This is a genomic window from Mycobacterium venezuelense, from assembly GCF_054919535.1.
On sequence record NZ_JBONDW010000003.1, the window covers coordinates 1 to 57,671 of the forward strand.

At 66.5% G+C, this 57,671-nt stretch carries 52 protein-coding genes, 1 tRNA gene and 1 pseudogene (1 of these 54 running past the window's edge); 25 read left to right on the forward strand and 29 right to left on the reverse strand.

Annotation, left to right across the window (positions count from 1 at the left end):
• Window positions 1-48 precede the first annotated feature (48 nt).
• Window positions 49-888, reverse strand: a complete 840-nt coding sequence (locus ACRCUN_RS05130; RefSeq protein WP_462140597.1) for a type IV toxin-antitoxin system AbiEi family antitoxin — start codon at window positions 886-888, stop codon at window positions 49-51.
• Between the two features lie 118 nt (window positions 889-1,006).
• Entirely contained in the window at window positions 1,007-2,536 is a 1,530-nt protein-coding gene (locus tag ACRCUN_RS05135; protein ID WP_462140966.1) for a dolichyl-phosphate-mannose--protein mannosyltransferase, read from the reverse strand.
• 45 nt (window positions 2,537-2,581) lie between these two features.
• Here ACRCUN_RS05135 and rsmI point away from each other — a divergent pair, with 45 nt between their 5' ends.
• Window positions 2,582-3,424 carry a 16S rRNA (cytidine(1402)-2'-O)-methyltransferase gene (gene rsmI / locus ACRCUN_RS05140; protein WP_462140598.1) on the forward strand — a complete coding sequence of 281 codons (843 nt, stop codon included), beginning with the start codon at window positions 2,582-2,584 and terminating at the stop codon, window positions 3,422-3,424.
• Here rsmI and ACRCUN_RS05145 read toward each other — a convergent pair.
• From ACRCUN_RS05145 to ACRCUN_RS05160, 4 genes are read right to left on the reverse strand one after another with little or no spacing between them, the layout of a single operon-like run.
• Window positions 3,414-3,785, reverse strand: coding sequence for a DUF1330 domain-containing protein (locus ACRCUN_RS05145; RefSeq protein WP_462140599.1), 372 nt, complete (start codon window positions 3,783-3,785; stop codon window positions 3,414-3,416). The genes rsmI and ACRCUN_RS05145 overlap by 11 nt on opposite strands.
• Window positions 3,782-5,008, reverse strand: coding sequence for an aminodeoxychorismate synthase component I (locus ACRCUN_RS05150; RefSeq protein WP_462140600.1), 1,227 nt, complete (start codon window positions 5,006-5,008; stop codon window positions 3,782-3,784). Before ACRCUN_RS05150 ends, ACRCUN_RS05145 begins: the two co-directional genes overlap by 4 nt.
• Window positions 5,009-5,028: 20 nt before the next feature.
• Window positions 5,029-5,937, reverse strand: coding sequence for an RNA polymerase sigma factor SigJ (sigJ, locus tag ACRCUN_RS05155; protein ID WP_462140601.1), 909 nt, complete (start codon window positions 5,935-5,937; stop codon window positions 5,029-5,031).
• Window positions 5,934-7,118, reverse strand: coding sequence for an NAD(P)/FAD-dependent oxidoreductase (locus ACRCUN_RS05160; protein ID WP_462140602.1), 1,185 nt, complete (start codon window positions 7,116-7,118; stop codon window positions 5,934-5,936). The genes sigJ and ACRCUN_RS05160 overlap by 4 nt, the downstream gene beginning before the upstream one ends.
• Before the next feature lie 154 nt (window positions 7,119-7,272).
• Between ACRCUN_RS05160 and ACRCUN_RS05165 the strand changes: the two genes are divergently transcribed.
• Together ACRCUN_RS05165 and ACRCUN_RS05170 are read left to right on the forward strand one after the other, a co-directional pair.
• Window positions 7,273-8,586 (forward strand): NtaA/DmoA family FMN-dependent monooxygenase, encoded by a 1,314-nt coding sequence (locus ACRCUN_RS05165; RefSeq protein WP_462140603.1) that lies wholly within the window; start codon window positions 7,273-7,275, stop codon window positions 8,584-8,586.
• 128 nt (window positions 8,587-8,714) lie between these two features.
• Window positions 8,715-10,319 (forward strand): ABC transporter substrate-binding protein, encoded by a 1,605-nt coding sequence (locus tag ACRCUN_RS05170; protein ID WP_462140604.1) that lies wholly within the window; start codon window positions 8,715-8,717, stop codon window positions 10,317-10,319.
• A 3-nt stretch (window positions 10,320-10,322) separates the two neighbouring features.
• On the opposite strand, the gene ACRCUN_RS05175 is transcribed toward ACRCUN_RS05170, so the two are convergent.
• Together ACRCUN_RS05175 and ACRCUN_RS05180 are read right to left on the reverse strand one after the other, a co-directional pair.
• The gene (locus ACRCUN_RS05175; protein WP_462140605.1) at window positions 10,323-10,823 is read right to left on the reverse strand and encodes a flavin reductase family protein; all 501 of its coding nucleotides are present in this window, start codon (window positions 10,821-10,823) and stop codon (window positions 10,323-10,325) included.
• A complete protein-coding gene (locus ACRCUN_RS05180; protein WP_462140606.1) occupies window positions 10,820-11,305 on the reverse strand; it encodes an NADPH-dependent FMN reductase in 486 nt (161 codons plus the stop codon). Before ACRCUN_RS05180 ends, ACRCUN_RS05175 begins: the two co-directional genes overlap by 4 nt.
• Window positions 11,306-11,485: 180 nt before the next feature.
• Between ACRCUN_RS05180 and ACRCUN_RS05185 the strand changes: the two genes are divergently transcribed.
• From ACRCUN_RS05185 to ACRCUN_RS05225, 9 genes are all read left to right on the forward strand, one after another.
• Window positions 11,486-12,802 carry an NtaA/DmoA family FMN-dependent monooxygenase gene (locus tag ACRCUN_RS05185; RefSeq protein WP_462140607.1) on the forward strand — a complete coding sequence of 439 codons (1,317 nt, stop codon included), beginning with the start codon at window positions 11,486-11,488 and terminating at the stop codon, window positions 12,800-12,802.
• A gap of 175 nt (window positions 12,803-12,977) precedes the next feature.
• The gene (locus tag ACRCUN_RS05190) at window positions 12,978-14,267 is read left to right on the forward strand and encodes an MFS transporter (RefSeq protein ID WP_462140608.1); all 1,290 of its coding nucleotides are present in this window, start codon (window positions 12,978-12,980) and stop codon (window positions 14,265-14,267) included.
• The gene (locus ACRCUN_RS05195) at window positions 14,264-15,553 is read left to right on the forward strand and encodes an MFS transporter (RefSeq protein WP_462140609.1); all 1,290 of its coding nucleotides are present in this window, start codon (window positions 14,264-14,266) and stop codon (window positions 15,551-15,553) included. The genes ACRCUN_RS05190 and ACRCUN_RS05195 overlap by 4 nt, the downstream gene beginning before the upstream one ends.
• 208 nt (window positions 15,554-15,761) lie before the next feature.
• On the forward strand, window positions 15,762-17,360 hold the full coding sequence (locus tag ACRCUN_RS05200; RefSeq protein WP_462140610.1) for an ABC transporter substrate-binding protein: 1,599 nt from the start codon (window positions 15,762-15,764) through the stop codon (window positions 17,358-17,360).
• A gap of 49 nt (window positions 17,361-17,409) precedes the next feature.
• Window positions 17,410-19,398 carry a dipeptide ABC transporter ATP-binding protein gene (locus tag ACRCUN_RS05205; RefSeq protein ID WP_462140611.1) on the forward strand — a complete coding sequence of 663 codons (1,989 nt, stop codon included), beginning with the start codon at window positions 17,410-17,412 and terminating at the stop codon, window positions 19,396-19,398.
• Between the two features lie 131 nt (window positions 19,399-19,529).
• On the forward strand, window positions 19,530-20,846 hold the full coding sequence (locus ACRCUN_RS05210; protein WP_462140612.1) for an NtaA/DmoA family FMN-dependent monooxygenase: 1,317 nt from the start codon (window positions 19,530-19,532) through the stop codon (window positions 20,844-20,846).
• 31 nt (window positions 20,847-20,877) lie between these two features.
• Window positions 20,878-22,194 (forward strand): NtaA/DmoA family FMN-dependent monooxygenase, encoded by a 1,317-nt coding sequence (locus tag ACRCUN_RS05215; protein ID WP_462140613.1) that lies wholly within the window; start codon window positions 20,878-20,880, stop codon window positions 22,192-22,194.
• 244 nt (window positions 22,195-22,438) lie between these two features.
• Entirely contained in the window at window positions 22,439-23,323 is an 885-nt protein-coding gene (locus tag ACRCUN_RS05220; RefSeq protein ID WP_462140614.1) for an ABC transporter permease, read from the forward strand.
• A gap of 27 nt (window positions 23,324-23,350) precedes the next feature.
• On the forward strand, window positions 23,351-24,334 hold the full coding sequence (locus ACRCUN_RS05225) for an ABC transporter permease (protein ID WP_462140615.1): 984 nt from the start codon (window positions 23,351-23,353) through the stop codon (window positions 24,332-24,334).
• 64 nt (window positions 24,335-24,398) lie between these two features.
• On the opposite strand, the gene ACRCUN_RS05230 is transcribed toward ACRCUN_RS05225, so the two are convergent.
• Complete coding sequence (locus tag ACRCUN_RS05230) at window positions 24,399-25,169, reverse strand: GntR family transcriptional regulator (protein ID WP_462140616.1); 771 nt, start codon at window positions 25,167-25,169, stop codon at window positions 24,399-24,401.
• A gap of 270 nt (window positions 25,170-25,439) precedes the next feature.
• Between ACRCUN_RS05230 and ACRCUN_RS05235 the strand changes: the two genes are divergently transcribed.
• A complete protein-coding gene (locus tag ACRCUN_RS05235; protein ID WP_462140617.1) occupies window positions 25,440-26,756 on the forward strand; it encodes an NtaA/DmoA family FMN-dependent monooxygenase in 1,317 nt (438 codons plus the stop codon).
• 7 nt (window positions 26,757-26,763) lie between these two features.
• On the opposite strand, the gene ACRCUN_RS05240 is transcribed toward ACRCUN_RS05235, so the two are convergent.
• From ACRCUN_RS05240 to metG, 6 genes and pseudogenes are all read right to left on the reverse strand, one after another.
• Window positions 26,764-27,501, reverse strand: coding sequence for a GntR family transcriptional regulator (locus tag ACRCUN_RS05240; RefSeq protein WP_462140618.1), 738 nt, complete (start codon window positions 27,499-27,501; stop codon window positions 26,764-26,766).
• Between the two features lie 171 nt (window positions 27,502-27,672).
• Entirely contained in the window at window positions 27,673-28,839 is a 1,167-nt protein-coding gene (locus tag ACRCUN_RS05245; protein WP_462140619.1) for an MFS transporter, read from the reverse strand.
• Between the two features lie 12 nt (window positions 28,840-28,851).
• Entirely contained in the window at window positions 28,852-30,003 is a 1,152-nt protein-coding gene (ribB, locus tag ACRCUN_RS05250) for a 3,4-dihydroxy-2-butanone-4-phosphate synthase (RefSeq protein WP_462140620.1), read from the reverse strand.
• Between the two features lie 2 nt (window positions 30,004-30,005).
• On the reverse strand, window positions 30,006-31,295 hold the full coding sequence (locus ACRCUN_RS05255) for an NtaA/DmoA family FMN-dependent monooxygenase (protein WP_462140621.1): 1,290 nt from the start codon (window positions 31,293-31,295) through the stop codon (window positions 30,006-30,008).
• Between the two features lie 218 nt (window positions 31,296-31,513).
• Window positions 31,514-31,657: pseudogene (locus ACRCUN_RS05260) on the reverse strand (NADP-specific glutamate dehydrogenase); the annotation flags it as partial.
• 1 nt (window position 31,658) lies between these two features.
• The gene (gene metG, locus ACRCUN_RS05265; RefSeq protein ID WP_462140622.1) at window positions 31,659-33,209 is read right to left on the reverse strand and encodes a methionine--tRNA ligase; all 1,551 of its coding nucleotides are present in this window, start codon (window positions 33,207-33,209) and stop codon (window positions 31,659-31,661) included.
• 26 nt (window positions 33,210-33,235) lie between these two features.
• On the opposite strand from metG, the gene ACRCUN_RS05270 reads away from it, so the two are divergent.
• The 3 genes from ACRCUN_RS05270 to rsmA all read left to right on the forward strand — a co-directional run bounded on the left by ACRCUN_RS05270 (window position 33,236) and on the right by rsmA (window position 36,207).
• Complete coding sequence (locus ACRCUN_RS05270) at window positions 33,236-34,090, forward strand: TatD family hydrolase (protein WP_462140623.1); 855 nt, start codon at window positions 33,236-33,238, stop codon at window positions 34,088-34,090.
• Between the two features lie 81 nt (window positions 34,091-34,171).
• A complete protein-coding gene (locus ACRCUN_RS05275) occupies window positions 34,172-35,299 on the forward strand; it encodes a resuscitation-promoting factor (RefSeq protein WP_462140624.1) in 1,128 nt (375 codons plus the stop codon).
• On the forward strand, window positions 35,296-36,207 hold the full coding sequence (rsmA, locus tag ACRCUN_RS05280) for a 16S rRNA (adenine(1518)-N(6)/adenine(1519)-N(6))-dimethyltransferase RsmA (protein ID WP_462140967.1): 912 nt from the start codon (window positions 35,296-35,298) through the stop codon (window positions 36,205-36,207). Before ACRCUN_RS05275 ends, rsmA begins: the two co-directional genes overlap by 4 nt.
• 90 nt (window positions 36,208-36,297) lie before the next feature.
• Here rsmA and ACRCUN_RS05285 read toward each other — a convergent pair whose 3' ends face one another.
• On the reverse strand, window positions 36,298-37,161 hold the full coding sequence (locus ACRCUN_RS05285) for a serine/threonine-protein kinase (protein WP_462140625.1): 864 nt from the start codon (window positions 37,159-37,161) through the stop codon (window positions 36,298-36,300).
• 55 nt (window positions 37,162-37,216) lie between these two features.
• Between ACRCUN_RS05285 and ACRCUN_RS05290 the strand changes: the two genes are divergently transcribed.
• Complete coding sequence (locus ACRCUN_RS05290) at window positions 37,217-38,185, forward strand: 4-(cytidine 5'-diphospho)-2-C-methyl-D-erythritol kinase (RefSeq protein ID WP_462140626.1); 969 nt, start codon at window positions 37,217-37,219, stop codon at window positions 38,183-38,185.
• Between the two features lie 332 nt (window positions 38,186-38,517).
• The gene (locus ACRCUN_RS05295) at window positions 38,518-40,155 is read left to right on the forward strand and encodes a fatty acyl-AMP ligase (RefSeq protein ID WP_462140627.1); all 1,638 of its coding nucleotides are present in this window, start codon (window positions 38,518-38,520) and stop codon (window positions 40,153-40,155) included.
• Here the strand turns inward: ACRCUN_RS05295 and ACRCUN_RS05300 are convergent.
• Window positions 40,145-41,503, reverse strand: coding sequence for an amidase family protein (locus ACRCUN_RS05300; RefSeq protein ID WP_462140628.1), 1,359 nt, complete (start codon window positions 41,501-41,503; stop codon window positions 40,145-40,147). The two genes, ACRCUN_RS05295 and ACRCUN_RS05300, sit on opposite strands and share 11 nt — an antisense overlap.
• 118 nt (window positions 41,504-41,621) lie before the next feature.
• On the opposite strand from ACRCUN_RS05300, the gene ACRCUN_RS05305 reads away from it, so the two are divergent.
• Genes ACRCUN_RS05305 through ACRCUN_RS05315 form a run of 3 tightly spaced genes read left to right on the forward strand, consistent with a single transcriptional unit; the run spans window position 41,622 to window position 44,238 of the window.
• Entirely contained in the window at window positions 41,622-42,239 is a 618-nt protein-coding gene (locus ACRCUN_RS05305; RefSeq protein ID WP_462140629.1) for a DUF1989 domain-containing protein, read from the forward strand.
• A gap of 11 nt (window positions 42,240-42,250) precedes the next feature.
• Complete coding sequence (locus ACRCUN_RS05310; RefSeq protein ID WP_462140630.1) at window positions 42,251-43,375, forward strand: NADH:flavin oxidoreductase; 1,125 nt, start codon at window positions 42,251-42,253, stop codon at window positions 43,373-43,375.
• Window positions 43,372-44,238, forward strand: coding sequence for a polysaccharide deacetylase family protein (locus tag ACRCUN_RS05315; RefSeq protein ID WP_462140631.1), 867 nt, complete (start codon window positions 43,372-43,374; stop codon window positions 44,236-44,238). The genes ACRCUN_RS05310 and ACRCUN_RS05315 overlap by 4 nt, the downstream gene beginning before the upstream one ends.
• A gap of 21 nt (window positions 44,239-44,259) precedes the next feature.
• Here the strand turns inward: ACRCUN_RS05315 and ACRCUN_RS05320 are convergent, their stop codons facing one another.
• The gene (locus tag ACRCUN_RS05320) at window positions 44,260-45,837 is read right to left on the reverse strand and encodes a helix-turn-helix domain-containing protein (RefSeq protein ID WP_462140632.1); all 1,578 of its coding nucleotides are present in this window, start codon (window positions 45,835-45,837) and stop codon (window positions 44,260-44,262) included.
• Between the two features lie 90 nt (window positions 45,838-45,927).
• Between ACRCUN_RS05320 and ACRCUN_RS05325 the strand changes: the two genes are divergently transcribed.
• A complete protein-coding gene (locus tag ACRCUN_RS05325; RefSeq protein WP_462140633.1) occupies window positions 45,928-47,349 on the forward strand; it encodes a cytosine permease in 1,422 nt (473 codons plus the stop codon).
• Window positions 47,346-47,930, forward strand: coding sequence for a VOC family protein (locus ACRCUN_RS05330; protein WP_462140634.1), 585 nt, complete (start codon window positions 47,346-47,348; stop codon window positions 47,928-47,930). Before ACRCUN_RS05325 ends, ACRCUN_RS05330 begins: the two co-directional genes overlap by 4 nt.
• 36 nt (window positions 47,931-47,966) lie before the next feature.
• Here ACRCUN_RS05330 and ACRCUN_RS05335 read toward each other — a convergent pair whose 3' ends face one another.
• The gene (locus ACRCUN_RS05335; protein ID WP_462140635.1) at window positions 47,967-48,119 is read right to left on the reverse strand and encodes a hypothetical protein; all 153 of its coding nucleotides are present in this window, start codon (window positions 48,117-48,119) and stop codon (window positions 47,967-47,969) included.
• A gap of 29 nt (window positions 48,120-48,148) precedes the next feature.
• The gene (locus tag ACRCUN_RS05340; protein WP_462140636.1) at window positions 48,149-48,676 is read right to left on the reverse strand and encodes a DUF6611 family protein; all 528 of its coding nucleotides are present in this window, start codon (window positions 48,674-48,676) and stop codon (window positions 48,149-48,151) included.
• Between the two features lie 108 nt (window positions 48,677-48,784).
• On the opposite strand from ACRCUN_RS05340, the gene ACRCUN_RS05345 reads away from it, so the two are divergent.
• Complete coding sequence (locus tag ACRCUN_RS05345) at window positions 48,785-49,819, forward strand: 4Fe-4S binding protein (protein WP_462140637.1); 1,035 nt, start codon at window positions 48,785-48,787, stop codon at window positions 49,817-49,819.
• Between the two features lie 79 nt (window positions 49,820-49,898).
• On the opposite strand, the gene pth is transcribed toward ACRCUN_RS05345, so the two are convergent.
• From pth to ACRCUN_RS05385, 8 genes are all read right to left on the reverse strand, one after another.
• The gene (pth, locus tag ACRCUN_RS05350) at window positions 49,899-50,474 is read right to left on the reverse strand and encodes an aminoacyl-tRNA hydrolase (protein WP_462140638.1); all 576 of its coding nucleotides are present in this window, start codon (window positions 50,472-50,474) and stop codon (window positions 49,899-49,901) included.
• A gap of 6 nt (window positions 50,475-50,480) precedes the next feature.
• A complete protein-coding gene (locus tag ACRCUN_RS05355) occupies window positions 50,481-51,140 on the reverse strand; it encodes a 50S ribosomal protein L25/general stress protein Ctc (protein WP_462140639.1) in 660 nt (219 codons plus the stop codon).
• Window positions 51,141-51,299: 159 nt separating this feature from the next.
• Entirely contained in the window at window positions 51,300-52,178 is an 879-nt protein-coding gene (locus ACRCUN_RS05360; RefSeq protein ID WP_462140640.1) for an oxidoreductase, read from the reverse strand.
• A gap of 75 nt (window positions 52,179-52,253) precedes the next feature.
• Window positions 52,254-52,856, reverse strand: a complete 603-nt coding sequence (locus tag ACRCUN_RS05365; RefSeq protein ID WP_462140968.1) for an LpqN/LpqT family lipoprotein — start codon at window positions 52,854-52,856, stop codon at window positions 52,254-52,256.
• A gap of 35 nt (window positions 52,857-52,891) precedes the next feature.
• On the reverse strand, window positions 52,892-53,239 hold the full coding sequence (gene arsC / locus ACRCUN_RS05370) for an arsenate reductase (glutaredoxin) (RefSeq protein WP_462140641.1): 348 nt from the start codon (window positions 53,237-53,239) through the stop codon (window positions 52,892-52,894).
• Window positions 53,239-54,219: a ribose-phosphate diphosphokinase gene (locus ACRCUN_RS05375; RefSeq protein WP_462140642.1), complete on the reverse strand. Its 981-nt coding sequence runs from the start codon at window positions 54,217-54,219 to the stop codon at window positions 53,239-53,241. Before ACRCUN_RS05375 ends, arsC begins: the two co-directional genes overlap by 1 nt.
• Before the next feature lie 102 nt (window positions 54,220-54,321).
• Entirely contained in the window at window positions 54,322-55,749 is a 1,428-nt protein-coding gene (gene glmU, locus ACRCUN_RS05380; protein ID WP_462140643.1) for a bifunctional UDP-N-acetylglucosamine diphosphorylase/glucosamine-1-phosphate N-acetyltransferase GlmU, read from the reverse strand.
• Window positions 55,750-55,832: 83 nt separating this feature from the next.
• A tRNA-Gln gene (locus tag ACRCUN_RS05385) sits at window positions 55,833-55,904 on the reverse strand.
• 85 nt (window positions 55,905-55,989) lie between these two features.
• Here ACRCUN_RS05385 and ACRCUN_RS05390 point away from each other — a divergent pair.
• Window positions 55,990-56,583 (forward strand): TetR/AcrR family transcriptional regulator, encoded by a 594-nt coding sequence (locus ACRCUN_RS05390; RefSeq protein ID WP_067844396.1) that lies wholly within the window; start codon window positions 55,990-55,992, stop codon window positions 56,581-56,583.
• Here the strand turns inward: ACRCUN_RS05390 and lysA are convergent, their stop codons facing one another.
• Window positions 56,584-57,671: the 3' portion of a diaminopimelate decarboxylase gene (lysA, locus tag ACRCUN_RS05395; RefSeq protein ID WP_462140644.1), read on the reverse strand. It continues 253 nt past the right edge of the window; the window shows 1,088 of its 1,341 coding nt (coding positions 254-1,341); its start codon lies beyond the right edge, outside the window; its stop codon occupies window positions 56,584-56,586.

Sequence of the window (57,671 nt, forward strand, 5' to 3'; positions counted from 1 at the left end):
TTGTGGTCGGTCGTCGAGATTGCGGTGATGGCTGTGGTTTTGGCGAATTCACAACCCTGAGCGCAATTTCAACGCTTCGCGCGCTCGGTGGAGGATATAGGCCTTGCTGTGCTCGGCTACCACGCGGATGTCGTCCCAGCCTTCGCGGTCGATCAACTCGGCTCGCCCGATATCGAACACGTATTGCCTGCGGTCCTCGCTGTGATGTTTGCCCTCATAGTCGAAACCGACCTTCGGCCCCTCGTAGCCCATGTCGATAAACGCCTCGTTGAACCCGTCGGTCACCTGGATCTGTGTAGCTGGTCGCGGTAGGCCGCCGTCCATCAGAACCAGGCGCAGCCAGGTCTCTTTCGGCGACTCGGCACCTCCGTCCATCAGGTCGAGAGCGATCTCGGATCGGCGCAAGCCGCGTGCCCGTGGGTAACGGTCGGCCAGTATCAGCGCATCGACCGCCTTGACGTGGGTGGCGCGGGCGAGCGCGTCCAAGTAGCGGACCGCGACGTCGCGGGTCAGATGCCGTCCCAGGTCAAACGCCGTGCGCTCCGGCGTCATCACCGGTAAGCCGTCGATTTCGATGACTTCGTCCGCGTCAATCCGCTCGTTCCGCACGACGATGCCCGGAGGTGGACGACCGTTACGCCAGATCAACTCGACCGGTGTGGCGGCAGAAGCCCACCGTGCACCGTGCAAAGCGGCCGCCGCCCGTCCGGCGATCACGGCGTTGCGGCCCGACCACAGCCATGCGCCAACGGTTCTACGGCGCAGCGACGGCGCTGCCTTATTCGGCACGTAGATGTCGGGAAAGATCGCCCGGTAATTCCACCGCAGGTCGCCACGCGTCAGAGCACCGGCTCTGAGCATTTCGCTGCCGATGAACACGTCTCGCATGGCGTGATGTTGCGCAGCGCGACCGACATTTCTCAGCGTCGACGTCGAGATTGCGCGTAGGGCTGTGGATAACTCGAAAGCACAACCCTGAGCGCAATTTCAACGCGCAGGCCGCGCACTACCGCCAGCTCGGCAACCAGATCTGCAGGTTCCATGTGGCCTGCGAGATCGGCAGACCCGTGAGGATCGGATACATCCAGGCGAAGTTCGTGATCACAAGCGCCACATAGAAACACACCGTCAAGAGTCCCAACGTTCGCCGCTCGGGGTTCTGATTGGGTTTGTACAGAATGTCGCCGAGGATCAGGGCGATCGCGAGCACGAGAAACGGCGCCATGACGGTCGCGTAGAAGAAGTACATCTGCCGGTCGATGTCGGCGAACCACGGCAGGAAGCCCGCCGAGTAGCCGACGAGCACCGCGCCGTAGCGCCAGTCGCGGCGAACCACGGCCCGCCACAACGCCCAGCCGATCACCGGCACCGCGATGAACCACATGGCAGGCGTGCCGACGAGCATCACGGCCTTCACACACGATTGCGCGCCGCAGCCGGGCACATCCTGGTTGTCGATCGCGTAGAGCACGGGCCGCAATGACATCGGCCACGTCCACGGCTTCGACTCCCACGGATGGTGGTTGCCGTCGGCGTTGGTGAGCCCGGAGTGGAATCGGTAGGCGGCATAGGTGTAGTGCCACAGCGACCGCACGGCGTCGGGCAGCGGCAGGATGCTGTTCTCGCCGATGGACTGACCGACCTCATGGCGGTCGACCCCGGTTTCGGACGCGAACCACGGCGCATACGACGCGAGATACACCCCGAACGGGATCAACCCGAGCGCATAAACCGCAGGGCCCACATCGCGCCGCAGCATGCCGCGCCAGGGTTGCGGTACGTGATACTGCCTGCGTGCGACGGCGTCGAACACGAGCGTCATCACCCCGAAGAACAGCACGAAGTACAGGCCGGACCACTTTGTCGCACAAGCCAACCCGAGCAGCACCCCGGCACCGAACCGCCACCACCGCACACCGAGGCGTGGGCCCAACGGCGTCTCGGCGATGCGGCCCTCCAGGAACGCCACGTGCATCCGTTCGCGGACCTGATCGCGGTCGACCATCAAGCACGCGAACGCCGCGACAACGAACATCGTCAGGAATGCATCGAGCAGTGCCGTGCGCGCCGAGACGAAACTGACGCCCTCGGCGATCAGCAGGAGGCCGGCGATGCCGCCGACGAGCGTCGAGCGGGTGATCCGTCGCGCGATGCGCACGACGAGCATCACGAGGATGACACCGCACACCGCGCCGGAGAACCGCCAGCCGAGCCCGTTGTAGCCGAACAGCCACTCGCCGATGGCGATGAGCTGCTTGCCCACCGGCGGGTGCACCACGAGCCCGTAACCCGGGTTGTCCTCGACGCCGTGATTGTGCAGCACCTGCCAGGCCTGGGGCGCGTAGTGCTTCTCGTCGAAGATCGGCGTGCCTGCGTCGGTCGGCGAGCCCAGGTTGAGGAACCTGCTCACCGCGGCGAGAGCGGTGATGACGGCCGTCATCGCCCAGCCCTGCAATCGGTCGACCGGACCGAAATCGGGTGCCGGGATCACCGGCGCCGGGCTGATCAACGGGACCGAGCGACCAGCCGTCGGCATATCGGTGGCGGGGGCGGTCACGCAAGCGATCGTAGGCTGTCGGTCGTGACACCCGGCAAACTGTTGATCGGCGCCACGCCGTTGGGGCAGCCTTCGGACGCCTCGGCGCGGCTGGTCACGGCGCTGAAGAGCGCCGACATCATCGCTGCCGAGGACACCAGGAGGGTCCGGTCACTCGCGCAGGCGCTCGAGGTCACCCCGCGCGGCCGGGTGCTGAGTTTCTTCGACCAGAACGAGGCCAGTCGCGTTCCGGGCCTGGTCGAGGAGATCTCGTCCGGTGCGACGGTGCTCGTGGTCAGCGACGCCGGTATGCCGTTGATCAACGATCCCGGTTACCGGCTGGTGGCGGCCTGCGTCGAGGCGGGCCTGCCGGTCAGCTGCCTGCCTGGCCCGTCGGCGGTGACGACGGCGCTCGCGGTGTCGGGCCTCGCGTCGGACCGGTTCTGCTTCGAAGGTTTCGCGCCGCGCAAGCACGCGGCCCGTATGACGTGGTTGCAGACGCTCGCGACCGAACGACGCACGTGCGTGTTCTTCGAATCTCCGCGCCGGCTGGCCGAGACGCTGCGCGACGCCGTCGACGCGCTCGGCCCGGCACGTAGAGCGGTGGTCTGCCGCGAGCTGACCAAGATCCATGAGGAGATCGTCCGGGGAACGCTCGAAGAACTGGCCGAATGGGCTGCTGACGGAGTGCTGGGCGAGATCACCGTGGTGCTCGACGGCGCGACCCCGACGGCTGATCTGGACGCCTTGGTGGCCGAGGTCGAGGACCTGGTCGAGGCGGGCGCCCGCGTGAAGGACGCGTGTGCGCAGGTGGTTGCCGACAATCCCGGCGCACCGTCCCGGCGTGAGCTCTACGACGCCGTGCTGCGTGCGCGCTCTACGGGGTGACCGACCAGTTCGACGTCGCGATCAGCTCGCCGCGTTCCAGCGCCGCGGCCCGATGCTTGTGCACGGCCGCATACTCCTCGCTGGCCACCATCTCCAGAAAGGCCGCAGGCGTCGGATACTCGACCACGAGGATGACGTCCCACCAGGGCTTCGCGTCTTCGCCGAGGAGGACCGCAGGCGCCGACCCGCCGTAGCGGACCTTCGCGCCGGCACGCTCCAGCAGCGGGGCCACGCCTTCGCCGTACTTCATATAGCTGTCCAGCCCGTCGGGTTCCTTGAACTTCAGCAGGTTCACCATCACGATCGGCGCGTCGGACGGGAAGTCGTTCAGTGCGCGGGGAATATCGGCCGGTGTGGTCATAGCGGATTGATTACCACAGTGCGCGACTCCACGAGGCTCGACGCCTTGTGCAGACACTCGTCCCACTCGGCGTCGACATCGGAATCGGCAGTGATGCCGCCGCCGACGCCCAGCATCGCCGCGCCGGAGGCGTCGAATTCGACGGTGCGGATCGCGACGTTCAGCTCGCAACCCGCCACCGGTGAAGCCAAACCGACAGTGCCGCAATAGACCCCCCGCCGGGCCGGCTCCCACCCCCGCAACAGCTCGCGAGCGCGGCCCTTGGGGGTTCCGGTCACCGACGCAGGTGGGAACGCCGCGTCGAGTAACGCCGACATGGGCACCGCGGTGTCGACCTGCGCGGTGACGGTCGAGACCAGATGCCAGACCCCTGGCGCCGGGCGTATCGCCAGCAGTTCGGGCACGGTCACACTCCCGGTGTGCGAGACGCGGCCCAGGTCGTTGCGGACGAGGTCGACGATCATGATGTTCTCCGCCACGTCCTTGACCGAGGCGAGCAGGCCGGACGGATCGGCATGGCGCGGCAACGTCCCCTTGATCGGGCTCGACGTCACCGACGTGCCACGCCGGCTCAGGAACAGTTCCGGCGACAGCGAGGCCACCGCGCCCCAGTGCCCTGCGATGTACGCGGCACGGGCAGGCGCGGTCCGGGTCACCGCATCGGCGAAGAACTCCAGCGCGGACCCGTCGATCCGGCCGGTGAACCGCGTGCAGACGCAGGCCTGATACACCTCACCGGCGGCGATGGCGTCGAGGCACGCGAGCACACCGTGCCGGTGGCTTGCGCGGTCGGGCGCTACCCACTCGAGCGTGTACGGCACGGGCGGCACGGCAGGCAGAACGCGCAGCCAGTCGGGAAATGCTGTGCCGGTGAGGCTTTCGTACCACCAGTCGCCGTCGGCGTCTTGGCGCAGCACGCAGTCCGACCATCCGCCCGCCGCCTCGGGGATGCGCGGTGTCGACTCTCGAGCACCCGGATCGGGATAGGACAGGTAGCCGAACCAGCCGCCGCCGACGATGTCGTCGGCGCCGGGCGGTGCGTCGAACACGGTCGCCGGGGCGACCGGTAGGGCAGCCAGCGACGGGGCGATCACCGCGCGAGACCCGAACCAGTCACCGATCAGGGCGGCGGGCGGCGGCAGGTGAGCGGCAGCCGCCGCGGCCGCGACGCTGCGCAGCAAGGCGGGTGCCTCACCCAGGTCGCCGAGCCGCTCGATCCGCATGCCACCAGCGTGGCAGAACGCTAGCGGCTGATCGTCCGCGGGATGTCGACGCCGGTGAGCTTGTCCGGATTGCGCATCGCGTAGAAGTGGGTGATGCGGCCGTCGGTGATCTCGACGGTGATCACGCCTTCGAAGCTGTCACCGAGGTAGAGCTTGAGCGACGGGGCGTTGTTGAACATCGCGGGCTCGACGCGTGCGGACTCGCCGCCCATCCGCACCAGACCAATGACCAGCCGGGCCACGGCCACGGCGCCCGAAACCGGGCGGCGGGCGGCGCTGCGCTTGCCGGCGCTGTCCGCCGTCCACACGACGTCCGGTGCCAGCACCTCCAGCAATGTGTCCATGTCGCCGGTCGAGGCGGCCGCGAAGAACCGCGCGGTCACTTCCATCGACAGCTGCGGGTCGACCGGCTCGAATCGCTTGCGCCGCGACTGCACATGCTCGCGGGCGCGGTGCGCCATCTGTCGCACCGCGCTCGCGGATTTGCCTATGGCCGATGCGATTTCGTCGTGGCTGAAGCCGAACACCTCCCGCAGCACGAACACCGCACGCTCATCGGGTGTCAACGTCTCCAGCACCACGAGCATGGCCATCGACACCGATTCGGCGAGCACCGCGTCGGCAGCGCCGTCCCGGTGATCGAGCAGCAGCGGCTCGGGCAGCCACGGCCCGACATAGTCCTCGCGCCTGCGAGATTCGGCTCGCATAGCGTTGAGGGCCTGGCGGGTGACGAGCTTGGCCAGGTAGGCCTTGGTGTCGGTCACCGTCGCCAGGTCCACCTCGGCCCAGCGCAGGTAACTCTCCTGCAGCACATCGTCGGATTCCGTTGCAGTGCCCAGAATCTCGTAGGCGATGGTGAACAGCAACGGCCGCAGCAGCGTGAACCGTTCGGCGTGTTCGGTCGAGTTACCTGCGCTGGGTTGTGTCATCGGACGACGGTCTCCTTGCGTGCCTCGGCGATCTGGCGTTCCCGGTCGCCGCCCTTGAACCAGAAGTACGAGCCGGGTTTGCGGCCTTCCTTGCCCATGAAGGTCACCGTGGCCCGGCAGACCTGTTCTTTGACGAATGCCGCGGTGCGCCCGCCGAGGTAGATCCGTCGCGGCGTGTCGTCGGAATGCGAGATCTGCACAGTCCCGTAGGTGCGCCCGACGCTGATGCACTGCCCGCTGAACGCCTGGTTCAGCTCTGCGGGCTTCTCGCCGGCGACGCGGGCGAGGACTGTGTTGGCGGCCTGCACGCCCATGGGCCCGGCGGCCTGGCAGCTCATGCGCAGCGGCACGCCCGACGGCGACGCGGCGTCGCCGGCCGCGACGATGCGGGCGTCGTCGACGCTGGTGAGAGTCTCGTCGGTGAGCAGCCTGCCGAGCCCGTCGGTGGTCAGACCACTGGCCGCGGCGAGACCGGGTACACCGAATCCGGTGGTCCACACCGTCACCGCAGCGGGCAGCCGATTGCCGTCGGCCATCGTGACTGAATCCGGCCCGACGCCTGCGACCAGGATGTCGGGGCCGTCGACGATCGTGACGCCGAGTTTCGTGAGCGCCTTGACCACCGAGCGCCGTGCCTGCACGCCCAGAGAAGCCCCGACCACGTCGGTGACGAGGGTGACGTTGCGGCCCGCTTCGGCGAACTCGCCCGCCGCCTCGATTCCGGTGAGCCCGCCACCGACCACCACGATAGGCGCGGACATCGGCACATCCTGGAGCCGGGCGCGCAGGCGTTGGGCCTGCTCGAATTCGCTGAGCGGATAGGCGAATTCAGCAGCACCCGGTATCGATGCCGGAACCCCGCCGGTGCTGCCGACGGCGTAGATCAGGTAGTCGTAGTCCAGCACGTCCCCCGAGGTCAGCTGGACCTGACGGATCTCGGCGTCGATGCGCTCGGCGCCGTCGACGACCAGGCGGACCCGGTCACCCAGCAGGTTGGCGTAGTCCGCGGCGGCGTCGTAGTTGCCCGCCGCCATCTGGTGCAGGCGAATCCGCTCGACGAACTTCGGCCGCGGGTTCACCAGGGTGATGGCCAGGCCAGGATTGCTCTGCAGGTGGTTGGCGGCAAGGACCCCGGCGTATCCACCGCCGATCACGACGACGTGTGCTGTCTGGTCATTCACGAGTGTCTCCTTTCAAAGGCTTGTGCCCTCAAGACACCGCGCGCCGCCGAAATGTGACAGACCGTGACGAGCGCCACACTCGCGGTTGTCCAGCGTAATGCGTCCGGCACCGAGCACATCGCCGGCGGAAACATCAGCGATCCACATTGGTGCCATGTTTCACCTGGGGTGGTTTCTCGGCAGCGGGTTCTCCGTGCAGACGTGGGCGTTGGATCCGTGGGTGGGCACAACTGGCAAGGACTGGATGACGGGCGAGCTGTTCGTCGATCTTGCCGCGTCGCTCGAACGGGCGCGCTTCGACTATCTGCTCGTCGAAGACACCAGCATGATCGAGGACGCATACGGCCGTTCCATGGAAACCACGCTCAAGTACGGTCTGCTGGCGCCGAAGTGCGATCCCGTACCGCTGGTCCCGCTGTTGACGCAGCGCACGAAACACATCGGAATCGCCGTCACGCTGTCGACAAGCTTCTATCACCCCTTCATGGCGGCGCGGACGATGACGACGCTCGACCATCTGACCGAGGGGCGCGTCGGGCTCAATGTCGTGACCGGAAGCTCGACGCGGGCGGCGCAACAGTACGGATACGACGAGTTGATGCTGCACGGCGAACGCTACGAGATGGCCAAGGAGTGGATGGAAGCCGTTGGGGCGCTGTGGGACTCATGGGAGGACGGTGCGGTCCTGGTGGATCAGGAGACCCCGCGCTATGCCGACCACCGCAAGGTGCACCCCGTCGACTTCGAGGGCAAGTACTTCCGTACCCGGGGGCCGCTGAACACCATTCCAGGCCCGCAGCGCCGACCCGTCATCGTGCAGGCCGGTGCCTCATCGGCCGGGCGTGACCTCGCGGCGAAGTATGCGGAGTCGATGCTTGCGCACGGCACCAGCATCGAGGGAATGAAGGCGTTCCGGCAGGACATGCACCGCCGGATGAAGGATTACGGGCGCGATCCCAGCACGCTGAAGATCCTCTTCCTGATCGATCCGATCCTCGGGGACACCGACCGCGTCGCGCAGGCGCGCGAAGAGGCTGCGACGGCCGCCCGCTGGAGCGATCACGCGATCGAGCGACGGCTGTGGGGTCTGAGCTACACCTCGGGCGGGGAATTCGACTTCTCCGCTTTCGATCTCGACAAGGAGGTGCCCGACGTATGGGGCAACGGCGAGACCAGCACGTTGCGCACCTTCATCGAAGGCGCCCGTGGCAAGACGCTTCGCGAGGCCATCGCCACCGTCGACACTCATGCCGGGCTGGCATTCGTCGGCTCACCCGACACCGTCGCGGCGAAGATGGGTGAGGCGATGGAGGAGGTCGGCGGCGACGGCTTCCTGCTGTCGCCGACCGTCACCCGGCGCAATATCGCCGAGATCGCCGATGGACTCGCCCCCGCGCTCCGTAGACGCGGCCTCATCCGCGACGGCTACAGCCACAGCACCTTCCGGGAGAACCTTCTGGAGTTCTAGCGGCCGCCGGAATCGGCGTAATACGAGGGGTACCGACGCGAAGCGGTGGTGTCACGCGATGCCGGTGTACTTCTGCGACAGCACGCCGCCGTGCAGTCACGTCAACAGTCACTTTCAAGGAGGATTTCGTGGTCGATTCGGCAGACGTACCGGTGGCATGGGACCGTCGCACCTTCCTGAAGGCAAGCGGCATCACCGTCGGAGGGATCGGCCTCGCGTCGTTCCTCGCCGCGTGCGGTGGCGGCGGCGGTTCCAGCAGCGGCACGCTCACCTTGCGAATGCCGTTCCTCGCCGACATGCAGGTTCCCGATCCCGACATCATGTACGAAGGCGAAGGTGCGCAGCTGATGGAATGCGCGTACGAGGGACTGGTGCGCTACGAGCCGGGCTCATCGAAATTCACCGGCAGCCTGGCGAAGTCGTGGACGGTCTCCGATGACCAGTTGACGTACACGTTCGCGTTGCAACCCGACGTGACTTTCCACGATGGAACGCCGGCCGACGCGGCGGCATGGGCCAAGAGCTTCGAGCGCAGGACGGCGGTCAATCAGGGTCCCTCTTACATGGTCGCTGGTGTCGCCGGGACCGATGCGCCGAACCCGACGACCTTCGTCGTCACCCTCAAAGAGCCCAACTCGGCGTTCCTCCACTACCTCGCTTGTCCGTGGCAGCCGTTCGCGGTGAGCCCGACGGCAGTCGAGCAGCATGCCGTCGGTGGCGACCTCGCGCAGGAGTGGCTGAAGACCAACGACGCAGGCACCGGGCCGTACACGATCAAGGAATTCGTGCCAGGAAGCCACTACACTCTCGCCGCGTATCCCGACTACTGGGGTGAGAAGGCGGCATTCGATGCCATCCGGATCGAGATCACGCCGAGCATCGCCACCCAGAAGCTGCAACTCGACTCGGGCGCGTTCGACATGGTCACCAAAGGCTTCGCAATTCCGGATGTCGTTGCCTACCAGGACAATCCAAAGTTCAAGGTGGTCAACGCGTACGGCGGGGTCGGCGAGGCCATCTGGTTGAACCCCAACTCGGGCATTTTCGCCGACAAGGCGCTTCGCAAGGCCGTGCTCACCGCACTGGACCGCGACGCGATCGTCGAGCCGGCGTGGGCCGGTCTCACCACGGTGCAGAAAGGCATGTGGCCGGACCAGACGTTCTCCCCGGAGCTCGCCCCGTTCCCGGCCGCGGTCGACCCCGGTCCGCTCAAGGCAATGGTTGCGGGGTTGCCGTCGAAGAAGATCGACCTCGCATGGAGCGCCGACGGCGGTGCGCCCCGCCAGCAGATGGCCGAGCTGATCCAGAGTCAGCTCGCTGCCCATGGACTCGACGTCACCGTGCGCACCCTGCCGGTGGCCGAACAGTTCGACCTCGCCAACCAGCCGCCTGAGCGGCGGCCCGACATGATGGTGACCTTCATCGGCGGTGACGCGCTGCACCTGGACACCACGTTCCGTATCTTGCTCCGGACCGGTGCCAAACCGTTGAACTTCTACCAGTATTCGAATCCGGAGCTCGACCAGCTGATGGACGAGGCGGTACGGCAGCCGACCACCCAACAGGCGGATGCCATCTATCAGCGGTGCAGTGAGATCATTCTCGACGAGGCGATCTGGATTCCGCTGTGCCTGCCGCCGAACTCGACGATTGCCCACGGCTACATGGACGGAATCGAGAGCAACTCGTTTTTTCCGCAGATCGTGTGGCCGCATTCGCTGCGACGCACGTGATCCTCAGGTCGCCGGCGCCAGTTCGTGGAAGTTGCTGCGGTGAAAAACCATTGGCAGTACGTCGGGATTCATGGCGAGCGCGACGATCCGCAGCACGACGATTTCGTGGTCGCCGGCCTCGACGATTTTGAACGGTGCGCACTCCAGCCAGAGCGTCGAGCCGTGCACGAACACCGCGCCGCTCTCGGTCGCCGTCCAGTCGACCCCGCTGAACCGGTCGCCGTTCTTCGCCGACAGAGCGCGAGCGATCGGCGCGTGGTCGCTGGCGAGCACGCTCAGCCCGACCCGCTGGAGCCCGGCCAGCTTCGGCCACGTCGTCGACGTGTTGGCGACGCAGACCGAAACCAGCGGCGGATCGAGCGAAACCGAGGTGAACGAACTCGCCGCCATGCCTTCGGCGACACCGTCGAGTAGACCGCAGAAAGCCGTTACGCCGCTCGGGAAACAGCCGAACGCCTGCCGAAGCAGGGCTGGATCGAAGCGGTCGTCGTTCGCGGCGATCATGACGACACCGCGGGGACGAACCGGCGGGCAACCTCGAGCCATTTGTCGAGATCGGCCGACGTCTCGTACTCGGAGTCGAGCAGATACAAGCTCGGCGCGGGGCAGCTCGCGCCGATCTCGACAAGCACGGGCCGCAGGGTCAGTTCGGGCGCCAGTGCGTGGGTGTACGCGCCGCCGAGCATGAGCGGAAACGTCGTGATCTGACCGAGCTCGCCTGCCCCGAACTGGTCCAGGAAGAGTTTCAGCAGCCCGGTGTAGGTGGCCTTGAAGGTGGGGGAGGCAACCACGAGCGAGTCGGCGGACTTCACGATGTCTTTCGCTTCGGCCACCTTCGGATCGCCCCAACCGAGCAGGCCGGCACCGAGGTCGACGACATCGATCACATGTTGGGGAGCATCGCCGGTGAGCTTCTCGGCAACCAACTCGGCTGCGGCGCGCGTTCGCGACATCGGCTTGGGATTTCCTACGACAACGACAGTCATGCCAGTAGTCAACCCGCGCCCAATTTCGCCGGCTCGGTCCGGGGGTAAACCTTTGATTGCGCCACAACGCGATTCGGGCGTGGCTTGTCCGGTGGCGTAATCGCAGTGCTATGAGGGCGAATTCGGCATGACACCGAACGGTCGTTCGATGAGTTCCACAGCGACATGAAGGAGACCGCGATGACGAAGAAACTCCACCTGGGTTGGTTCATGAATTTCATTCCGCCGGAATGGGACACTCAGTGGGCCTCACCGGATGTGGCGAAGTGGGCCAACGGCCGGTTCTACGTCGACATGGCCAAGAGCATGGAGCGGGCCTGCTTCGACTTCATCATGATCGAGGACACCGTGATGGTGGCCGACGCTTACGGCGGATCGATGGAGGGCGCGCTCAAGAACTCGGTCTTCGCGCCGAAGCACGATCCGGTGCCGTTGGCCGTGCAGATCGCTGCGAACACGTCGAAGCTGGGTGTGGTCGCGACGATGTCGACCTCGTTCTACCCGCCGTACCTGCTGGCTCGGCTGGCGTCGACGGTGGATTCCATCGCCGAGGGCCGGTTCGGTTGGAACATCGTGTCGTCGGCCGAGGACCGGGCCGCGCAGAACTTCGGGCTGGACGCGCTGCCCGAACACGACGAGCGGTACAACGTGGCCGACGAGTACTACGACCTCGTATGCGAGCTGTGGGATTCGTGGGACGCCGACGCGGTCGTGATGGATCGCGAGACCCACACGTACGCCGACTACCGCAAGGTCCGCACTGTTGACTTCGTTGGCAAGTACTTCAAGTCCCGCGGCCCACTGAACACGGTGCCGTCGCCACAGCACAAGCCGACCATCCTCCAGGCAGGCGCGTCTCCTCGGGGCCGGGCGTTCGCGTCGCGTGCCGCCGACGCGATCGTCGCGGTGGGTACGGGAGTCGAGGGCATGCGTGAGTACCGCAACGACATTCGGGCTCGCGCGGCCAAGGCAGGCCGCAATCCTGACGACATCAAGCTCATGTTCTGCGTGTCGCCGGTGGTCGCCGCGACCGAGGGCGAGGCGCGTGCGGAAATCGACCGCCTGACCGCCAAGAGCAGCTACATCGAAAAACAGCTTGTCTCCATCTCGTCGAACACCGAGATCGATTTCAAGCAGTTCGACTGGGACGAGCCGCTTCCGGAGGGTCTGACCACCAACGGTGAGCGCGGATCGCTCGAACACTTCATGCGTGGCGATGGCAGTCCTGGGTCGAAGACGTTGCGCCAGTTGGCGATCGATTGGGCAACCACCGGTGTCGAGTTCGTCGGCACGGCCGAACAGGTCGCCCGTCAGATGGGCGAGGCGATGGAGGAGATCGGCGGTGACGGGTTCCTCATCATGAAGCCGGGCTGGGACCTGAACCGCAACTACATCTCGTCGATCACCGACGGCCTGGTGCCGGAACTGCAGCGGCTGGGCCTCAGCCGCACCGAGTACACGAAGTCGACCCTGCGGGAAACGCTGCGCGAATTCTGAGCTCCGACGTTAACCCGCCATTGCGCCGATCGAATCTCCCTGTTGCCCAGGCCCTTCGGCGCAATGGTGTGGGAACCGTGGTGATCCGGCGTCGTCACGCCCGCTCATTACCGTGCGAATTCGGGTTGTCGGTCTCGATGGCCCGAGGCGAGGCCGAGGAGGGCGAAGGATGCCGGTGAGCGGGCGAAAAGCGACGGCGAACAAATCCGATCCGCTGTCGATCGCCGAGCGGGCCGCGTTGCAGCGGCGCACCCTGCGAGTCCTCGTCATGGGCCAGGTGGTCGGGGCCGCCGCCCTCGGCGCGGCGATCACCGTTGGGGGTTTCGTCGTTGAGGACATCGTCGGTGTCGGCACGCCATGGGTGGGAGTCTCGACCGCCGCTGTGACGGCCGGGTCGGGCGCGATGGCGCAATTTCTGTCGCGCGTGATGCGCCGCTACGGCCGTCGTGCCGGCATGCAGATGGGTTACGGCCTGGCGACCGCCGGTGGCCTGATCGCCTGCGTCGGTGTGCAAATCGCAATGCTTGCGGTGTTTTTGGCCGGCCTGTTGCTCTACGGTGCGGGGTCGGCGACCAACCTGCTGGCCCGCTATGCCGCCACCGATCTGGCCGAACCGGATGAGCGCGGGCGCGCGATGGGCCGCATCCTGTTCGCGGCGACTTTCGGTGCGGTGTTCGGTCCCACACTCGTCGTGCCGGCCGAGCATCTCGGCGTCGCGTTGTTCGGCCTCGACTTGTACGCCGGACCATGGCTTTTCAGCTCGTTCTTCTTCGCGTGCGCCGGTATCAACGTCGCCGTGCGGCTGCGGCCCGATCCGCTGCTGGTGTCGGCGGCCGAACACCGCACCGCCGCCGACGACCGGCCGGTACGGCTGCGGGAGTCGCTGCGCGTGATTGCCGCCTCCCCGATGGCGCGGCTGGCCCTGCTGGCGATGGTCACCGCGCAGGCGGTGATGGTCGGTGTCATGGCGATGGCGCCGATCGACATGAAGGCCCACAACCATGAGGCGATCAGCTCGTTCGTGGTCTCCGCGCACATCGCGGGCATGTTCGCGTTCAGCCCGCTCGTCGGCCGCTACGCCGACCGCCGTGGGCGGCTGGTCTCGGTGCGCACCGGCGCGCTGGTCCTGATCGCCGCATGCGGACTGACCGCGTTCGCATCCGAGAGTGTGCCGGTCATGTTCGCGGCGATGTTCGCCCTCGGGTTGGGCTGGACGCTCGCCCTCATAGGCGGGTCAAGCCTGCTGGTCGAGCACATCCCCTTCGAATACCGCGTGCCCGTACAGGGCACCGCGGACCTGATCACCGCCGTGTGCGGCGGCCTGGCCAGCGTGGTGTGCGGATTGATCATGAACTGGGCTGGATTCGCAGCGCTGACGGTCGGCTCCGCCGCGCTAACCCTGCCGGTTCTGGTGGGACTGCTGCGGCAGCGCCGCGCCGGGTCCGGCGCAGCGGCCGCCGCATGACCGCCGACGACGTGGTCGCGCTCGCGAGCGAGCAGGCGGCGGACCGGCCGGGGCTCCGGTGCCTGCTGCGAGTGTCGGGCTATCGCAACCTGTTTCTGAGCTCGCTGATCTGGCACACGACCCGGTGGGGCGCGCTGTTCACCACCAGCTACCTGCTCACTCAGATCGCCGACCAGCCGGTTCTCAACCAGGTGGTGGGGGCGCTGTTCTTCCTGCCGATGCTGCTCGGCGGGTTCTTCGCCGGCGTGATCAGCGACCGGGTCGAACGCAAGCGACTGATCCTGACCGTGCAGTTGGTCCTCATCCCGGTCGAGCTGTTGATGTTCGCCGCGGTGCAGTCGGGCCGGGTCGAGGTGTGGATGACGTTCCCGTTCATGTTCCTCGTCGGCATTGGCGGCCTGGTCAACATGACCGCGCAGCGCCCGCTGATCTACGAAACGGTGGGGCCGGGGCTGGCCAGTCGGGCGATGACGATCGAGGCGACCGCGCAGGCGGGTTCGGCGATGTTCGGTACCCTCGTCGGCGGCGTGCTGATCCACCAGCTCGGGATGGGCGCCGGGTTCGCCGGTATGGGCGCGATGCTGTGCATCTCGACGGTCCTGTTGGCTTTCGTGCCGCATCCTCGTCACGCCGCCGCGCCACCTGCGCCGGGTGCGGTCTCACTGCGAAGCCAGGTGCGGGCGAGCGCGGGGCTGGTGCGGCGAAGCAGGCGGTTTGTCGCCATGCTCGCGATCACGGTGGTGATGAACCTGTGCATGTTCGGCTATATGCCGCTGGTGCCGGTCGTGGCCGAGGGGTTCGCAGTCAGTGCGGTGGTCGCCGGGGCGCTCGCGGCCGCTCCCGGCTTCGGGCAGATCATCGCGGGTCTGATCCTCAGCACCCGTCCGCTGTACCGTCACGGCTTGGTGTTCGCCTGTGGCTCGGCCGTTGCCCTCACCGGATTGTTCGTTTTCGCAACCATTCCCGTGCTCATCGTCGCGTTCGTCGCGCTGTTCGTAGCGGGTGTCGGCCAGGCCGGGTTCGGGTCGATGCAGAGTCTCTTGGCCATCGAATCCGCGGGCGCGTCCGAGCGGGGCGTGGCCCTCGGTGTGCTCAGTACCGCCATCGGAGCGCTGCCCATCGGGATGTCGCTCATCGGCCTCGGCGCGGAGCTGCTCGGAACGCGGACGGCACTGCTGATTTCGTCGCTGCTCGGTCTTGCCGTGCTCACCGTGATCGTGCTGCGGGAACGCCGCGATCTGCTGGGCCCCAATCCGCACTCGACGGTGATGTCGGATCCGACGTGACCGCCGCCATCCAACCGTTACACAAGCAATGCGCCGGGCGTTGCGGCGCAATAGAAAGACCACGGCGGCGACCTCGGACCGTCACATGCCGCAGGTTTGATTCCAGTTCAACAAGCGCGGACCGGTGAAGTGGCCGTGCTCATCTGGCGCCGCGCCGCTGATCGCCGCCGCGCCGTACACCCGAGCCCCCGCAACCGGAGGAGACGCCGTGACTCGTGCTTCGTTCAATTTGGACCGTCGGACTTTCTTGAAGGCCAGTGGTGTGACGGTGGGTGGGTTCGGCTTGGCCCACCTTCTGTCCGCCTGCGGTGGTTCGGCCAGCGTGGATGGGCAGCGCAACCTGACGCTGCACATGCCGTTCCTGCAGGACATGCAGGTGCCCGATCCCGACATCATGTATGAGGGCGAGGGCGTTCAGGTGATGAATTCGTGTTACGAGGGTCTGGTCAATTACAAGTCGGGGACTTCGGAGATCATCTCTGGACTGGCCGAGTCGTGGACGGTTTCGGATGACCAGTTGACCTACACGTTCAAGTTGGTGCCCGACGTGTTGTTCCACGACGGCACTCCGGCGGATGCGGCGGCCTGGATCAAGAGTTTTGAGCGGCGGCTGGCGGTCAACGAAGGGCCGGCATACATGGTGGCCGGGATCGCAAAGTCGGAGGCGCCGGATCCGACGACGCTGGTGGTCACGCTCAAGGAACCCAACAATGCGTTCCTGCATTACGCGGCGTGTCCGTGGCAGATGTATGCGGTGAGCCCGACGGCGGTCGAAAAGAATGCGGCGGGTGGCGATTTGGCCAAAGAATGGCTCAAGACTCACGACGCGGGCACCGGGCCGTATGTGATGAAGGAGTTCATTCCCGGCAGCCACTACACCCTCGAGGCGTTTCCCGACTACTGGGGGGAGAAGCCCTATTTCCAGACGGTTCGTATCGGAATCGTGCCGGAGATCTCCACTCAGAAACTGCAATTGGACCAGGGTGCCTTCGACCTGGTCGCCAAAGGCTTCGCCATCCCCGACGTATTGACCTACGGGGAGAACGCCGATTTCGAGGTCATGACCACCAAGGGAGCGTCGATGATGTCGCTCTACATGAACCCCGATGCGGGTATCTTCGCCGACAAGGCGTTGCGGCAGGCGATGATGACCGCCCTGGACCGTACGTCGATCGTCGACACCGCGTTCCAGGGACTCACTGGTGTGCAGGCCAACTTCTGGCCGGAAAACATGTTTCCCGAAGGCATCGCGCCCTTCAACCCACCCCTCGACACCGGTCCGCTCCAGGCGCTTGGAGCCAAACTGCCGCCCACGACGCTTGACCTCGCCTGGGTGACCTCCAACGGTGCGCCGGCCCAACAGGTGGCCGAGTTGATCCAGACACAGCTTGCCCCGATGGGACTCGACATGACCGTCCGAGCCATGCCGAGCGCCGAGTGGTTCGACCTGTGCAACCAGCCACCCGAACGGCGCCCGGACCTGCTGGTCGCCACGATGGGCGGCGACGCGCTGCACCTGGACACCGCGATGCGGATCTTCCTGCGCACCGGGGCCAAGCCGCTCAATGCCTACCAGTACGGCAACCCCGAGGTCGACCGTCTCATGGACGAGGCGATCACCAAGCCGACGGCTGACGAGACGAATCAGATCTACCTCCAGATCACCGACATCCTCGAGGACGAAGCGCTGTGGGTGCCGCTGTGCCGCATGCCGCAGAACATGGTGACCCACGCCTATATCGACGGTGTCGAGCAGGACTCGTACATCCCTTACGTATTCACACCCAACAAGATCACCCGTGTGTGAGCGCGGGACATTCGAAACACGATGTGCCACTTAGGGAAGAGGTAGCGCCATGTCCACGGTGCACGATCTGGCCGCCGTTCCGTCCGATATGCCGACCAGCCCGCGAGCCCGGGTCGAGGACCTGACCGTCACCTTCGAACGCCGCGGAGTGCCGGTCAACGCGCTGCGCGGTGTCACGCTGGACATCAGACCTGGCGAAATCCTGGCCGTTGTGGGCGAATCCGGCTCCGGCAAGAGTGTGATGGGCCTTGCCTTGCTTGGTCTGTTGTCTGGCGACCCGATGCCGACGATCACCGGCCGCGCCGAAGTATGCGGCGTCGACATGGTCGCGGCATCCGACGCGGAGCGGCTCCGGCTCCGTAAAGCGCACCTCGGCGCCGTCTTTCAGGACCCCATGACGTCACTCAACCCGACCATGCGGGTGGGCCGCCAGGTCGTGGAGGCCGCGGGTTCGAAGGACGAGGCACTGCGCCTCCTCGACCTCGTCGGCATCCCGGACCCGGCCCGTCGCATGAAGGCGTACCCGCATGAACTGTCGGGTGGGCTGCGTCAGCGGGTGATGATCGCCATGGCGGTGGCAGGCAAGCCCGATCTGGTGATCGCCGACGAACCGACGACGGCACTCGATGTCACCGTGCAGGCTCAGGTCCTCGGCTTGATCCGAGACCTCTGTGACCAGCTCGGGACGTCGTTCATTCTCGTCACCCATGACATCGGCGTGGCATCACAGGTGTGCGACCGTATCGCCGTCATGTACGGCGGCAGGCTGGCGGAGGAGGGCCGGATGTCGGACGTGTTGCGCGCGCCGTCACACCCCTACACCGTCGGGCTGCTGAACGCGCGGCTGGACTTGGATCTGCCTATCGGCCGCCCGATTCCGTCGCTGCCGGGCGAGCCGCCCGATCCGCGTGCGCATCCGTCCGGCTGCGCCTTTGAACCCCGCTGTCCAGCCGCGGTCGACGCGTGTCGCACCACGCTGCCCGTTCCGGTCGCCGCCGCCACCCACGATGGCATAGTGGCCTGTCTTCTCCCCGACGCCACGGAGGTGGCGGCAAGTTTCGTCGACACGCCGTTGTTCTCGCCCATGGAGGAATTGCGGGACAGCGCGCCGGCAGCGCGGATCAACGGCGTGGACAAACAGTTTGATGTGCGGCGGGGGATGTTCGCCAAGGACAAGCTACACGCGCTGCGCAACGTGATCCTCGACGTCGCCCCAGGCGAGTCGATGGCTGTGGTCGGCGAATCGGGGTCGGGGAAGTCAACCCTGCTTCGGGTCGTTGCCGGTCTGATGAAGCCGGACAGCGGCACGGTCGAATGCGTTGGCGGCCAACCACAAATGGTGTTCCAGGACGCCGGTGCCTCGCTGACCCCGTGGCTGACCGTAGGCGAGATCGTGGGCGAGCGGTTGAGGGGTAAGGCCGGCAGGGCCGAGCGGCACGACAGGGTCGACCGGGCGCTGCGTCAGGTCGGGTTGCCGCCCGACGTGGCGGGCGTCAAGGCGGGCCTGCTGTCGGGCGGCCAGCGCCAGCGCGTCGCATTCGCGAGGGCGATCATCGTGCCGCCGAAACTGCTGCTGTGTGACGAGCCGACGTCGGCGCTGGACGCGTCGTTGGCCGCCTCCGTGCTGAATCTGCTGCAAGAACTGCGTCGGGAGCTCGGCATGGCGGTGATGTTCGTGACCCACGACCTGGCCGCCGCCCGGTTCATCTCCGACCGCACGGCGGTCATGTATCTCGGCCAGATCATCGAGGTCGGCCCGACCCTTGAGGTCATCAGCAATCCGAAGCACCCGTACACCAAGGCGCTGCTGGCCGCGATCCCGTCACCGGGCGCGGCGCCGGTCCGCCTACCCGGTGAGCCGGCCAGTCCGCTCGCCGTGCCGTCGGGATGCTCGTTTCATCCGCGCTGTCCGGAGCGGATCGACGGCTGCTCAACCGAGGAACCGATTCTGTCTTCGCTCGACGGCACCAGCCGACGATTCGCGGCATGTCTACTGACCGAAACGGATCGCGAGGACCCAGAGCGCGCCGCGTCCTAGCCCGGATTGCAGCCGGCGGAATGTGGGCGAGGGCGGCGCAATAGAAGCGCCACGGTGGCGCATCTGTCACGACATCCACGAGCGCTGTGATGGTTTCGACAAGGCGGACAAGCGATTCAGGAGACAACGCGATGACGAAGAAGTTTCACCTCGGCTGGTTCATGAATTTCACGCCGCCGGACTGGGAATCGGAATGGGCGTCGCCGGACGTGCATAAGTGGCCGAATGGCCGGTTCTATGTCGATATGGCGCGCAGCATGGAGCGGGCGTGTTTTGACTTCATGATGATCGAGGACACCGTGATGGTGGCCGACGCGTACGGCGGGACGATGGAGGGTTCGCTGAAGAACGCGATCTTCGCACCCAAGCAGGATCCGGTTCCGTTGGCCGTGCAGATCGCCTGCAACACCACGCGCATGGGCGTCGTGGCCACGATGTCGACGTCGTTTTATCCGCCGTATTTGTTGGCGCGGTTGTGTTCGACGGTCGATTCGATCGCCGAGGGCCGGTTCGGGTGGAACATCGTGTCCTCGGCCGAGGATCGTGCGGCGCAGAACTTCGGTCTCGATGGGTTGCCGGAACACGATGAGCGTTACAACGTCGCCGAGGAGTATTTCGACGTCGTCAATCAGTTGTGGGATTCCTGGGATGCCGATGCGGTGGTGATGGATCGGCAGTCGCATACGTTTGCCGATTATCGCAAGGTGCGCACGATTGACTTCGTCGGCAAGTACTTCAAGTCGCGGGGGCCGTTGAACACGGTTCCGTCGCCGCAGCATCGGCCAGCGTTTTTGCAGGCGGGTGCTTCGCCGCGGGGTCGGCAGTTTGCCGCGGGTGCGGCCGATGCGATCATCGCGGTGGGTACCGGGGTCGCGGGGATGAAGGAGTACCGCGATGATGTGCGGGCGCGGGCAAAGGCGTTGGGGCGCAATCCCGATGACATAAAACTGCTGTTCGTGGTGTCGCCGACGATCGCCGCTACCGAAGCCGAGGCTCGCGCGGAGGTCGAGCGTATGCTCAACCACCCGTCGTACATCGAGAAGTCCTTGGTCAACATCTCGTCGAACACCGAAATCGATTTCAAGCAATTCGATTTGGACCAGCCGCTGCCCGCGGATCTGACCACCAACGGCGAACGTGGATCACTGGAGCACTTCATGCGCGGCGACGGCAGCCCCGGAGCCAAAACGCTGCGCGAACTCGTCCGCGCACGATCCACGCGCGGCCTCGAACTTGTCGGCACTCCCGCCCAGGTCGCCCAGAAGATGGGCGAGGCGATGGAGGAGATCGGCGGCGACGGCTTCCTGATCAGCAGGGGCGCGCGCGATCTCTCTCGTGAGTACATCACCGAGGTGTGTGACGGCCTCGTACCCGAACTGCAGCGGCTCGGCCTGATGCGCACGGAGTACACCACCTCCACCCTGCGCGAAACGCTGCGCGAGTTCTGATAACCCTCAACACGATCCAGGAGACAACGCGATGACGAAGAAGTTTCACCTCGGCTGGTTCATGAACTTTATTCCGCCGGAGTGGGACACCGATGCCGCCTCGCCGGACGCGCACAAGTGGCCGAATGGCCGGTTCTATGTCGATATGGCGCGCAGCATGGAGCGGGCGTGTTTTGACTTCATGATGATCGAGGACACCGTGATGGTGGCCGACGCGTACGGCGGGACGATGGAGGGTTCGCTGAAGAACGCGATCTTCGCACCCAAGCAGGATCCGGTTCCGTTGGCCGTGCAGATCGCCTGCAACACCACGCGCATGGGCGTCGTGGCCACGATGTCGACGTCGTTTTATCCGCCGTATTTGTTGGCGCGGTTGTGTTCGACGGTCGATTCGATCGCCGAGGGCCGGTTCGGGTGGAACATCGTGTCCTCGGCCGAGGATCGTGCGGCGCAGAACTTCGGTCTCGATGGGTTGCCGGAACACGATGAGCGTTACAACGTCGCCGAGGAGTATTTCGACGTCGTCAATCAGTTGTGGGATTCCTGGGATGCCGATGCGGTGGTGATGGATCGGCAGTCGCATACGTTTGCCGATTATCGCAAGGTGCGCACGATTGACTTCGTCGGCAAGTACTTCAAGTCGCGGGGGCCGTTGAACACGGTTCCGTCGCCGCAGCATCGGCCAGCGTTTTTGCAGGCGGGTGCTTCGCCGCGGGGTCGGCAGTTTGCCGCGGGTGCGGCCGATGCGATCATCGCGGTGGGTACCGGGGTCGCGGGGATGAAGGAGTACCGCGATGATGTGCGGGCGCGGGCAAAGGCGTTGGGGCGCAATCCCGATGACATAAAACTGCTGTTCGTGGTGTCGCCGACGATCGCCGCTACCGAAGCCGAGGCTCGCGCGGAGGTCGAGCGTATGCTCAACCACCCGTCGTACATCGAGAAGTCCTTGGTCAACATCTCGTCGAACACCGAAATCGATTTCAAGCAATTCGATTTGGACCAGCCGCTGCCCGCGGATCTGACCACCAACGGCGAACGTGGATCACTGGAGCACTTCATGCGCGGCGACGGCAGCCCCGGAGCCAAAACGCTGCGCGAACTCGTACTGCACCGCGCGAAGCGGGGTCTGGAACTGATCGGCACTCCCGCCCAGGTCGCGCAGAGGATGGGCGAGGCGATCGAGGAGATCGGCGGCGATGGCTTCCTGATCGCCAAGCCGGGCTGGGACATGTCGCGCAAGTACATCGAGTCGATCTGTGACGGACTCGTACCCGAACTGCAGCGGCTCGGTCTCACGCGCACCCAATACACCAAACCCACGCTGCGCGAAACGCTTCGCGAGTACTGAAACCGGTCATCGATGAGGTGTCGTGGAGCCATTCGGTGCTCGTCGTGGCGCTGAGCGCGAACGCATCAGCCGGAGTGGCGACATGCCGAATAGCCTGCGGCATCGGCTCACCCGGCGTAACCCAACGTGAAACTTGCAGGCCCGGCGCGCAATCGGTTGGCAACACAAGCGAACTGTCCGCGACACCGGATGCGTGTGCACTCACTAACCAGAGCTTCCACGTACTCGCCGATTAGGAGCCATCATGGCAATTGCGCAACCGTACGTACCCGGCGTCCTGGTTCCGGTTCCTCTCCGGGGCAGAGCCGCCCTCGCCCTCAACCAGTATTTCCGCGGCACCTCCCTGTCGAGCTGGATCGCGTTCGGCGCGCTTGCGCTGATGTTCCTCGTCGCAATCTTCGCCCACGTGCTGGCTCCCTTCGACCCTCTTGTCCCGGTCGCCAAACCAATGACCGCGCCCAACGCCACGAACTGGTTGGGCACCGACACTGTCGGCCGCGACGTGCTGTCGCGGGTGCTTGTCGGCATGTCCACGAGCTGGTGGGGCGCGCTTGCCGTGGTGGCGTTCGGTGTGGTCTTCGGCGGCCTGGTCGGCTTGATCGCCGGCGCCGTCGGCGGTGTCGTCGACAACGTGCTGATGCGGATGACCGACGTGTTCCTCGCGCTTCCCGGCCCGGTGCTGGCGATCGCGGTGGTGGCGGCGATGGGCCCGTCCTATCTCCACACGCTCATCGGCGTCTCGATCGTGTGGTGGCCGCTCTATACCCGCATCGTCCGGGCCGAGGTGCGCAAGCTGCGCGCCTCACCGCACATGGAGGCCGCCCGCATTTGCGGCGTAAGCCGGTGGCGCCAGCTCACCCGGCACCTGATGCCAGGCGCGGTCCCCGTCACCATCGTCACCGCCAGCCTCGACATCTCCGCGCTGATCCTCCTGCTGTCGGGCCTGTCCTTCCTCGGCCTCGGTGCACCGCAGCCGGCGCCCGAGCTCGGCGCGATGAGCGCCCAGGGCCTGACGCACATCTTCAGTGCGTGGTGGATCCCGATCTTCCCTGCTGTCGCCGTGGGCCTCATCGCGATCGTCAGCAACTTCGCCGGTGACGCGCTGCGCGACCGCATCCGCGACCGCTGACCGGAAAGGACCGCCATGCTTTTCACCTTGAGCCGGCGCCTCCTGGGCGCCCTACCGGTCCTGGTCGCGCTTGTCGCGGTCGTCTTCACGCTGCAGAAGGTGGCGCCGGTCGACCCGGTCGCGGCCCTGGTCGGGGAGAAAGCGCCACCCGAAGTGTACGAGGCGGCCCGGGAGCGCCTCGGCCTCAATGACCCGTTGCCCGTGCAGTTCGCGAACTACATCGGAAGGGCGTTGCAAGGTGACCTCGGCATCTCGTCGGTCACACGCACACCCGTCGCGCAGGACCTCGTCGAATTCCTGCCGGTGACATTGGAGTTGATCTTCGTCGCATTCATCCTGATCGCGGTGATCGGCTTCTTCCTCGGGCTCGCGACCGCCCAGGGGTGGCGCGGTTCGGGCGCGCTGCGGGCCGTGATGATCTCCGGCGCGTCGGTACCGGTGTTCCTGGCGTGCCTGCTTGCGATGTTGGTCTTCTATCGCTGGCTCGGCATCCTGCCCGCCACCGGCCAGACATCGGCGTACGACGCCCCAACGGGTCCAACGCATTTCCTGCTCATCGACAGCCTGCTGGCAGGTCGGCCCGCATTGTTCCTCGACGCGCTCAAACACCTGATTTTGCCCGCTCTGTGCCTCGCCATCACCCCGGCAGTTGCGGTCGGCCGGGTGCTGCGCAGCAGCCTGGAATCAACGCTGCGCGCCGACTACACGCGCACGGCACGGGCGAAAGGTCTTGGGGAGAAGCAAATCCTGGTCAAGCACGCGTTGCGCAACTCCGTCGGCCCGGTGTTCGCGTTGATGGGCTTGCAGCTGGCCGCCATGGTCGGTAACGCGATTCTGGTCGAGATGATCTTCGCGCGGCCCGGCATCGGTTTGTTCATCTCCCAGGCTATCTACAAAGGCGACTTCAACACCATTGCCGGCGTAACCCTCGTCATCGGCACCCTGTACGTGGTGGCCAACATCTTCGTCGACGCGCTGCAGGCGGCCGCGGACCCGCGTGTCGCCGTATGACGGCCGCGGCCGTGCAATCACGCCGCTGACAGCGCGCTGTGCTGCTGAAGACCTCGCGCTCGAGTCATGCCGAGCGTGACGCGCTCGCCGTGAATGCGATCCGATCGCTTCGCATCCGGAACTGCGACAGGGCGCGCGGCTGGCCGTTGTCGTCCTCGAGGACGTCCTCCAGGAAGATCATCGGCGCGCCGAGTTCGACACCGACGAGGGCCGCGGACTGCGCGTCTGCGGCGGTCGCGCCGATCGTGGCGTGACTGCCTGCGATGTTCACGCCGAGATGGCGCTCGAAATACAGAATCGGGTCCGGCTCGTCGATCGCGAGGGTGCGTGGCTGCTGCGGGTCCTGCGCGATGTAGCTCACCGAAAGGCCAAGCGGCTGTTCGTCTTGCACGATCAGCGACTCGATCATCAGCACCGTCCAGTCGCGCGGCAGACGTAGCCGTTCGTGCACGATGGGCAGGCCGGCGAGAGTGCGGTATTCGAGCGTCTTGAGCTCGGTGCGGATGGTGGAGTTACCGCCGAATTCGTTGACGGGGGAGAGCTGCGTGAGGTGCAGCATGAGCGACCGCGCCGCACGGGTGCCGCGCTTGGGGCTGCGGGTCACCAGACCGTCCTTGGCGAGCTGCTGCAGCACCGCCCGCACGGTGTTGCGACTCGCGGAGAGTGCGTCGGTGAGCTCTCCCTCGACCAGGTACTGGTCGCCCTGCCCGTTCTGCAACGTGGACCGCAGCAGGTCGTAGCTCCGCCGCAGTGAATTGTTCAGGCGATCCGGTGCCGGCCGGTTGCGTTGGAACAGCGTCTCTGGCCGTACGGGTTGGGGCGGTTGTGGCCTCACTGCATCTCCTGTCCTCACGCTTCGGGGAAGTGTCGAGTTTCAAATATCAACGCCAGGTTTCGCGTGATCGCCAGCCAGAAGTCGCGCGCTTTACGCGGGTGCGCGCATACGTGATGTCGGCCACGCGCGGCCGCCGTTGCGTGGTCGTAACGCGTGCCGCCACCGCGCAATCGAGTCGTTCGGGAGCCGACACGGGTGGATCACCGGCGCCGGATTGGATGGACCGCCAACGGTGCCTGCGAGACGGCGCCGACGGCACGAGGAGGCGTTGTGGACGGTGATCGCCGTATGCACCTGGCCTGGTTTCTCGGCAACGGGTTCGGTGTGCACGATTGGAAGAGTCAGTGGCGTGGAACCGCCGCGATGGATTGGATGAACGCCGACTTCCACGTCGACTTCATCCGCGCATTGGAGCGGGCTCGGTTCGACTATCTGATCATCGAGGATTCGGCCTACGTCCCCGATGGCTATGAGAAGTCGATGCGGTACTACCTCCAGCACGCGCGGTCGGTGCCCAAGCATGATCCGGCGGTGCTGGCGACGGTGATGCTGACGGCGACCCGCCACATCGGTGTGGTTCCCACCCTTGCGGTCACGGAGTATCAGCCTTACCTTCTGGCGAGACTTGTTGCGACGCTTGACAACCTGTCCGGTGGTCGAGCTGGCTGGAACATTGTCACCGGCAGCTCGGACCGGGCCGCCCAGAATTACGGCAAGCAGGCCCAGCCCGCGCACGACCTGCGCTATGAGATGGCCCAGGAGATGACCGACGCCGTCTGCGCCCTGTGGTCGTCCTGGGACGCCGACGCGGTGGTGGCTGACCTGGATGCCGAGATGTTCGCCGACCACACCAAGGTGCGGCCGGTGGATTTCATCGGCCGGTTCTTTTCCACTCGCGGCCCGCTGAACACCGCGCCGCCGCCGCAGGGCAGACCGGCGCTGGTCCAGGCCGGCGGGTCGCCCGCGGGCCGTGACTTCGCCGCCCGCAACGCCGACAGCATCATCGCCGCGGCGACGACGGTCGAGGAGATGAAGGAGTATCGCGACGACGTCCGCGCCCGCGCCGAGGCGGCCGGGCGGAATCCAGACGAGATCAAGGTGCTGTTCTTGTGCACGCCCTACCTGGGCGAAACCCGCTCCGAGGCGGTGGACCGCAAGAAGCGGCACGACGACGACGTGTGGGAGAACCCCGAGGCCGGGCTGGCCGGGCTCGGTTTCATCACCGACATCGACTTCTCGCCGTATGACGTCGACACCCCGGTGGAGGAGTTGGCCGCTACGTTCGAGACCAACGGTCACCAGAGCTCACTGGCCGCGAGGATCGGCGATCCGCGGCGCACGCTGCGGGAAGTCGCGGCGAAACCCCACGCCGTCGAGCCGGTGGGCACGCCGGCGGAGGTGGCCTGCGAGCTTGGCAAGATGATGGGCGAGGTCGGCGGCGACGGGTTCCTGTTCGTGGCGGGGCCGCTGAACCGGCGGGTGGTCGCCGAGATCGCCGACGGCCTGGTGCCCGAGTTGCAGGTGCGTGGACTCGCGCGGACCACTTACGACTCCCCACACCTGCGCGGAAACCTGACCAGCTTTTGACCGGACGTCACGCGGAGCGGCGGCGGGCGGTGGCCGAGAAGGAGACCCGGTCACTGCGCAGCCGCAGCTGTGACAGCGCCCTCGGCTGCCCGTCCTCGTCCTCGATGACGTCCTCGAGCCAGACCAACGGCGCGCCGACGTCCACACCGAGCAGTTCGGCGGTCTGATCATCGGCGGCGACAGCGCCGACAGTAGTGCTGCTGCCGCCGATCCGGATCCCGAGGTGGCGCTCCAGTATCGAGATGACGTCCTGCCCGTCCATGTCGATCGCGGGGCTGGACTCCTCGCCGAGGGCGATGTAGCCGACCGTAAGCCCCAGCGGGCGCCCGTTCTGCACCATCAGGTTCTCGATCATCAGCACGGTCCACCCGGCTGGCAGACGCAGGCGGTCACGCACCAGCGGTGGGCAACCGAGCGGTCGGCATTCCAGTGTGCGCGCTTCGACCCGGTCCGACCGATCGCTGGCAAGCTGGGCCACCGTCTTGAGTTCGTCGATTCTCAGCAGTAGGGATCCCGTTGTCCGAGTACCGTTCTTGGGTTCGCGGGTGACCAGTCCTTCGCGGGCGAGCTGCTGCAGCACCGCCCGGACCGTGCTGCGGCTGGCCGACAGGGCGTCGGTCAGCTCCCGTTCCACCAAAAGCATGTTGCGGCCGGTTGCGACAAGGGTCGAGCGCAGCAGGTCGTACGTGCGCCGAGGCGAGTTGTTGAGCCGATCCGGGCTGGGGCGCTGGCGTTGATACAGCACTTCCCGGCGGACCGGCTCCGTGGGTCGGAGTCGCGCTCGGCACCGCCCGAATGATGCAGGGTCCCCTGTAGACAACTTGGTGACGCTCCTAAGCAATTGGGAATGGCGGACTTTCGTCAATATCGGACCAAACGATTGTTAACAAATGCGGGCAGGGCTGGGTCGCCAGCGTTACGCCGTCGCAACCCCGACGAATCGCGCGAGCAATGCGCTGCCCAACAGGATCAGCGCGATCGCTCCGAACAATGGCCCGATCCCGATCTGCGTGGCGAGCACCGCACAGCCGACGGACCCGCACAGTATCCCGATGCCCGCCGAGATCCGGAACATCGCCAGCCCAGCGGCGGAGTCACCGACATGTGCGACGACCAGCACCGGCAAGCTGGCGGTGGCGCCGGCCAGGCTCACTCCGAAGAGCGCGGACACCACGAGAAAGGTTGTCGGATCGGGATTTACCGCCAGAAACACCGCGCACAGGCTGCCCAGTACAAGCGATGCGACGAGCATGGTGACCACTCCGACACGGCGGATGGTCCGGTAGGCCACCGCGAGTGCGACGATCTCCATCCCCGCCATGATCGCTATACCCGCCGTGATCGTCAGCATCGGGTAGTCGCGGGCGGCGCCGGCGAGCGGCAGTGCGGTGAACAGCACGCCGCCGCGAAGGAAGTCGGCCATCATCGCCAGCACCAGAGCGCATCTGCTGCCCGGAGTCCTCGCGAGCCGAGGCAGTCCGATCTGCGGCGGCGGCACACCCGGCGGCGCGTCCAGGTGGGGCAGCACCACGGCCAGGCCCCCTGCCACCAGCAGTGCCAGCATGCCGGTGAGGACGAACGCGACCTGGTATCCGAACCGGCCCTCGATGAAACCCGTGACGAGCAGCCCACCCGGCGAGCCGAGAGCACCGCCGAACAGAAACGCGGTGTTGAACCGGCCGACCGACCGGGCTACATCGTCGCTGACTGGCGCGACCCGCACGGCGGCCTGAAGTCCCGCGCCCAGCATCACGCCCCCACCCAGGCCCTGGAGTACCCGCGCGGCCATCAGTGGGGCGCCACCGCGCACCAGCCCCATGCAGATGCAGGCCAACCCGAACATCACGAGTCCGGCGGTCAGCGCGGTGCGGGCATCGATCCCAGGCACGAACCGGTTGCCGAATACGTCGACGACGATCACCCCGAGCGACGCGGTGAGCATGAAAGTGCCGATGTAGAAACCGCTTTGCGAAAGATCGTGCACGAAGAGCACTTCCAGCGGAGCGGTCAGGCTCATCGTGATTCCTGCGGCCGCGACCAAGGGCAGGAAGTACCGCGTCGGCCGTTGCTGTGCCCGAGTCATCCACGTCGTCGGTCAGGACGAGTTCGACATCAGGCCGACCGGAAGGCCTACGGTCTCGACGACCTCGAGGCCGTAGGCCTCGAGCCCGATGCGTTTGACCGGATTGTTGGTCAGAAGTCGCATGCGGTGCACGCCGAGGTCGGCGAGAATCTGCGCGCCGACGCCGTAATCGCGGGCGTCCGCCGCGTCGCGTCCGATGTCGCGCAGGCGCAACGAATGCCGGCCCTCGAGTCCGCGCAGATATACCAGGACACCGCGGCCCTCGGCGGCGATCATCTGCAGCGCGTGTTCCAACTGCGGACCGCAGTCGCATGCCGCCGACTCGAACACGTTGCCCATCAGGCATTCCGCGTGCACTCGGACGAGTGTCGGCGAAAGATTTTGGCGGGCAACGTCACCCATCGCAAGTGCGACGTGCTCGTGCCCGTCGAGCACGGACCTGAAGCCGTGGGCGTGGAATTCGCCGTGACATGTCGGCAGGCGACTCGACGCCTTGAACTCCACCAGGCGGCCGGTGCGGCGCCGGTAGGCGATCAGGTCCGACATCGTCACGATCGTGAGGCCGTGCGTGGCAGCGAACACCTGTAATCGCTCGCCGCGCGCGACCGTGCCGTCGTCGTCGAGGACTTCGCCGATCACCGCGACGGGCGGTAGCCCAGCCAGTTGCGCCAGATCGACGGCTGCCTCGGTGTGCCCGGCCCGCCGGAGCACGCCACCCTCCGCGGCCCGCAGCGGAAAGACGTGGCCGGGGCGGTTCAGGTCGCTGGGCTGGGTTTCGGAGTCGGCGAGAAGCGTTATGGTCCTGGCCCGGTCGGCCGCCGAGATCCCGGTGCTGATTCCCGTCCTGGCGTTCACCGACACGGTGTAGCCGACGCCGCGAGGATCCTCGTTGACCGCGACCATCGGCGGCAGGCGCAACCGGTCCAGGTCGGCTGAGAGCATCGGGACGCACAGGATGCCGCTGGTATGGCGCACCATGAACGCCACCCGCTCCGCGGTCGCATGGGTCGCGGCCAGCATGAGATCGCCGTCGTCGTCCGGATTCTCGGCATCGACCAGAATCACCATGTGGCCGGCCCGCAGGGCAGCCAACGCGGTGTCGACCGTGGAGTGCGCGGTGTCGTCGGCACCCGGATGACCCATCCGCGGCGTCGCGATGGACATCCTCAGAACTCGCGCAGATGCTCGCGCAGCATCGTGCCGGTGTACGTCGAGCGGACCAGGCCGCGCTTCTGCAGTTCCGGGACGAGACCGTCGGTGATCTCGGTGACGTAGCGGCGATTGAGCCGCATGACCGGACTGGTGATCAAAAAGCCGTCGCCTCCAACTTGTTTCATGATCTCGCCCATCTCGTCGGCCACCTCCTCGGGTGTGCCGCACAGTTCGATGTTGCTCGTCATGCCGGTGCCGGTGACGATCTCGCGTAGCGTCTTGCCCTTGCCGCGGGACAGGAAGCTCTCCAGCGCGCCGCGCTCGCCGTTGGTCGACACCGGCGGAACGGGTGCGTCGAGGTCGAACTGGGAGAAGTCGATCTCGGTGATCGAGGAGATCTCGGCCAGCATGTATTCGATGTAGAGGTCGCTGGTGAACCAGCGTTCCCGTTTGGCCAGTGCCTCCTCGTGGGTGTCGGCGACGATCGGGGAGACGAGATAGAGCAACTTGCAGTGCGACGGGTCGCGGCCGTTGGCCGCCATGCGGGCGTGGATGTCGTCGCGGTAGGCACGCATCGCGTCGATCCCGTTGGCGGGCGCGACGATCGTGTCGGCGTGCCGGGCGGCAAGCTCGCGCCCCGGCGGCGAGGCGCCTGCCTGCGCGATCGTCGGGCGGTACTGGGGGGACGGCGCGGTGTTGAGCGGCCCGCGAACCTTGTAGTACTTGCCCTCGAAGTCGATCGTGTGAACCTTCTTGTGGTTGGCGTATGTGCCGGTGGTGTAGTCGCGTTCAACCGCGTCGGGTTCCCACGACTCCCACAGTTTGCTGACCACTTCGAGGTACTCGGTGGCCCGGGCGTAGCGCTCGTCGTGCTCGTAGAGTTTGTCGAGGCCGAAGTTCTGCGCGGCCCGGTCCTCGCCCGACGTCACGACGTTCCAGCCGAATCGCCCCCGTGCGATGTGGTCGATCGTGCTGCACAGTCGGGCCAGCAGGTACGGCGGGTAGAAGGTCGTCGACATCGTCGGGATCACACCGAGGCGCGTCGTGGCATTGGCCATCAGCACGGCGAGCGGAACCGGATCGTGTTTGGGGTTCACGCCGTGCTTGAGGTCGTGCTCCATCGTGCCCCCGTAAGCGGTCGACACCATGAGCTTGTCCTCGATCAGGACATAGTCGAACTTCGCACGCTCGAGATCCTTCGCCATTTCGACATAGAAGTCGCCGGTGAAGTCCCGGCCCCCGTCACCCCAGTTGCCGTTCCACTCGTCTGCAACGAAGTTCAGGAACCACCCCAGATGAAACATCGACACCTCTCCTCTCGCTACTGACGTCAAGAGAAGAGGTGATTCGTTTCTCGGTGATTTCCTCGCCGTACCGCTGATATTGCGCCACGGCCGACCTACGTCGTCACGCCGCCTGCCAGAGGGAACGCTCAGACCAGGCCGAGCGCCACCATCGCGTCGGCGACCCGGATGAACCCCGCGACGTTGGCCCCGGCGAGTTGTCCGGGGGATCACCGCTGGTCGGCGTAATCCGGGTGCTTGGCGACAACCGGTCCGAGGCTCGTGAGCGCTTCGGAGACGGCTTGATGGAATTCGGTCTCACCGGCGTTGCGGCGGGTGACTTCCTCGTAGATCGCGGCCAGCTTGGGATGACGTTCGGCCACGTCAGTCCACCTGATAGCGCGGGAACACACCGGTCGGTGCGGGGAGCGCGACGCCGGGCTTGATCCGGGTCGCGATCGCGGCGAAGCTGCGCTCGTCGGCGGGCTGGCCCAGCAGGTCGAGCAGCTTGGCCGTCGACTCCGGCATCACGGGCTGGGTCAGCAGCGTCGCGATGCGAACCACCTCGAGCGTCGTATAGAGCACGGTGCGGAACCGCTCCTGATCGGCGGGCGCATCGGACTTGCGCAGCACCCACGGCTCTTGCGCGGAGAAATACCGGTTGGCCGCGCCGAGCACGGACCAGATCGCTTCCAGCGCAAGGTGCATCGCCGGCACGGCGTAGTGTGCGCGCACCTGCTCCAGCAGGTCGTCGGCGGCGGCCAGCAGCGCGGTGTCGTCGTCGGTGAACTCACCAGGATCGGGTACGACGCCATCGAGGTTCTTGGCCACCATCGACAGCGAGCGCTGCGCGAGGTTCCCGAGCTCGTTGGCCAGGTCGGCGTTGACGCGGCCGATGATGGCCTCTTCGTTATAGCTGCCGTCCTGGCCGAACGGCACCTCGCGCAACAGGAAGTACCGCACCTGGTCGAGGCCGAACGTGTCGACGAGGTTCACCGGGTCGATGACGTTGCCGATCGACTTGCTCATCTTCTCGCCCTTGTTGAGCAGGAAGCCGTGTACGAATACCCGCTTCGGCAGTTCGATGCCCGCCGACATCAGGAATGCCGGCCAATACACGGTGTGGAACCGGATGATGTCCTTGCCGATCATGTGCAGATCCGCCGGCCAATACCGCTGGAATGACTCGGAGCTGGTGTCGGGGAAACCGACCCCGGTGAGGTAGTTGGTCAGCGCGTCCACCCACACGTACATGACGTGATCGGGATGATCCGGGACGGGCACACCCCAGTCGAATGTCGTGCGCGAGATCGACAGATCGCGTAGCCCGCCCGACACGAAGCTCATCACCTCGTTACGTCGCACTTCGGGTGCGATGAACTCCGGATGCTCGTTGTAGTGCGCCAGCAGCCGCTCAGCGTAGGCCGACAGCCGGAAGAAGTAGGTCTGTTCCTCTGTCCAGGTGAGGGGCGCGCCGGTTTCCGTCGCGACGCGCGTGCCGTCGGGCTGCTCGGTGGTCTCACCTTCGGTGAAGAACCGCTCGTCGCGGACCGAGTACCAACCCTTGTACGAGTCCAGGTAGATGTCACCGGCCTCGTTCATCCGCATCCAGATCTCCTTGGACGCCTCGTAATGGTCGGCGTCGGAGGTGCGGATGAACCGGTCGAAGGAGACGTTGAGCTTTTCCTGCAGACGCTGGAACACGTCGGAATTGCGGGTGGCAAGCTCGGCGGCCGTGATGCCCTCGGCCGCTGCGGTCTCGGCCATCTTTTGGCCGTGCACGTCGGTTCCGGTGAGGTACCGCACGTCGAAGCCGTCGAGCCGCTTGAACCGCGCGACCGCGTCGGTTGCGATGTACTCGTAGGCGTGGCCGATGTGCGGCGCACCGTTGGGATAGGCGATGGCCGTGGTGATGTAGTAGGCAGGCTTGCTCATCAGGGCTCCCACTCTATTGTTCGGTGGTGAGTTCCAAACGCTCAGCCAGGGACAAGCCGCCCGCCCCGGAACCGTTGACGCCGTTGGTCGACGCGCACACCCACCTCGATGCGTGCGGTGCCGAAACCGCCGAGGACGTGCGGGCCATCCTCGACCGGGCCGCCGCGGTGGGCGTACGGCAGGTCGTGACGATCGCCGACGACCTCGCGTCCGCCCATTGGGTGACCACGGCCGCCGACGCCGACGACCGGGTCTACGCAGCCGTGGCGCTGCACCCCACGCGCGCCAATGCGCTCACCGACGATGCGAAGGCCGATCTGGAGCAGCTGGCCGCCCATCCGCGCGTGGTCGCGGTCGGCGAGACCGGGATGGACATGTACTGGCCGGGCCGGCTCGACGGATGCGCGTCTCCAGCCGAGCAGCGGGACGGTTTCGCCTGGCACATCGACCTGGCCAAGCGCACCGGTAAGCCGTTGATGATCCACAATCGCGACGCCGACGCCGAGGTGCTCGATGTGCTGCGTGCCGAAGGTGCGCCGGAGACTGTGATCTTCCACTGTTTCTCGTCCGGACCGGAGATGGCTCGCACATGTGTTGACGCCGGCTGGGTGCTGAGCCTGTCGGGCACGGTGAGCTTCAAGAACGCGCGTGAGCTGCGGGAGGCCGCGCGGCTGATCCCGGCCGGCCAGTTGCTCGTTGAGACGGATGCCCCGTTTCTGACGCCGCATCCCTACCGCGGTGCGCCGAACGAGCCCTATTGCCTGCCATACACTGTCCGGGCACTCGCAGAGTTGCTGGACCGGCCCGCCGAAGAGGTCGCGTCCGAGACCGCGGCCACCGCGGCGCGGGTGTACGGACTTAACGAGAGTTGCCGGTCCTAGACCGATTCGTTACCGTCTTGTGATCAAACGCTCCGACTGGCCGGCGATGGACTGTGCCGGCAGAACCGAAACGCGAGAACCGTGGACGCGCTGAACAAAATTCATGAATCCCGATCCCCCCTGCTTCGCGGTGTCGTCGGCGCCCTGTTGGTGACTCTCACCGCGGCCGGTGGTTACGCCGTGTCGTCGCACAAGACGGTGACGCTGAGCGTCGACGGATCGCCCATGACGGTGACGACCATGAAGTCCCGAGTGATCGACGTCGTCGAGGAGAACGGGTTCGACGTCGGCGACCGCGACGATCTGTACCCCGCCGCTGAACAGGCCGTGCACCAGTCCGACACCATCGTTCTCCGGCGCAGCCGGCCGCTGCAGTTGTCGCTGGATGGTCAAGACAGCAAGCAGGTCTGGACCACCGCCTCGACCGTCGACGAGGCACTCGCGCAGCTGCGGATGACCGACAAGGCGCCCGCCGCGGCGTCGCGCGGCAGCCGCGTGCCGCTGGCCGGCATGGCCCTGCCGGTGGTCAGCCCCAAGACCGTGCAGATCGACGACGGGGGAGCGGTCTCGACCGTGCACCTCGCGGCGCCCAACGTCGCCGGCCTGCTGCGGGCCGCCGGTGCTCCGCTCGAGCAGAACGACACCGTGGTCCCGGCGGCATCGTCACCGGTGATCGACGGTATGCAGATCCAGGTGACGCGCATGCGCATCGAGAAGGTGACCGAACGCCTGCCCCTCGCCCCGGGCAACAAGCGCATCGAAGACGTCACCCTCAACATGAGCCGCCAGGTGGTCGAGGACCCCGGTGCGCCGGGCACCCAGGACGTAACTTTTGCCGTCGCAAAGGTAAACGGCGTGGAAACCGGCAGGCTGCCAGTAGCCAATGTCGTAATCGACCCGGCCCGCGACGGCGTGCTGCGAGTAGGGGCAAAGCCGGGCACTGAAGTGCCGCCGGTGACCAATGCGGCCGCATGGGACGCGCTTGCGCAGTGCGAAGCCGGAGGTAACTGGGCCATTAACACCGGTAACGGTTTTTACGGTGGTGTTCAATTTGATCAAAACACTTGGGAGAGAAGCGGCGGTCTGCGGTATGCTCCGAGAGCCGACTTGGCGACTAGAGAAGAGCAGATTGCGATTGCTACGGTGACGCAAGCCCGGCAAGGTTGGGGAGCCTGGCCGGTTTGTAGCGGGAGGATTGGGGCGCGCTGACTATTCGACTGCTCGGGCGGACCGAGATAAGACGCTTGGCCAAAGAGATCGACTTTCGGCCACGCAAATCATTTGGACAGAACTTTGTCCATGATGCCAACACAGTGCGGCGCATCGTTTCAGCGTCCGGTGTCCATCGACACGACCATGTCCTCGAGGTCGGGCCAGGACTCGGTTCCCTGACACTTGCGCTGCTGGACCGCGGGGCGCACGTCACCGCAGTGGAGATCGATCCACTGCTGGCGCGGCAACTTCCCGCCACGATCGCCGACCACTCGCACAGTGAGATCAACCGTCTCACGGTGCTCAACCGCGACATCCTGACGTTGATGCCGGCCGATCTCACCGAGCAGCCGACGGCGCTCGTTGCGAACCTGCCGTACAACGTCGCGGTGCCCGCGTTGTTGCACCTGCTGGCCGAGTTCCCGTCGATTCGCACGGTCATGGTCATGGTGCAGGCCGAGGTGGCCGAACGCCTGGCCGCGGAGCCGGGCGGCAAGGACTACGGCGTGCCCAGTGCCAAGATGCGTTTCTACGGAAACGTGCGCAGGCACGGCATGGTCTCGCCGACGGTCTTCTGGCCCATCCCGCGGGTGTACTCCGGGCTGGTCCGCCTCGACCGGTACGAGAATCCGGCATGGCCGATGGATGCGGAGTTCCGCGACGAGGTGTTCAACCTCATCGACATCGGGTTCGCGCAGCGTCGCAAGACGTCGCGTAACGCGTTCGCGGAGTGGGCCGGGTCGGGCAACGAGTCGGCGGAGCGGTTGCTGGCTGCCAGCATCGACCCGTCGCGTCGTGGTGAGACCCTCGGAATCGCGGATTTCGTCCGGCTGCTGCAGCGGGCGAAGGAAGCGGCGGGCGACGCCTGGGAAAGCAAGACGGCCGAGACCATCCGCGCCACCTAGGCACCTTTCACTCGGTGCCGGGCGCTGAGATCGACGATATGGTCGTCCACCTTCGCGGTGCGCGACCATTTCGTCGTTTTCGTGCCGATCTCAGCGCAGCGCCTTGGCGATCAGACCGATGAACTCGGCGCACGAGTCATAGCGCCGCTCGGGGTCTTTCGCCAACGCTTTGGCCAGGATCGAGTCGACCGCGTGGGGTATCCAGGCGACCTTCCGTGAGATTCGTGGCGGCGGAGCCTGGAGTTGTTGGTCGATCATGCCCATCGCGGTCTTCGCTGCGAAGGGCGGCGATCCGGTGAGAAGTTCGACTGTCGTACAGGCCAGTGCGTACTCGTCGGTGGCTGCCGAAGGCGAACGCCCACAGAGCAATTCGGGTGCCGAGTACGGCAGGGACGCCTGAATCTGCGGGTGGGGTGCTGGAGCTTGGCGGGCAATGCGTTTGGCCGGGTCGAGCGTGAGACGTCCACCGTCGTGTGACAGCCGCATGGCCACGTCCTCGGCGACCGAATGGGCCACGCCGAAGTCGATCAGTACGGCCCGCGATTGCGGTGAAATCGACTTGTCCACAAGGATGTTGGTCGGCTTGACGTCGCAGTGCACGATGCCGCGCCGGTGTGCGTGGTCGAGTGCGTCGGCGATCTGGCGTAGCGCGGTCAGTCGCGCACCGGTCGTGGGCAGCACGCCGACGGTTCCGCCTTCGATCAGTTCCATGGCAAGCCAGGCCGGACCCGCGTCGAAGACCTCGACGATGTTGGGGTGCTCGAGGCGCCCGGCGAAGTCGAACTCGCGCTGCAGCCGGGCCAGCTGGTCGGGTGCCCGGTGCGCATCGTCGAGGACCTTGAGCGCGACCGCCCGGCCTGCGTGGTCGCGTGCCCGGTACACGACGGCCCAGCCGCCGCGGCCCACGACCTCTTCGACGGCGTATCCCGCGATCGCCTCGCCGGGTGACACCACCATCACAGCTTAGGTTCAGCGACGCCGTGGACCGGTCGGCGATAGTGTCGTGGCCGTGTCCGCATCCGACGGCAGTACCGCATCCGAGTGGGTTCCCACTGGGTCGGTGACGGTGCGTGTGCCCGGCAAGGTCAACCTGTACCTGGCCGTCGGCGATCTGCGCGACGACGGCTACCACGACCTCACGACGGTGTTCCACGCGGTTTCGCTGCTCGACGAGGTGACTGTGCGCAACGCCGACGTGTTGTCGCTGACGCTCTCGGGCGAGGGTGTCGAGTCGCTGCCGACCGATGAACGCAACCTGGCCTGGCGGGCCGCGGTGCTGATGGCAGAACACGTCGGCCGTGCGCCCGATGTCGCGATCAGCATCGAGAAGTCGATCCCGGTCGCCGGCGGCATGGCCGGTGGCAGTGCGGATGCCGCGGCCGTGCTGGTCGCGATGAACACGCTGTGGGAGCTCGGCGTGCCGCGGCGGGACCTGCACGCCCTGGCCGCCCAGTTGGGCAGTGACGTGCCGTTCGCCCTGCACGGCGGGACCGCGCTGGGGTCGGGGCGCGGCGAGGAACTCGCCACGGTGCTCGCCCGCAATACGTTCCACTGGGTGTTGGCGTTCGCGCACCGCGGGCTGTCGACTCCGAAGGTCTTCGGCGAGCTGGATCGTCTGCGGGCCGACGAGGGCCGCGGTGACCTGCCGAAGACCGAGGAGCCCGAGCCCGTCCTGGCCGCGCTGGCTTCCGGCGATCCGGCCGAACTCGCCGCGCTGCTGGGCAATGACCTGCAACCGGCCGCGCTGAGCCTGTATCCGGACCTGCGGCGCACGCTGCGAGCGGGCGTCGAGGCAGGCGCGCTCGCCGGCATCGTGTCCGGCTCGGGGCCGACGTGCGCGTTTTTGTGCCCCTCTTCGACCGCGGCCGTCGATGTCGGCGCTGAGCTGGCCGGGGCGGGCGTGTGCCGGACGGTCCGCGTGGCCAGCGGACCGGTGCACGGGGCCCGCGTCGTCCCCGCTCCGTCGACATCCGTCTGACTCGCGTCAGGTGTGACGCAGACCTCAATTGTCGCGACAGTTTGGCAGCTACTTAAGGGTCTCTTAAGATGATCGACGGTGAAAGCTAGCGGTCAAGCATCGGACGCGACTTCGCCCGCCGCAGGTGTGGGCGGGCGGTTTTGCAGGCCTGTAGCCGGTACCGGTGCCCCTGCTCCCGCAACGTTGCGGGAGGTGGCTGTGCCCTTACGGAAGTCATCACCGAACCGAGACATAACTGCTGCCCAATTGTGTGCGCGCGCCTACTTAAAAGCGCCGCTCACGGGGCGGAGCATGGAAAGCCGGGCAATGACGCCGGCACCTAGGAGGTCGTCGTGAGCAGATTCACCGAGAAGATGTACCGCAACGCTCGTGAGAGCAAGCGTGGCATGGTGACCGGTGAGCCGCACGAGCCGGTGCGACACACGTGGGGTGAGGTTCACGAGCGCGCCCGGTGTATCGCAGGCGGCCTTGCCGCCGCAGGCATCAATCACGGCGACGCCGTCGGCGTCCTGGCCGGGTTCCCGGTGGAGATCGCCCCGACCGCACAGGGCGTGTGGATGCGTGGCGCGAGCCTGACCATGCTGCACCAGCCGACCCCGCGCACCGATCTGGCGGTGTGGGCCGAAGACACCATGAACGTCATCGGCATGATCGAGGCCGACGCCGTCATCGTCTCCGAGCCGTTCCTCGTCGCGATCCCGGTGCTGGAGGAAAAGGGCGTCAAGGTCCTCAAGGTCGCCGATCTGCTGGCCGCCGACCCGATCGACCCGGTCGAGACCGGCGAGGACGACCTGGCGCTCATGCAGTTGACGTCCGGATCGACCGGGTCGCCAAAAGCCGTCCAGATCACGCACCGCAACATCCACTCCAACGCCGAGGCGATGTTCATCGGCGCGGAGTACGACGTCGACAAGGACGTCATGGTCAGCTGGTTGCCGTGCTTCCATGACATGGGCATGGTCGGCTTCCTGACCATTCCGATGTACTTCGGCGCCGAGCTCGTCAAGGTCACGCCCATGGACTTCCTGCGTGACACGCTGCTGTGGGCCAAGCTCATCGACAAGTACAAGGGCACCATGACCGCGGCGCCCAACTTCGCCTACGCGCTGCTGGCCAAGCGGCTGCGCCGTCAAGCCAAGCCCGGCGACTTCGACCTGTCGACGCTGCGGTTCGCGCTGTCGGGTGCTGAGCCGGTCGAACCGGCCGACGTCGAAGACCTGCTCGACGCGGGCAAGCCGTTCGGGCTCAAGTCGTCGGCGATCCTGCCGGCCTACGGCATGGCCGAGACGTGCCTGGCGGTGTCGTTCTCCCCGTGCAACGCCGGCCTGGTGGTCGACGAGGTCGACGCCGACCTGCTGGCCGCGCTGCGCCGCGCCGTGCCCGCCACGAAGGGCAACACCAAGCGGCTGGCCTCCCTCGGCCCGCTGCTGAAGGACCTCGAGGCCCGCGTCGTCGACGAGAACGGTGAGGTCATGCCCTCCCGCGGGGTTGGCGTCATCGAACTGCGCGGCGAATCGCTGACCCCCGGCTACATCACCATGGGCGGCTTCCTGCCGGCTCAGGACGAGCACGGCTGGTACGACACCGGCGACCTCGGCTACATCACCGAAGAGGGCAACGTCATCGTGTGCGGCCGCGTCAAGGACGTCATCATCATGGCCGGGCGCAACATCTACCCGACCGACATCGAACGCGCTGCCGGCCGCGTCGAGGGCGTGCGTCCCGGCTGCGCGGTCGCGGTGCGCCTGGACGCCGGGCACTCACGCGAAACCTTCGCCGTCGCAGTCGAATCCAACGCCTGGCAGGATCCGGCCGAGGTGCGCCGCATCGAACATCAGGTGGCCCACGAGGTGGTCTCCGAGGTTGACGTGCGGCCGCGCAACGTCGTCGTGCTCGGGCCCGGCACCATCCCGAAGACGCCGTCAGGCAAGCTGCGCCGCGCGAATTCGGTTTCGCTGGTCACCGGGTAACTTCGTCACCCGGCACGGCGAGCGTGCGCGTCTGCTGCCCGGCGCGCCGCGCGTGGGCAGCATTTCGCGCACGCTCGCGGCCCTCGGGCGGGCTGAATCCGGCTGCCGTAGTGAGCAGAACGCCGTCGTCCCCGTGGGGCGCTGAGAGCAGTAACCCGCTCGGCAATTCGTCGTCGACCCCGGGCACGGGCAGGGTCACCCCGCACGCGCCCAGATAGCTCAACACCATCGTGGTGCGCAGCGTCGACGCGTTGGCGGCGTCGTACGCCGCAGCGCAGGCGAGCAGGTCGGCAATGCGTGGCGGTTCGTGGCGCACCGTCGGACACAGCATTATCGCGCCGCCGAGTTCGTCACGGAATCGGCGGCGCAGCAACGGCATTGCCGCGCGCAAGGGGGCCACCTCGGCACTGGCGTTGCGGCGCAAGCGACGTCGGGTCGCCGCCTCCATCCCGGCCGGATCGGCAAGCAGCGCCCCGAAGGCCGCGTAGGCCTCGGCGCCGACGATCGTGCCGTGCGTGTCGAGTAGGCGCTGAGCCTGCCGCAGTGACGGCAACTCGCGGGTGGTGACGACGACTCCGCTGCGACGTAACGCCTCGACGGCTGCCGTGAACGACGCGTGCACGCCGGGACTGCAGTCGTCGACCCATTCGCCTGCCGGGATGATCAGCAGCGATGCCGGCGGGACGGGATGTTGCCTGCGCACCAGCAGTCGGTCGACGCATTGGATGTCGGCGATCGAGCGTGCCATGAACCCCACACTGTCGAGGGTTGGCGACAGCGCGTGAAAGTCGTTGGGCCCGTAGCGTTGATGGCTCGCACGGAAGCCGACGCAGCCGGTGAATGCGGCCGGGACACGCACTGAGCCGGAGGTGTCGGTGCCGACGGCCAGCGAAGCGACCCCGAGGGCGACGGCCACGGCGGCACCGCAGGACGATCCTCCGGGTACCCGGGTCGGATCCAGCGGGTTGATCGGCGTGCCGAAATGCTGGTTGATGCCGAGCCCTGAGAACGCGAACTCACTGAGGTTGGTCTTGCCGACCGTGACCATGCCGACCTCGCGGAGGCGGCGAACGAGCGTGCTGTCCGCCCGCGCGGGCGGTTCATCGAGCCGTGAGGACGACCCACAGGTGGTCACGGTGCCGGCGACGTCGAACAGGTCCTTCCACACCACCGGGACGCCGTCGAGCGTGCTACGGAGGCTGCCGCGCCGCCGACGGGCATCACTGTCGCATGCTTCACGACGGGCCCGATCAGCGGTCATCGTGATCATGGTTGAGCGGGCAGCGGGGGTTTCAGCGCGGGCGAGGCTGAGCTCACACATCTGCTGTGCACTAGTGGTCTGCGGCATTACCGCAGGTTAGGTGGCCTTCAAAGGGCACCTGCATGGATGAAGCTCCACTCCGTGCCGGGTGAGTGTGTGCGAACAACCATGATGGCCGACGCAGTGTCGTCGGTTGAATGCGTACATGAAGCAGACAAACACCGGGTACCTCGAGGTGCCGGCCCGGGCCGGGCGTGCCCTGCAGATCCGCCGGGGCGACCGATTGCAAGTGGTCGACGTCGACGGCGGGCAGGTGGGCGACATGTTCGCCTTCGCGACGGCCGATGTCGGCGAGCATCTGTCGGCCAGCCACACGCGCACGGCAACCAGCAGTCTGTTCCCGCATATCGGCGATCAGTTCGTCACCAACCGCCGTCGGCCCATTCTGACCCTGGTCGAGGACACTTCGCCGGGCGCGCACGACATGTTGATCGCCGCGTGCGATCCCGAGCGCTATATCAAGCTCGGGGTCGACGACCACGATTCCTGTGCCGCCAACCTGCGGGCAGCGCTGGCCGAGTTGGGTCTCGTCACGACGATCGTGCCCCAGCCTGTCAATCTGTTCATGAATATCCCGGTCAGCCCGGAGGGCACGCTGAGTTGGCTGCCCGCCGGGAGCCGCCCCGGCGACTCCATCACGTTCGAAGCCGAAATGGACTGCGTAATCGTGGTCTCCGCCTGCCCTATGGATCTCAACCCGATCAATGGCGATCGGCCCACCCCGCTGGCCCTACGCATCACCACACCCCACATCGACACCTAGGAGATTCGAGCATGGCCAACACACACCCGGCACTGACCGCCCTGCGAATCGGCGCCCTGACACTGGACAACAGGTTCGCCGTCGCACCGATGACACGCGTGTCGGCCACCTCGGACGGCGCCGCCACCACCGAAGTGGCGGATTACTACGCAGATTTCGCGCGAGGCGGATTCGGCCTGATACTGACCGAAGGTGTCTATACCGACATCACCCACAGCCAGGGCTATCTCAACCAGCCAGGCCTCGCCACCGATGCCCATGTGCAGGCGTGGCGGCCGGTGACCGATGGTGTGCACGCTCATGGCGTACCGATCGTCGCGCAACTCATGCATGCCGGTGCGTTGTCGCAGGGAAATGCATACGGCGCAGGCACGATCGCGCCGTCGGCGGTCACGCCGCGCGGCACGATGCTCGACGAGTACGGTGGCGCGGGTACCTGGCCCGCCCCGCAGGAGATGACCCGCGATGGGATCGATGCCGTGGTAAGCGGTTTCGGCGATGCAGCGGTCCGTGCGCAGGCCGCCGGATTCGACGGTGTGGAAGTGCACGCGGCCAACGGCTATCTTCTCGACCAGTTTCTGACCGTCTACACCAACACCCGCGATGACGAGTACGGCGGCGGTGTCGCCAACCGGATCCGCATAGCCGCACGCGTGCTCAGCGAGATCCGCGACCGGGTCGCCGGGGATTTCCTGGTGGGGATCCGGCTGTCACAGACCAAGGTCAACGACTTCACCTACCGGTGGCCGGGCGGCGCGGCTGACGCGGAGATCATCTTCGCGACACTGGCCGGCACCGGTGTCGACTATCTGCACATCGCCAGCGAGGGGCGCGATTTCATCGACACCGCGCGGTTCTCGGATGGCCGGACCATCACGGCGCTCGCCCGAGAGATCAGCGGGCTGCCGGTGATGGTTAACGGCGGTATGCACGACCTGACACAGGCCGCTGACGTACTCGAGGGCGGACACGCCGATCTGTTGTCGGTTGGCCGCGGCGCGCTGGCCAATCCGGACCTGCCGAGGCGGGTGTCGGCCGGGGAGGACCTGGAACGGTTCGACCCCGGCATGCTCTCGCCGATGGCCACAATTGCCAACGCCCGCAATTGGCGAACAGCCACGAGCGTTCACTCATGACCGCGCCTTGGCATCGCGGCGCTGCCGCCGTCGCCACGCTGACGTTCGACGTCGACGCCGAAACGCCGATCCTCGCGCAGGGACGTCGCTATGCGGACCACATGATGACCATGTCGCACCAGTCGTACGGGCCTGATGTCGGAGTGCCGCGCATTCTGGATATGCTCGACGAACTTCAAGTGCCGGCAACGTTTTTCGTGCCTGGATGGGTGGCCGAGCAGCGGGTCGGGCTGGCGGCCTCGATTGTCGAGCGCGGGCACGAAGTCGCACACCACTCCTACAGCCACCGATCGCCTGTGACGATGACGGCGGCAGAGGAGCGCGCGGACTTCGAGCGTGGAATGGAGGTTTTCGCCACGCAGGACATCGACATTCGGGGACACCGTGCCGCCCTGTGGGGTGCGAGCTGGCAGACTCCGAGTCTGATCGCCGAGTACGGTCTGTCCTACGACTCCTCCCTGATGGGCGACGACCGGCCGTACCGCATCAACACCGACGTCACACCTATCGTCGAGTTGCCGGTGCACTGGTCGTTGGACGACTGGGAGCAGTACGCCTACCTGCCCGACCCGCACGTCGGTTCGGTGATCGAGTCACCGGTGAAGGTCGCCGAGATGTGGCGTTCAGAGCTCGACGGGATGCGCCGATACCGGTGTTTGTTCAACCTCTGTGTGCACCCGTTTCTTTCGGGCCGTCCCGGGCGCATCATGGCCCTGCGCGGCCTGATCGAACACACGCTGGAGCTGGGTGACGTCCGGTTCGCGCGGTGCCGCGACGTGGCCGAGGCAGTGGACGCTGACGGCGCGATCCAGCCGCGCACTCTCACACCGCCGGTCGCGCAGACAGACGTGTACCCCGACTGACGCAGCGTCGTCAGTTCTTCGTCAACTCAAGGCATCGGCTTCCAGCGCCAGGAACAGATCGACGCGGTCCTCGAGTCGACTCACATCACGTCCGGTCAGCTCGCCGATGCGAGACACCCGGTTACGGAGGGTGTTGACATGTACGTACAGATCGCCTGCGGTGGCCGACCAGTGCCCGTCGTTGCTCAAGAACGTGCGAAGGGTGCGCTCCAGCTCGGTGCCGTTGTGCTCGTCGTTCGTGCGCAACGGGCCGAGGATGTCGTCGGCGAAGCGGCGCAGCAGCGCCCGGTCGTGCAGTCCGAGCAGCATTCGATGGGTACCGACATCGGCGAAAGTGCCGACGCGCGAGTCTTTACTGCGTCGGCGAAGGACCTGGCAGACTTCTCGGGAGCCGATCAGCGGTTCGCGCAGTTCCGTCGAATCGGCCGCCGGTGCACCGATCCCCACCACGACACGGTGTTCCGGAAAGCGTTGGCGCACTGCGTCGGACAGCTGGTGACAAAATCCGCCGAGGTCCTGGCCGGTGCTGCTCCAAGGGAACACGACCACAGTGTCCTGGCTGCCCGCCACCACCACCGCCGGGATGCCACGACGCCGGAAGAACCCTTCGATCTCGTCGGTGGAACCGGCGGGTCGCACCGGCTCGTCGCCGACCACCATGGTGATGACGGCCAGCCGCGTGGCGGGGTCGATGCCGAACGTCCGCAATCGATCCTGAACATCGGCAACCCGAGCGGCACCGGACAGGATCATCTCCAGCAGCTCGCTGGAGAAGCGTGACTCTATCGCATGCAGGGCTTGCTGTTTGGTGACCTCGAGGCTGAGGAATCGCGCGGCCTGATCGATCGCGTCACGCTCGACTCCGCTGAGTTCTGCCAGCGGACGCAGGCAGAACAGCCCGGTGTCGATATCGCCCATTGCGCCTTCGACGAGGTACACCGATGCCAGCCCGGCGCCTGGCAGCTCGACTTCGAGCGGCGGTGGCCGACGAGCCAGCGCCTCGGCGGCCGCCCGGTCGGTGTCGGCGTCGGTGCCGGGCGCATCGCCGGCCAGCCGCCTCCCCATCCTGTCGACCACCAGCAGCGGCAGTTCGTGGTCGCGTCGCAAGACCTCCAGCACGCCTTCGGCGCCGCCACCGCGCGAGATGGACGTTGCCAGCGCATTGCCGCGGCGGACGAGACGAGCGAGCGCATCCTGTCGTGCCGCACCCTGTATCCGTGCCGCTGTCTCGGTGATGGCGGTGAACGGCACCCTGATCGACACCGTGGCGAGCGGAATTCCCGCGGCGACACAGGCTTCGACGAGATCGTCTGGGGCGACTGGTGTTTGCGCGGTGAGACCGAAGATCAGCCCGGCGGCGCGGGCACGTTGCAGCGCGGCGACGAACTCGCCGGCGGTCACTGAATCGCGCCACAAACCGTTGGTCAACACCAGTTCGGTGGGCCGGATGTAGGGCGACGGGTCGGGCAGTTCGGTGTTGTGCAGCCACAGCGCCTCGCTGTCGAGCGCGTCGACCGGACCAGGCGCCAGCAGGGTGAGTTCCAAGGTGGTGTCCGCGAGGAGCGTCTGCAGGCTCAGCATCGGTGTATCGACATCCATTCAGATGGGCAGTTTGTGGATGTTTATACACTCGGCGCCTTCAGTTCGCGGTGTTTCGATGAGCGGAAGCCAATCAGCGAGGAGCCGCCAATGTCCACTAGTCCGCTTGACACCAGGCCGCCCACTCAGGGGTCTGACTCAGCCGTACCGTTCGACGCGCATGGCATCGAACCGATTCCCGACGACAGCCGGGACTGTTCACCGTGGGAACTGTTCTGGATCTGGGCCGGCGCCAACATCGCGCCCATCAACTGGGTGCTCGGTGCACTCGGGATCGCGCTTGGTCTGAGCCTCATCGAGACGCTCGCGGTCGTCGTGGTGGGAAACCTTCTCGGCTGCAGCGTCTTCGGCGTCTTCAATGTCGTCGGCCACCGCACCGCGGTGAATCAGATGGTGCTGGGCCGGGCACCGTTCGGCCGGCTCGGCGCCATCGTGCCGGGCGTGGCGCAGTTCCTGCTCACGATGGGCTGGGTCGGGGTGAACACCTGGGTGGTGCTCGACCTGGTGCTGGCCGTCCTGGCGGAACTCGGCATCACCGGCGGGGCCTGGCTGGATTTTCTGGTAGCCGCGGGCATCATGGCGGTGCAACTCGGTCTGGCGTTGTACGGGTTCTATGCGATCCGCAGCTTTGAGAAGTGGACCGTGCCGGCCACCGTGGTCGTGATGGCGGCGATGACCGTGCTGGCGATCGCGACCACCGATATCAATTGGAGTTTCGCCGGCGCCGAGCTGCAGCCCGGCGAGAAGATCACGGCGGTGACACAACTGTTGACGGCCATCGGCATCGGCTGGGGTCTGACGTGGATCCCGTATGCGTCGGATTACAGCCGATTCGTTCGCGTCGACGCATCGGCCCGCGCGGTGTTCTGGTCGTCTTCGCTGGGCATGTACATCCCGACGGTCTGGTTGGCCGCACTCGGAGCGTGTCTGGCCAGCGCAGGCAGCGGCAGTGACCCGTCGGCCCTGGTGGTCGGGACGTTCGGCGTAATGGCCGTCCCCGTGTTGCTCCTGCTGGTGCACGGTCCGATCGCAACCAACATCCTGAACCTCTACTCGTGCTCGCTCGCGGCGTTGTCGATCGGGGTGCGGGCCACGCGATGGAAGGTGACTCTGATCGCCGGATTGGTGGCCACGGCGGTGCTTGCGGTGTTCGTCAACGCCGACAGCTTCGCGCATGCCTTCGACAACTGGATGGTCTCCATCTTGGTTTGGATCAGCCCGTGGGCGGCCATCATGCTGGTGGACTACTTCGCAATTCGCCGTGGCCGTCTCGACACCGCCTCGCTGTATCTGCCGGCTGAGGCGTCTACATACGGAATGTTCAACTCCGCCGGGTTGATCAGCCTCGCGGCAGGCGTCGTCGCCGGCTGGGCATGGCAGTACGGTCTCGTGCCGGCAATGCAGGGACCGCTCGCGACCGCACTCGGCAACACCGACTTCTCCTGGCTGTCAGGGAGTCTCGTCGCCGGCATCCTGTACTTCGTGCTCGCTCGGCGTACGGCGCGGGCATGACCGAGGACAGCAAACTACCGCAGGTTGTAAGCGCAACGGAACTGTCGAACAGCTTCCTCGGCAAACTGATCGAGGTCTGCTTCGTCACCGCCGACCACCGGCGCACGATGGAAGGCCTCGTGCGGCTGGGCATCGGGCCGTGGCGGGTGTACACCTTCGACTCCGCCACTGTCACCGAGCGGACCTACCGCGGGGAGGCGGCGGACTTCGGCATCAAGGTGTGCTTCGCTGACGTCGGAGACCTGGCTGTAGAGATCATGGAACCGCTGTACGGGCCGTCGATCTTCCAGGAGTTCCTCGATACCCACGGCGAGGGCATCCAGCACATTGCCTTCGACTGCGACGAGAAGCCGTGGCAGGACCGGCTGGGCGAGTTCGGGCGTCGCGGATTCCCGCCGGTGCAATCGGGCCGGTTCGTCGACGCCAACGCCTTCGCCTTTTTTGACACCGAGTCGGCGACCGGCACCGTCTTCGAAACGTATTCGATCCCTCCGGGTTTCGTGTGGCCGGAGCCCGAGGAGTGGTACCCGGCCCCGCCGCCGCCCGGGCAGGCGCCGCCGGTGCGGCCGCAACGGCATTAGGGACAGGCGCTGCCCGCTGGCACCCAAGGCGCACCATCAGCGTGCGTGTCTGCTGCCCGGCACGCCGCGCTGGAGCAGCATTCCGCGCACGCTCGCAGCCATTGGCATCCGCTCAGCCTTCACGGCGACCCGGTTCTGCCGGACGACGTTCGCGCGCACGGCCAGCAGAAGCACGGCGGGCACAGTCATCAGCGCCAGCATCTCGTACCGGTCGGCCATCACGCTTGCGGTCGCTCGCGCGTGAGTTCCAGCTCGTCGTACACCTGCCACCAGATCAGCTCGTGCTCGACGACGCTGATGTCACCGTGACTGAGGCGTTCGTCGGCCTCGAGCAGCACGGCCGCCAGCTCGGCGAGCCGGTCGCGGTTGGCCTGTGCCGTCGCGTCGGGGTAACCGATCATCGTCGTCACGAGCATGCCGCGTACGCGGGTGCGCGCCTCACCGGCCATCGCGAACGCGACAGCGCCCGCGCCGATGGCTGCCGCCGCGGAGACGCCGAACACCGCCCACGGCGTCATCGTCCCGGTCAGCATGATCTGGCACAGCAGCCACAACACGAACCCCCACACCGGCCAACCCCGCGCGAGCCGCAGCCAGCGATGTTCTGAGCGGCTCAACCCTGGCGGGTACACCACCAGGCGGTATTGCACGATGCCGAATCGGCCGGGCCGGATCTCGACCGTCCCCCAAGGCCGGGTGCCGTCGAGCAGGCGCTCGCCGTAGCGCTGCAACGCCCTGGCGTCCATACCTCAGGTGTACCCCTACCCGCGGAGCTCATACCCGGTTCGAACGGTTTCTTTACGCCATAGACCCCTGCCTTTGCGCTCTGAGTATAGCTAGATATACTCAGCTTCATGGCCGAGAGACTTCCCGCCCGCCTCGCCGACCATCCGACAGTGCGTGCGGTGCGGGCCCGTAGTGTCACGCCGCCGCCGGGCGTGATCGACGCCGGCTGGCTTCGTCAGCTCTGCCTGGATGCCGGCGCCGACGACGTCGCGTTCGCGAGTGCCGACGATCCGGCCCTGGAATCCGAACGCGAACATGCGGGCGTGGCGTTGCCCGGCGTTCGCAGCTACATCTCGCTCGTGGTCAAGATGAACCGCGACAACGTCCGGTCCACTACTCGCAGCGTCGCGAATCAGGAGTTCCACCGCAGCGGCGAGATCATCAACGAGGCCGCCCACCGGATCACCCGCGCGCTGGAGGATGCGGGCCATCGTGCGGTGAACCCGTCGGCCACCTTCCCGATGGAGATGGACCGGTTTCCCGGGCGGATCTGGGTCGTCGCGCACAAGCCGATCGCGGTGGCCGCGGGACTCGGCGTCATGGGCATCCACCGCAACGTGATCCATCCCCGGTTCGGCAACTTCATTCTGCTGGCGACGATTCTGCTGGGCAACCCGATCAGCAGTTACGGTGAGCCACTGGACTATTCACCGTGCCTCGAATGCAAGCTGTGCGTGGCGGCCTGCCCGGTCGGCGCGATCGGCAAGGACGGCGAGTTCGACTTCCTGGCGTGCTCGGTGCACAACTACCGCGAGTTCATGGGCGGTTTCACCGACTGGGCGCAGACCATCGCCGACAGCGCCGACGCGGATGATTTCCGGTCTCGGGTAAGCGATTCCGAGAATGCCTCGATGTGGCAGAGCTTGTCGTTCAAAGCCAACTACAAAGCCGCATACTGCCTGGCGGTGTGTCCAGCGGGGGAGGATGTCATCGAGCCGTACCTCGACGATCGCAAGGCCTTCATGGACACTGTCCTCAAACCCCTGCAGGACAAGCGCGAGACGCTCTACGTGCTGCCGAACTCCGCGGCCAAGGCGCATGCCGAGAAGCGGTATCCGCACAAGACCGTGAAGGTCGTCGACAGCGGCATTCGCGGGCGCTGAGGCGCTGCGAGCGTGCGCAAAGTGCCGGGCGTACGCGGCGTGTCGCGCAGCAGACACGCACGTTCGCGGTGAAAGGGAACTACCAGGCGTGCACGGTGTTCTGGGCCGGCTCAAGGCCCTGCGCGATCAACAGCTCGGTGGCGTCGGCGGCCTGTTCGCAGATCGTCGGAACTTCGTTTCGCTCAACGGAACTGAAGTTCTCCAGCACGTACGCGGCGGCGTCCTTGCGACCGGGCGGGCGGCCGACGCCGATGCGCACGCGGGCAAAACCATTGCTGCCCAACGCCGATGCGACGGATCTGAGCCCATTGTGACCGGCCACGCCGCCGCCGAACTTCAGCCGGATACGTCCGAAGTCGATGTCGAGCTCGTCATGGAGAACCACCACACGCTCGGCGGGAACCGAATAGAACTTGGCCAGTGGCCCGACCTGGCGGCCTGACTCGTTCATGTAGCAGCGTGGCTTGGCCAGCACCACCGGTGCGCCGGCGAGCCGGCCGGTCACCACCTCGGCGCCGGATTTCTTGTGCACCTTGAAGGCTGAGCCCATCCGCCCAGCCAACAGGTCGGCAACCATGAAGCCGAGATTGTGCCGGGTTTTGGCGTAGGTGGGCCCGGGGTTTCCCAGGCCCACCACCAGAAGCGGCTCGGCCACGGAGAGTTACTCGGCCGACTCTTCGGCTGCCTCGGCCGCGGGCTCCTCGGCGGCCGGTGCCTCGGCGGTCTCGCCCGCACCCTCGGCCTCGAGATCCTCGGCGCTCGGGGCCTCGACGACATTGATGACGAGCAGTTCGGGATCCGAGATCAGGTTGACGCCGGCGGGCAGCGCGATCTGGCCCGCGGTGAACTGCGTACCTGCCTCGACGCCCTCGACCGAGACGGTCAGGTGCTCGGGGATCGACAGCGCCTCGGCCTCGATCTCGATGGTGTTGGCGTCCTGGGTGACCAGGGTGCCGGGAACGGCTTCGCCCTCGACGGTGACGGTGACCTCGACGGTCACCTTCTCGCCGCGCTTGACCACCAGCAGGTCGGCGTGCTGGATGTTGCGGCGGATCGGGTGGATGTCCAGCGCCTTGGTCAGCGCGAGCTCTTCCTTGCCGTCGATGTCGAGCGTCAGCACGGCGTTGGTGCCGGTCTTACGCAGCACGGCGGCGAACTCATGGGCGTTGAGCTCGAGGTGCTGGGGGTCGGTGCCGTGGCCGTACAGGACGGTGGGCACCAAGCCGGCGCGGCGCGCCTGGCGCGACGCGCCCTTACCGGTGCGGGTGCGAACCGTCGCGGTCAGCTTGTTGGTGGCATTGGATTTTGCGGCCTTGGCCATTGCGTTGCTCCTCATATGCGGTACTGCGGTCATTCGTCAGCACGGCCAGGGTCGCAACACTTACAGAAGTTCCCGTCGATAACGGTGATCCACATGGTCCACCCTCGCCGTGACGCCTGGTCAGGGTAACAAAGTCAGGGCCCGGTTCCCAAAACGGCGTCAGCGGTCGAGCGGGTAGGACACCCCGGTGAGCTGCTCGGACAGGTCCCACAGCGCCTTTTGGGTGTCCGTTCGCTTGGCCAGCGGGCTGCGGCCGACCGGCTGAGTCGGGCCGAATTGCCCGAACCGCGGCCCGATGAAGCTGTCACCCGGCACGTCCTGCGACACGGCATACAGCGTCTGGCGGGCGCCGAACTCGGGTTCGGTTGCCATGAACCGGTTGCCCGCCGCGGCCATCCGCGAGCCGAACCGGCTACCGGTGTGGCCCTGGAGGTTGGTGGCGGAGTAGCCGGGATGGGCTGCGACCGCACGCACCGCGGAACCGGAGGCCGAAAGCCGGCGCTGCAGCTCAGAGGTGAACATCAGGTTCGCGAGTTTGGACTGTCCGTAGGCCAGCCACGCCGAATACGGCCTCGATTTCCAGTTCAGGTCCCGCAGGCTGATGACGCCGATCCAGTGCATGAGCGACGACACCGTGACAACGCGATCGGAGATCTTGGGCAGCAGGAGATTCGTCAGGGCGAAGTGGCCGAGATGGTTGGTGCCGATCTGGCTCTCGAAGCCGTCGGCGGTGCGGGCCAACGGGACGGCCATGATGCCGGCGTTGTTCACCAGGACGTCGACGGTCTCGACGGTGTCGGCGAACTCGTGCACCGACGCCAGATCCTGCAGGTCGAGCTTGCGGACCTCGACGGTGCCGCCCGTCATGGTCGCCGCCGCGGCTGTGCCCTTGTCCAGGTTGCGGACGGCGACGATCACCTTGGCGCCGACGCGGGCCAGTTCGCGCGCGGTGATCAGGCCCAGCCCGCTGTTGGCACCGGTGACGACGACGCTGCGGCCGGTGAACGAGGGCAGATCGGCGCTGGTCCATTGGGTCATGCGGTGGCCTCGCAGGCTCCGCCACGGCATTCCGTGCGGATGATTCGCTCGCAAGCTTCGCTCATGCGGACCAACTTACTTCTTCGCGACCGTGAACCCCGAGATGATCGACTCGATGTCGGCGGCCTGGGCCTGGGCTTCGTCGGCGTACGTCGTGACGGTCAGCTGGATCAGATACCGCTGCGGGGGTGCCTCGACGGTGGTGGGGATCACGACGCGGTTATAGCTCTGCATGCGCCGCCCGTTCAGGTCGTAGCTGCCCTCGATCATCGCCGACGGGAAACCACGCCAATCGTCGGTCGAGGCGTTGAGCTGCTTGAAGTTCTCCGACAGCTGAGCATCGGCGTAACCGTGGTCCTTGAGAGCCTGCGGCACGTCGAAGTCGCCGTGCAGTTCGAACACCAGGAGCATGGCCGTCGGATAGGTGTCGCCCTTGGCGATCATCCGGGTGCGCGGCGCCAGGTTGGGGTTGCTGTACGGGTGCCAGCCCGGCGGGGTCGGCATCGTGATGGTGAGATCCGGGATGTCTTCCGGGGCGACCGGTTCGCCGACGACACCAGAGTTCTCCAGGTACTGCCACAGCGGCACGGGCGGCGCGTCGGTCGATGTCGTCGTGGTGGCGGTCGTCGTCCAGATCGACTGGTAGTCGGGGGTCTCGGCGCCGCACCCGGTCAGCATCAACGCCGCCACCGCGCCTGCGGCGATCAGCCGGTTCACAGAATCTCTTGCACCGAATCGATCGGCCGGGCCAGCCGGGTTCCCTTCGCGGTGACGACGAACGGGCGCTCGATCAGGATCGGGTGCTCGGCCATCGCGTCGAGCAGCTCCTCGTCGGACGCATCGGCCAAACCCAGCTCGCTGTAGAGCGATTCGCGTTTGCGTACCGCGGTGCGCACGTCGATGCCGGCGTCGGCGATCATCTTCTTCAGCTCGGCCCGTGTCGGCGGCGTCTTGAGGTACTGCACGACGTCGGGCTCAATGCCGTTCTCCCGCAACAACTCCAGCGTCTTGCGCGACGTCGAGCATTTGGGATTGTGATAAATGGTGGCCTCGGCAGCCACTACGCCGACCCGTCGAACAGGCTGGTGACCGAACCGTTGTCGAACACCGCGCGGATGGTGCTGGCCAGCAGCGGCGCGATGGAGAGCACGGTCAGCTGCGGGAACTGCTTGTCCTCGCCGATCGGCAGGGTGTTGGTCACGATGACCTCACGCGCCCCGCACGAGGCGAGCCGCTCGCGGGCCGGATCCGACAGCACGCCGTGGGTGGCCGCGATGATGACGTCCGCGGCGCCGTCCTCCTTGAGGAGTTTGACCGCGCCTGCGATCGTGCCGCCGGTGTCGATCATGTCGTCGGTCAGGATGCAGGTCTTGCCCTTCACCTCGCCGACCACGCGGTTGGACTTCACCTGGTTGGGCACGAGCGGGTCGCGAGTCTTGTGGATGAAGGCCAGCGGCACGCCGCCCAGCGAATCAGCCCACTTCTCGGCGACGCGCACGCGGCCCGAGTCGGGTGAGACGACGACCATGTCGTGGTCGGAGTAGTTCTCGGCGATGTAGCCGCACAGCAGTGACTGCGCCCGCATGTGGTCGACCGGGCCGTCGAAGAAGCCCTGGATCTGGTCGGTGTGCAGGTCGACCGACACGATGCGGTCCGCGCCTGCGGTCTTGAGCAGGTCGGCGACCAGTCGTGCGGAGATCGGTTCGCGGCCGCGGTGCTTCTTGTCCTGACGCGCGTACGGATAGAACGGCAGGATCGCGGTGATGCGCTTGGCGCTGCCGCGCTTGAGCGCATCGATCATGATGAGCTGCTCCATGAGCCACTGGTTGAGCGGCGCCGGGTGGCTCTGCAGCACGAATGCGTCGCTGCCGCGCACGGACTCGTCGAACCGGACGAAGATCTCGCCGTTGGCGAAATCGCGTGCGGTCTGCGCCGTCACATGGACGTCGAGTTCTTTGGCGACCTGTTCAGCCAACTCCGGATGGGCTCGGCCGGAGAACAGCATCAGGCTTTTGCGATTGTCGGTCCAGTCCGTGGCCACTGTGTGCTGCCTTCGCGGTCGGGAATCGATACGGGGCAATCGTACGTAGCCTTTCCGGGTGCTCGTAGCCGGGTTACCAGATTGCCAACGGAAAACGTCTAGTCACCCTTCTTCGCCCCGCGCTTTGCGTGCGGCTTCGGCGGCCGCCGAGCCAGGACGTTTGCGCTCGACCCAGCCTTCGATCGTGCGCTGCGCATTGTCCGAGACGGCCAGCGCGCCCGGCGGGACGTCGTCGCGCAGCACGGTCCCGGCGCCGGTGTAGGCACCGTCGCCGACGCTGACCGGCGCGATGAACATCGTGTCCGAGCCGGTGCGGACGTGTGAGCCGACCGTGGTGCGGTGCTTGCTCTCGCCGTCGTAGTTGACAAACACACTCGACGCGCCGATGTTGCTGTGATCGCCGATGTCGGCGTCGCCGACGTAGGTGAGATGCGGCACTTTGGTGCCGGTGCCGATCGTGGCGTTCTTCGTCTCGACGAAAGCACCCAGCTTGCCGTCCGCGCCCAGCGTGGTGCCGGGCCGCAGATAAGTGAACGGACCGACCGTGGCACCGTCTCCGATCACCGCGAGCCGTCCGTGCGTACGGACCACCGACGCCCGGTCGCCGATTTCGACGTCGGTCAGGGTCGTGTCCGGGCCGATCTCACAGCCCGTACCGATCTCGGTGGTGCCGAGCAACTGCGTGCCCGGCCGGACGACGGTGTCGCGCCCGATGGTCACGTCGACGTCGATCCACGTACTCGCCGGGTCGATGACCGTCACCCCGGCGCGCTGATGTTGGGCGACGATGCGCCGGTTCAGTTCGGCGCCGAGCTCGGAGAGTTGCACCCGGTCGTTCACACCCGCGACGAGCGCACTGTCGTCGACGTGCTTGGCCTGTACCGGCAGACCCTGGTTGCGGATCAACGCGATCGCGTCGGTGAGGTACAGCTCGCCCTGGGCGTTGTCGGTGCGCAACTGGGTGAGCGCCGACCGCAGCGCGGCCGCATCGAAGGCGTACACCCCGGAGTTGATCTCGGCGACGGCGCGCTGCGCCTCGTCGGCATCGGCGTGCTCGACGATCGCGGTGACCGCGCGGTCGGCGTCACGGATGATGCGGCCGTAGCCGGTGGGGTCGGCCAGCGTGGTGGTCAGGATGGTCACACCCGAGTCCTGGTGGGCTGCGGCCAGGGCGGCCAGCGTCTCACCGTCGAGCAGCGGAACGTCGGCGGTGGTGACGATGACGGTGCCGCCGAAATCGCTCGGCAACCCGGCGAGGCCGACACTGACCGCATGTCCGGTTCCGAGTTGTTGGTCCTGCACGACGGCGGTGGCCTTGGTGCTGACCCGGGCCACCTCGGCGCTGACCTGCTCACGACCGTGCCCGACGACCACCACGACGTGGGTGGGCATCAGCGCGGTGACCGCGTGCAGGGTGTGGGCCAGCATGCTGCGCCCGCCAACAGCGTGCAGGACTTTGGGGGTGGCCGACCGCATCCGGGTTCCTGCGCCTGCGGCCAGGACGATCACGGCGGTTTCGGTGGTGGACACGAATCTCCTCCTCCACGAGCGACCGTGTCTGCACGAGGACACGCCGTCGACGCTGTCAGTTCGGGGTCACTCGCGCTGTTGAGCTCCGTCGCCAGGACTCGAACCTGAACTATCTGAACCAAAATCAGAGGTGCTGCCGATTACACCACGACGGAATGTCCGGGTGAGACTCTAGTCGAAAGGGCTAGCCTGATACGCGTGGCAGCACCCGAGAAGGAAGTGCGTGCACCTCGCGCCCGGATGACCGGCAGCGAGCGGCGGCAACAGCTCATCGAGATCGCCAAGTCGCTGTTCGCCGAACGCGGCTACGACGGCACCTCGATCGAGGAGGTCGCGCTGCGCGCGAACGTCTCGAAGCCCGTCGTCTACGAGCACTTCGGCGGCAAGGAAGGGTTGTACGCCGTCGTCGTCGACCGCGAGATGTCGGCGCTGCTCGACGGCATCACGTCGTCGCTGACCAACAATAGGTCGCGCGTGCGGGTCGAGCGGGTCGCGCTCGCGCTGCTGACCTACGTCGAGGAACACACCGACGGCTTTCGCATCCTGATCCGCGATTCGCCCGCGGCGATCACGTCGGGCACCTACGCCACGCTGCTCAACGACGCGGTCAACCAGGTGGCCTCGATCCTGGCCGGCGACTTCTCCCGGCGCGGTCTCGATCCCGATCTCGCGCCGCTGTACGCGCAGGCCCTTGTCGGATCGGTGTCGATGACCGCGCAGTGGTGGCTCGACGTCCGCGAGCCCAAGAAAGAGGTCGTCGCCGCGCACGTCGTCAACCTCATGTGGAACGGGCTGACCCACCTCGAGGCCGACCCGCACCTCGAAGCCGACTAGCTAACCCACATCCCGGGCAAGCAGATCGGCTGTCGTCTCCCGGCGCACCAGCAGCCGCGTCGCACCGTCGCGCACCGCGACCACGGGCGGCCGGCCCACCATGTTGTACGTCGACGCCATGCTGTGGTGATAGGCACCGGTGCAGGCCACCGCCAACAGATCCCCGGGATGGATGTCGGCCGGGAGGTCGACGTCGCGGATGATCTCGTCGCCGGCCTCACAGTGCCTGCCCGCAACGGTGACTTTCATCGTCGGCCCTAACGCATGCCGATTGGCCAGCGTCACAGTGTATTTCGCGCCGTAGAGCCCGACCCGCGGATTGTCGCTCATGCCGCCGTCCACCGCGACGAACGTCCGCCCGCCGGGCTGGGACTTCACGCCGCACACCCGGTACAGCGTGACGCCGGCCCTGGCGCTGATCGCCCGGCCGGGTTCGACGACGACGCGTGGACGCGGGAACCGCTCGGCGGTGCACACGCTGTCGAGGGCTTCGTCGATCACGCCGGCCAGCGCGGCCAGGTCGAGCGCAGCCTCGCCGTCGACGTAGCGAACCCCGTGCCCGCCACCGATGTTCAGCTCGGTCAGCACCACACCGTGCGCGTGCCGAATGTCGGCCATTTCGGTGATCAGCCGCTTGATCGCCTCGCCGTAGTGCAGTGGATCGACCACCTGCGAGCCGATATGGCAGTGCAGTCCCACCAGCTCGAGCTGCGGTGTGGCCAGTACCCGCGCGGCCGCGTGTGCGGCTTGCCGGTCGGCGAGCGTGAAACCGAACTTCTGATCGCATACCCCGGTCGCGACGGCGCGATGGCCGGCGATGTCGATGCCCGGCGTCACCCGGATCAGTACCCGTTGACGCTTACGCACGAGCCCGGCCAGGTAGGCGATCTCGATCGACGAGTCCAGCACGATGCGCCCCACCCCGACGTCGACCGCGTTGCGCAGCTCGTCGCAGGACTTGGCGTTGCCGTGGAGCACGATGCGTTCGGGTGTCACGCCACCGGCCAATGCCGTCGCGAGCTCGCCTGCCGAGCACACGTCGAGCCCGAGTCCTTCCTCGGACACCCACCGCGCCACGGCCGTCGTCA

Coding starts and splice junctions, on each gene's coding strand:
- ACRCUN_RS05130 (WP_462140597.1), bottom strand. CDS start 888: ATGCGAGACGTGTTCATCGGCAGCGAAATGCTCAGAGCCGGTGCTCTG.
- ACRCUN_RS05135 (WP_462140966.1), bottom strand. CDS start 2,536: ATGCCGACGGCTGGTCGCTCGGTCCCGTTGATCAGCCCGGCGCCGGTG.
- ACRCUN_RS05145 (WP_462140599.1), bottom strand. CDS start 3,785: ATGACCACACCGGCCGATATTCCCCGCGCACTGAACGACTTCCCGTCC.
- ACRCUN_RS05150 (WP_462140600.1), bottom strand. CDS start 5,008: ATGCGGATCGAGCGGCTCGGCGACCTGGGTGAGGCACCCGCCTTGCTG.
- sigJ (WP_462140601.1), bottom strand. CDS start 5,937: ATGACACAACCCAGCGCAGGTAACTCGACCGAACACGCCGAACGGTTC.
- ACRCUN_RS05165 (WP_462140603.1), top strand. CDS start 7,273: ATGTTTCACCTGGGGTGGTTTCTCGGCAGCGGGTTCTCCGTGCAGACG.
- ACRCUN_RS05175 (WP_462140605.1), bottom strand. CDS start 10,823: ATGATCGCCGCGAACGACGACCGCTTCGATCCAGCCCTGCTTCGGCAG.
- ACRCUN_RS05180 (WP_462140606.1), bottom strand. CDS start 11,305: ATGACTGTCGTTGTCGTAGGAAATCCCAAGCCGATGTCGCGAACGCGC.
- ACRCUN_RS05185 (WP_462140607.1), top strand. CDS start 11,486: ATGACGAAGAAACTCCACCTGGGTTGGTTCATGAATTTCATTCCGCCG.
- ACRCUN_RS05195 (WP_462140609.1), top strand. CDS start 14,264: ATGACCGCCGACGACGTGGTCGCGCTCGCGAGCGAGCAGGCGGCGGAC.
- ACRCUN_RS05205 (WP_462140611.1), top strand. CDS start 17,410: ATGTCCACGGTGCACGATCTGGCCGCCGTTCCGTCCGATATGCCGACC.
- ACRCUN_RS05210 (WP_462140612.1), top strand. CDS start 19,530: ATGACGAAGAAGTTTCACCTCGGCTGGTTCATGAATTTCACGCCGCCG.
- ACRCUN_RS05215 (WP_462140613.1), top strand. CDS start 20,878: ATGACGAAGAAGTTTCACCTCGGCTGGTTCATGAACTTTATTCCGCCG.
- ACRCUN_RS05220 (WP_462140614.1), top strand. CDS start 22,439: ATGGCAATTGCGCAACCGTACGTACCCGGCGTCCTGGTTCCGGTTCCT.
- ACRCUN_RS05245 (WP_462140619.1), bottom strand. CDS start 28,839: ATGACTCGGGCACAGCAACGGCCGACGCGGTACTTCCTGCCCTTGGTC.
- ribB (WP_462140620.1), bottom strand. CDS start 30,003: ATGTCCATCGCGACGCCGCGGATGGGTCATCCGGGTGCCGACGACACC.
- ACRCUN_RS05255 (WP_462140621.1), bottom strand. CDS start 31,295: ATGTTTCATCTGGGGTGGTTCCTGAACTTCGTTGCAGACGAGTGGAAC.
- metG (WP_462140622.1), bottom strand. CDS start 33,209: ATGAGCAAGCCTGCCTACTACATCACCACGGCCATCGCCTATCCCAAC.
- ACRCUN_RS05300 (WP_462140628.1), bottom strand. CDS start 41,503: ATGCCGCAGACCACTAGTGCACAGCAGATGTGTGAGCTCAGCCTCGCC.
- ACRCUN_RS05305 (WP_462140629.1), top strand. CDS start 41,622: ATGAAGCAGACAAACACCGGGTACCTCGAGGTGCCGGCCCGGGCCGGG.
- ACRCUN_RS05310 (WP_462140630.1), top strand. CDS start 42,251: ATGGCCAACACACACCCGGCACTGACCGCCCTGCGAATCGGCGCCCTG.
- ACRCUN_RS05315 (WP_462140631.1), top strand. CDS start 43,372: ATGACCGCGCCTTGGCATCGCGGCGCTGCCGCCGTCGCCACGCTGACG.
- ACRCUN_RS05320 (WP_462140632.1), bottom strand. CDS start 45,837: ATGGATGTCGATACACCGATGCTGAGCCTGCAGACGCTCCTCGCGGAC.
- ACRCUN_RS05325 (WP_462140633.1), top strand. CDS start 45,928: ATGTCCACTAGTCCGCTTGACACCAGGCCGCCCACTCAGGGGTCTGAC.
- ACRCUN_RS05330 (WP_462140634.1), top strand. CDS start 47,346: ATGACCGAGGACAGCAAACTACCGCAGGTTGTAAGCGCAACGGAACTG.
- ACRCUN_RS05335 (WP_462140635.1), bottom strand. CDS start 48,119: ATGACTGTGCCCGCCGTGCTTCTGCTGGCCGTGCGCGCGAACGTCGTC.
- ACRCUN_RS05340 (WP_462140636.1), bottom strand. CDS start 48,676: ATGGACGCCAGGGCGTTGCAGCGCTACGGCGAGCGCCTGCTCGACGGC.
- ACRCUN_RS05345 (WP_462140637.1), top strand. CDS start 48,785: ATGGCCGAGAGACTTCCCGCCCGCCTCGCCGACCATCCGACAGTGCGT.
- ACRCUN_RS05355 (WP_462140639.1), bottom strand. CDS start 51,140: ATGGCCAAGGCCGCAAAATCCAATGCCACCAACAAGCTGACCGCGACG.
- ACRCUN_RS05360 (WP_462140640.1), bottom strand. CDS start 52,178: ATGACCCAATGGACCAGCGCCGATCTGCCCTCGTTCACCGGCCGCAGC.
- ACRCUN_RS05365 (WP_462140968.1), bottom strand. CDS start 52,856: ATGCTGACCGGGTGCGGCGCCGAGACCCCCGACTACCAGTCGATCTGG.
- ACRCUN_RS05390 (WP_067844396.1), top strand. CDS start 55,990: ATGACCGGCAGCGAGCGGCGGCAACAGCTCATCGAGATCGCCAAGTCG.